This is a genomic window from Blastococcus sp. TML/M2B (genome assembly GCF_016612865.1).
In the GTDB taxonomy this organism is placed as follows: domain Bacteria; phylum Actinomycetota; class Actinomycetes; order Mycobacteriales; family Geodermatophilaceae; genus Blastococcus.
In genome coordinates this window covers 1-56,605 of sequence record NZ_JAENZZ010000001.1, presented here as the reverse complement: position 1 = coordinate 56,605, position 56,605 = coordinate 1, and the positions used below count along the sequence as shown (strand labels likewise).

The 56,605-nt window shown below is 75.7% G+C and carries 52 protein-coding genes, 4 pseudogenes and 1 other annotated feature (1 of these 57 cut by a window edge); of the genes and pseudogenes, 33 read left to right on the top strand and 23 right to left on the bottom strand.

Annotated features, from left to right (window positions below; all coding sequences use genetic code 11):
• The 3 genes from JKP75_RS19880 to JKP75_RS00245 form a co-directional block, all read left to right on the top strand.
• A protein-coding gene (locus JKP75_RS19880; RefSeq protein ID WP_242472719.1) for a GGDEF domain-containing protein crosses the window boundary here: on the top strand, positions 1–629 show its 3' portion. The gene continues 328 nt to the left of window position 1, outside the view; the window shows 629 of its 957 coding nt (coding positions 329–957); its start codon lies off the left edge, out of view; the stop codon is at positions 627–629.
• A gap of 101 nt (positions 630–730) precedes the next feature.
• Positions 731–3,427, top strand: coding sequence for a diguanylate cyclase domain-containing protein (locus JKP75_RS00250; RefSeq protein ID WP_309229375.1), 2,697 nt, complete (start codon positions 731–733; stop codon positions 3,425–3,427).
• A 45-nt stretch (positions 3,428–3,472) separates the two neighbouring features.
• Complete coding sequence (locus tag JKP75_RS00245) at positions 3,473–4,117, top strand: YitT family protein (RefSeq protein WP_200489660.1); 645 nt, start codon at positions 3,473–3,475, stop codon at positions 4,115–4,117.
• On the opposite strand, the gene JKP75_RS00240 is transcribed toward JKP75_RS00245, so the two are convergent.
• Positions 4,114–5,220: an MFS transporter gene (locus tag JKP75_RS00240; protein ID WP_309229374.1), complete on the bottom strand. Its 1,107-nt coding sequence runs from the start codon at positions 5,218–5,220 to the stop codon at positions 4,114–4,116. The genes JKP75_RS00245 and JKP75_RS00240 overlap by 4 nt on opposite strands.
• 393 nt (positions 5,221–5,613) lie before the next feature.
• On the opposite strand from JKP75_RS00240, the pseudogene JKP75_RS19875 reads away from it, so the two are divergent.
• The 3 genes and pseudogenes from JKP75_RS19875 to JKP75_RS00225 form a co-directional block, all read left to right on the top strand.
• A pseudogene (locus JKP75_RS19875) lies at positions 5,614–6,540 on the top strand (TMEM165/GDT1 family protein); the annotation flags it as partial.
• A gap of 91 nt (positions 6,541–6,631) precedes the next feature.
• The gene (locus JKP75_RS19870) at positions 6,632–7,090 is read left to right on the top strand and encodes a TipAS antibiotic-recognition domain-containing protein (RefSeq protein ID WP_309229373.1); all 459 of its coding nucleotides are present in this window, start codon (positions 6,632–6,634) and stop codon (positions 7,088–7,090) included.
• 142 nt (positions 7,091–7,232) lie between these two features.
• Positions 7,233–8,315 (top strand): aromatic acid exporter family protein, encoded by a 1,083-nt coding sequence (locus JKP75_RS00225; RefSeq protein ID WP_200489663.1) that lies wholly within the window; start codon positions 7,233–7,235, stop codon positions 8,313–8,315.
• Positions 8,316–8,321: 6 nt separating this feature from the next.
• Here JKP75_RS00225 and JKP75_RS00220 read toward each other — a convergent pair whose 3' ends face one another.
• Positions 8,322–9,116 (bottom strand): methyltransferase domain-containing protein, encoded by a 795-nt coding sequence (locus JKP75_RS00220; protein WP_200489664.1) that lies wholly within the window; start codon positions 9,114–9,116, stop codon positions 8,322–8,324.
• 58 nt (positions 9,117–9,174) lie between these two features.
• Positions 9,175–10,704, bottom strand: coding sequence for a glycerol-3-phosphate dehydrogenase/oxidase (locus tag JKP75_RS00215; protein WP_200492660.1), 1,530 nt, complete (start codon positions 10,702–10,704; stop codon positions 9,175–9,177).
• A 38-nt stretch (positions 10,705–10,742) separates the two neighbouring features.
• Here JKP75_RS00215 and JKP75_RS00210 point away from each other — a divergent pair, with 38 nt between their 5' ends.
• On the top strand, positions 10,743–12,410 hold the full coding sequence (locus tag JKP75_RS00210) for an FAD-binding oxidoreductase (RefSeq protein ID WP_200489665.1): 1,668 nt from the start codon (positions 10,743–10,745) through the stop codon (positions 12,408–12,410).
• Between the two features lie 169 nt (positions 12,411–12,579).
• Here JKP75_RS00210 and JKP75_RS00205 read toward each other — a convergent pair whose 3' ends face one another.
• Positions 12,580–14,025, bottom strand: coding sequence for an FAD-binding oxidoreductase (locus JKP75_RS00205; RefSeq protein ID WP_200489666.1), 1,446 nt, complete (start codon positions 14,023–14,025; stop codon positions 12,580–12,582).
• A gap of 204 nt (positions 14,026–14,229) precedes the next feature.
• On the opposite strand from JKP75_RS00205, the gene JKP75_RS00200 reads away from it, so the two are divergent.
• The gene (locus tag JKP75_RS00200; protein WP_200492659.1) at positions 14,230–17,541 is read left to right on the top strand and encodes an AfsR/SARP family transcriptional regulator; all 3,312 of its coding nucleotides are present in this window, start codon (positions 14,230–14,232) and stop codon (positions 17,539–17,541) included.
• Positions 17,542–17,655: 114 nt separating this feature from the next.
• Here JKP75_RS00200 and JKP75_RS00195 read toward each other — a convergent pair whose 3' ends face one another.
• Positions 17,656–18,420 (bottom strand): SDR family oxidoreductase, encoded by a 765-nt coding sequence (locus tag JKP75_RS00195; RefSeq protein ID WP_200489668.1) that lies wholly within the window; start codon positions 18,418–18,420, stop codon positions 17,656–17,658.
• Between the two features lie 117 nt (positions 18,421–18,537).
• Between JKP75_RS00195 and JKP75_RS00190 the strand changes: the two genes are divergently transcribed.
• On the top strand, positions 18,538–19,755 hold the full coding sequence (locus JKP75_RS00190) for an arginine deiminase (protein WP_200489669.1): 1,218 nt from the start codon (positions 18,538–18,540) through the stop codon (positions 19,753–19,755).
• Between the two features lie 11 nt (positions 19,756–19,766).
• Complete coding sequence (locus tag JKP75_RS00185) at positions 19,767–21,212, top strand: M20/M25/M40 family metallo-hydrolase (RefSeq protein WP_200489670.1); 1,446 nt, start codon at positions 19,767–19,769, stop codon at positions 21,210–21,212.
• Positions 21,213–21,279: 67 nt separating this feature from the next.
• On the opposite strand, the gene JKP75_RS22265 is transcribed toward JKP75_RS00185, so the two are convergent.
• Complete coding sequence (locus JKP75_RS22265; RefSeq protein ID WP_309229372.1) at positions 21,280–21,603, bottom strand: DUF5926 family protein; 324 nt, start codon at positions 21,601–21,603, stop codon at positions 21,280–21,282.
• A gap of 58 nt (positions 21,604–21,661) precedes the next feature.
• A pseudogene (locus tag JKP75_RS22260) lies at positions 21,662–22,213 on the bottom strand (DUF5926 family protein); the annotation flags it as partial.
• Positions 22,214–22,308: 95 nt separating this feature from the next.
• On the opposite strand from JKP75_RS22260, the gene JKP75_RS00175 reads away from it, so the two are divergent.
• The 3 genes from JKP75_RS00175 (at position 22,309) to JKP75_RS00165 (ending at position 25,665) form a co-directional block, all read left to right on the top strand.
• Positions 22,309–23,508 (top strand): cytochrome P450, encoded by a 1,200-nt coding sequence (locus JKP75_RS00175; RefSeq protein ID WP_200492658.1) that lies wholly within the window; start codon positions 22,309–22,311, stop codon positions 23,506–23,508.
• A gap of 91 nt (positions 23,509–23,599) precedes the next feature.
• Positions 23,600–25,216: a long-chain fatty acid--CoA ligase gene (locus JKP75_RS00170; protein WP_200489671.1), complete on the top strand. Its 1,617-nt coding sequence runs from the start codon at positions 23,600–23,602 to the stop codon at positions 25,214–25,216.
• A gap of 110 nt (positions 25,217–25,326) precedes the next feature.
• Positions 25,327–25,665 carry a zf-TFIIB domain-containing protein gene (locus JKP75_RS00165; protein WP_200491260.1) on the top strand — a complete coding sequence of 113 codons (339 nt, stop codon included), beginning with the start codon at positions 25,327–25,329 and terminating at the stop codon, positions 25,663–25,665.
• Positions 25,666–25,675: 10 nt separating this feature from the next.
• Here JKP75_RS00165 and JKP75_RS00160 read toward each other — a convergent pair whose 3' ends face one another.
• Positions 25,676–25,984: a rhodanese-like domain-containing protein gene (locus JKP75_RS00160; protein WP_309229371.1), complete on the bottom strand. Its 309-nt coding sequence runs from the start codon at positions 25,982–25,984 to the stop codon at positions 25,676–25,678.
• Positions 25,985–26,175: 191 nt separating this feature from the next.
• On the opposite strand from JKP75_RS00160, the gene JKP75_RS00155 reads away from it, so the two are divergent.
• Together JKP75_RS00155 and JKP75_RS00150 are read left to right on the top strand one after the other, a co-directional pair.
• On the top strand, positions 26,176–26,577 hold the full coding sequence (locus tag JKP75_RS00155; RefSeq protein WP_309229370.1) for a PH domain-containing protein: 402 nt from the start codon (positions 26,176–26,178) through the stop codon (positions 26,575–26,577).
• Positions 26,574–28,079: a PH domain-containing protein gene (locus JKP75_RS00150; protein ID WP_200489674.1), complete on the top strand. Its 1,506-nt coding sequence runs from the start codon at positions 26,574–26,576 to the stop codon at positions 28,077–28,079. Before JKP75_RS00155 ends, JKP75_RS00150 begins: the two co-directional genes overlap by 4 nt.
• A 183-nt stretch (positions 28,080–28,262) precedes the next feature.
• Here JKP75_RS00150 and JKP75_RS22255 read toward each other — a convergent pair whose 3' ends face one another.
• The 7 genes and pseudogenes from JKP75_RS22255 to JKP75_RS00120 all read right to left on the bottom strand — a co-directional run bounded on the left by JKP75_RS22255 (position 28,263) and on the right by JKP75_RS00120 (position 34,252).
• On the bottom strand, positions 28,263–29,093 hold the full coding sequence (locus JKP75_RS22255; RefSeq protein WP_309229668.1) for a hypothetical protein: 831 nt from the start codon (positions 29,091–29,093) through the stop codon (positions 28,263–28,265).
• A gap of 91 nt (positions 29,094–29,184) precedes the next feature.
• Positions 29,185–29,832: pseudogene (locus JKP75_RS22250) on the bottom strand (cation acetate symporter); the annotation flags it as partial.
• Between the two features lie 64 nt (positions 29,833–29,896).
• Entirely contained in the window at positions 29,897–30,277 is a 381-nt protein-coding gene (locus JKP75_RS00140) for a DUF485 domain-containing protein (RefSeq protein WP_200489676.1), read from the bottom strand.
• Positions 30,278–30,453: 176 nt separating this feature from the next.
• Positions 30,454–31,983: a cation acetate symporter gene (locus JKP75_RS00135; RefSeq protein WP_200489677.1), complete on the bottom strand. Its 1,530-nt coding sequence runs from the start codon at positions 31,981–31,983 to the stop codon at positions 30,454–30,456.
• A gap of 31 nt (positions 31,984–32,014) precedes the next feature.
• Positions 32,015–32,386, bottom strand: coding sequence for a hypothetical protein (locus tag JKP75_RS00130; RefSeq protein ID WP_200489678.1), 372 nt, complete (start codon positions 32,384–32,386; stop codon positions 32,015–32,017).
• Between the two features lie 3 nt (positions 32,387–32,389).
• Complete coding sequence (locus tag JKP75_RS00125) at positions 32,390–33,103, bottom strand: LytTR family DNA-binding domain-containing protein (RefSeq protein WP_200492657.1); 714 nt, start codon at positions 33,101–33,103, stop codon at positions 32,390–32,392.
• Between the two features lie 24 nt (positions 33,104–33,127).
• A complete protein-coding gene (locus tag JKP75_RS00120; protein ID WP_200489680.1) occupies positions 33,128–34,252 on the bottom strand; it encodes a histidine kinase in 1,125 nt (374 codons plus the stop codon).
• A gap of 189 nt (positions 34,253–34,441) precedes the next feature.
• Between JKP75_RS00120 and JKP75_RS00115 the strand changes: the two genes are divergently transcribed.
• Positions 34,442–35,752, top strand: a complete 1,311-nt coding sequence (locus tag JKP75_RS00115; RefSeq protein ID WP_200489681.1) for a Rieske 2Fe-2S domain-containing protein — start codon at positions 34,442–34,444, stop codon at positions 35,750–35,752.
• Here the strand turns inward: JKP75_RS00115 and JKP75_RS22245 are convergent, their stop codons facing one another.
• On the bottom strand, positions 35,753–35,887 hold the full coding sequence (locus JKP75_RS22245) for a hypothetical protein (RefSeq protein ID WP_255522505.1): 135 nt from the start codon (positions 35,885–35,887) through the stop codon (positions 35,753–35,755).
• A 102-nt stretch (positions 35,888–35,989) separates the two neighbouring features.
• Here JKP75_RS22245 and JKP75_RS00110 point away from each other — a divergent pair, with 102 nt between their 5' ends.
• The 7 genes and pseudogenes from JKP75_RS00110 to JKP75_RS00085 all read left to right on the top strand — a co-directional run bounded on the left by JKP75_RS00110 (position 35,990) and on the right by JKP75_RS00085 (position 43,278).
• Entirely contained in the window at positions 35,990–36,520 is a 531-nt protein-coding gene (locus tag JKP75_RS00110; protein ID WP_200489682.1) for a copper chaperone PCu(A)C, read from the top strand.
• 75 nt (positions 36,521–36,595) lie between these two features.
• Positions 36,596–37,777, top strand: a complete 1,182-nt coding sequence (locus JKP75_RS23535; protein ID WP_200492656.1) for a sensor histidine kinase — start codon at positions 36,596–36,598, stop codon at positions 37,775–37,777.
• Entirely contained in the window at positions 37,774–38,472 is a 699-nt protein-coding gene (locus JKP75_RS00100; protein WP_200492655.1) for a response regulator transcription factor, read from the top strand. Before JKP75_RS23535 ends, JKP75_RS00100 begins: the two co-directional genes overlap by 4 nt.
• Positions 38,473–38,669: 197 nt before the next feature.
• Positions 38,670–39,428: an ABC transporter ATP-binding protein gene (locus tag JKP75_RS00095; protein ID WP_200492654.1), complete on the top strand. Its 759-nt coding sequence runs from the start codon at positions 38,670–38,672 to the stop codon at positions 39,426–39,428.
• A gap of 732 nt (positions 39,429–40,160) precedes the next feature.
• Positions 40,161–40,541: pseudogene (locus tag JKP75_RS24240) on the top strand (FtsX-like permease family protein); the annotation flags it as partial.
• Between the two features lie 1,060 nt (positions 40,542–41,601).
• Entirely contained in the window at positions 41,602–41,904 is a 303-nt protein-coding gene (locus tag JKP75_RS24235) for an FtsX-like permease family protein (protein ID WP_375539228.1), read from the top strand.
• 174 nt (positions 41,905–42,078) lie between these two features.
• A complete protein-coding gene (locus JKP75_RS00085; RefSeq protein WP_200489685.1) occupies positions 42,079–43,278 on the top strand; it encodes an MBL fold metallo-hydrolase in 1,200 nt (399 codons plus the stop codon).
• Between the two features lie 4 nt (positions 43,279–43,282).
• On the opposite strand, the gene JKP75_RS00080 is transcribed toward JKP75_RS00085, so the two are convergent.
• From JKP75_RS00080 to JKP75_RS00060, 5 genes are all read right to left on the bottom strand, one after another.
• On the bottom strand, positions 43,283–44,011 hold the full coding sequence (locus tag JKP75_RS00080; protein WP_200492652.1) for a glycosyltransferase: 729 nt from the start codon (positions 44,009–44,011) through the stop codon (positions 43,283–43,285).
• 78 nt (positions 44,012–44,089) lie between these two features.
• Entirely contained in the window at positions 44,090–44,623 is a 534-nt protein-coding gene (locus JKP75_RS00075) for an SAM-dependent methyltransferase (protein ID WP_200492651.1), read from the bottom strand.
• A complete protein-coding gene (locus JKP75_RS00070) occupies positions 44,620–45,372 on the bottom strand; it encodes a PIG-L deacetylase family protein (RefSeq protein WP_200489688.1) in 753 nt (250 codons plus the stop codon). Before JKP75_RS00070 ends, JKP75_RS00075 begins: the two co-directional genes overlap by 4 nt.
• Entirely contained in the window at positions 45,369–46,346 is a 978-nt protein-coding gene (locus JKP75_RS00065) for an acyl-CoA dehydrogenase family protein (RefSeq protein WP_200489689.1), read from the bottom strand. Before JKP75_RS00065 ends, JKP75_RS00070 begins: the two co-directional genes overlap by 4 nt.
• 51 nt (positions 46,347–46,397) lie before the next feature.
• Positions 46,398–47,252 (bottom strand): Fpg/Nei family DNA glycosylase, encoded by an 855-nt coding sequence (locus JKP75_RS00060; protein ID WP_200489690.1) that lies wholly within the window; start codon positions 47,250–47,252, stop codon positions 46,398–46,400.
• A gap of 233 nt (positions 47,253–47,485) precedes the next feature.
• Here JKP75_RS00060 and JKP75_RS00055 point away from each other — a divergent pair, with 233 nt between their 5' ends.
• Complete coding sequence (locus tag JKP75_RS00055) at positions 47,486–48,847, top strand: deoxyribodipyrimidine photo-lyase (protein WP_200489691.1); 1,362 nt, start codon at positions 47,486–47,488, stop codon at positions 48,845–48,847.
• Here JKP75_RS00055 and JKP75_RS00050 read toward each other — a convergent pair whose 3' ends face one another.
• The gene (locus JKP75_RS00050) at positions 48,848–49,315 is read right to left on the bottom strand and encodes a DUF309 domain-containing protein (protein WP_200489692.1); all 468 of its coding nucleotides are present in this window, start codon (positions 49,313–49,315) and stop codon (positions 48,848–48,850) included.
• A 120-nt stretch (positions 49,316–49,435) separates the two neighbouring features.
• Between JKP75_RS00050 and JKP75_RS00045 the strand changes: the two genes are divergently transcribed.
• The 5 genes from JKP75_RS00045 (at position 49,436) to egtE (ending at position 53,449) form a co-directional block, all read left to right on the top strand.
• On the top strand, positions 49,436–50,254 hold the full coding sequence (locus JKP75_RS00045) for a DUF4397 domain-containing protein (RefSeq protein ID WP_200489693.1): 819 nt from the start codon (positions 49,436–49,438) through the stop codon (positions 50,252–50,254).
• 258 nt (positions 50,255–50,512) lie between these two features.
• Positions 50,513–50,920, top strand: coding sequence for a class F sortase (locus JKP75_RS19860; protein ID WP_309229369.1), 408 nt, complete (start codon positions 50,513–50,515; stop codon positions 50,918–50,920).
• A 47-nt stretch (positions 50,921–50,967) separates the two neighbouring features.
• Positions 50,968–51,564 carry a sigma-70 family RNA polymerase sigma factor gene (locus tag JKP75_RS00035; RefSeq protein ID WP_309229368.1) on the top strand — a complete coding sequence of 199 codons (597 nt, stop codon included), beginning with the start codon at positions 50,968–50,970 and terminating at the stop codon, positions 51,562–51,564.
• The gene (locus tag JKP75_RS00030) at positions 51,545–52,282 is read left to right on the top strand and encodes an anti-sigma factor (RefSeq protein WP_200489696.1); all 738 of its coding nucleotides are present in this window, start codon (positions 51,545–51,547) and stop codon (positions 52,280–52,282) included. Before JKP75_RS00035 ends, JKP75_RS00030 begins: the two co-directional genes overlap by 20 nt.
• Positions 52,283–52,312: 30 nt before the next feature.
• A complete protein-coding gene (gene egtE / locus JKP75_RS00025) occupies positions 52,313–53,449 on the top strand; it encodes an ergothioneine biosynthesis PLP-dependent enzyme EgtE (RefSeq protein WP_200491261.1) in 1,137 nt (378 codons plus the stop codon).
• Between the two features lie 36 nt (positions 53,450–53,485).
• On the opposite strand, the gene JKP75_RS00020 is transcribed toward egtE, so the two are convergent.
• On the bottom strand, positions 53,486–53,794 hold the full coding sequence (locus JKP75_RS00020; protein ID WP_200489697.1) for a DUF4333 domain-containing protein: 309 nt from the start codon (positions 53,792–53,794) through the stop codon (positions 53,486–53,488).
• Positions 53,795–53,953: 159 nt separating this feature from the next.
• Between JKP75_RS00020 and JKP75_RS00015 the strand changes: the two genes are divergently transcribed.
• From JKP75_RS00015 to JKP75_RS00005, 4 genes are read left to right on the top strand one after another with little or no spacing between them, the layout of a single operon-like run.
• A complete protein-coding gene (locus JKP75_RS00015) occupies positions 53,954–54,316 on the top strand; it encodes a GntR family transcriptional regulator (RefSeq protein ID WP_200489698.1) in 363 nt (120 codons plus the stop codon).
• Positions 54,313–54,528: an ATP-binding cassette domain-containing protein gene (locus tag JKP75_RS19855; protein WP_242472717.1), complete on the top strand. Its 216-nt coding sequence runs from the start codon at positions 54,313–54,315 to the stop codon at positions 54,526–54,528. The genes JKP75_RS00015 and JKP75_RS19855 overlap by 4 nt, the downstream gene beginning before the upstream one ends.
• A gap of 16 nt (positions 54,529–54,544) precedes the next feature.
• Complete coding sequence (locus tag JKP75_RS00010) at positions 54,545–55,063, top strand: hypothetical protein (protein WP_242472715.1); 519 nt, start codon at positions 54,545–54,547, stop codon at positions 55,061–55,063.
• On the top strand, positions 55,060–55,755 hold the full coding sequence (locus JKP75_RS00005) for a hypothetical protein (protein WP_200489700.1): 696 nt from the start codon (positions 55,060–55,062) through the stop codon (positions 55,753–55,755). Before JKP75_RS00010 ends, JKP75_RS00005 begins: the two co-directional genes overlap by 4 nt.
• Positions 55,756–56,038: 283 nt before the next feature.
• Positions 56,039–56,605, bottom strand: a sequence feature (most likely nonfunctional fraction of RNA operon).

Below are 56,605 nucleotides of genomic sequence, written 5' to 3'. Positions count from 1 at the left end.
GGGCGCACGCCCGCGGCCGCGAGCTGTGGGCGGAGATGTTCGTGCGCCGCAGCCGGCTGCGCGAGGCCGAGCGGCAGGCCGCCGTCCTGCGCCGGCACGCGCTGGAGGACCCGCTCACCGGCCTGGGCAACCGGCGCTCGGCCGAGCGCCGGCTGGCCGGGCTGCGCTTCGGCGAGGAGCCGCTCTCGCTGGCGGTCGTGGACGTCGACCGGTTCAAGGAGGTCAACGACGGCGCCTCGCACACGCAGGGCGACGTCGTCCTGCGCCGGGTCGCCGACCTGCTGCGCGAGCACAGCCGCACCGGCGACGAGGTGTTCCGCTGGGCCGGCGACGAGTTCCTGGTGCTGCTGCCGACGGCGACCGAGGCGCAGGCCGTCGTCATCATGGAGCGGCTGCGGGCCGCCGTCGCCGCCGCCGACTGGGGCGACCTGCGGCTCACCGAGCCGGTGACCGTCAGCGTCGGCGTCGCGACCGCCTCGCCGGTCGAGGAGGGCCAGCCCGATCCGGCGGTCGGCTGGCGGGCGCTGTTCGACACCGCCGACCTGCTGCTGTTCTCCGCCAAGCGGAGCGGGCGCAACCGGGTGCGGGCGCCCGGCGGCGGCCCGGCCGACGGGCGGTCGGGGGCGTGACCAGCACCGCGGGATGGGACAGGTGGGACGAGACGGACGGCGGACGGCGCGTTCGCGACCGGGTGCTCGACAGTGACGGAACTCCGGTGCACAGTGCGCTCGTGCCACCCGGGACCCTGCACCAGCGGGTGACGGCCGCGCTGACGAACTGGCAGCTGGACGACGCCGAGCAGCTGCTCTCCGACGTCGACACCGAGCCCTCCCCGTACCAGGCCGCCGAGCCCGAGGTCCCCACCGGCGGCTCCGCCCTGGGCCGCGCCTGGGCCGACACGCTGCGCGCCGAGCTGCTGGTCCGCCGGCTGCGCGTCGCCGGGTTCACCCTCGTCGGCGAGCCGGTGACCCCCGGCGGCCCGGACGGCGCCCGCGAGCCCGCGCTGGACCTGCACGCCGGCGTCGCGGAGCTGATCGACGGCAACGGCCGACCGGCCCCCGAGGGCGCCGACCCGCGCTCGGAGTCCGCCTCGCGCGCGGCGCTGGCCATCGCCCTGGTCCGCTCGGCGAAGGCCGCCTTCGACGCGACCGACGACGCCCTGCAGCGCGCCGCCGGCCTGGCCCGGCACGCGCGCATCGAGCTGCTCTCCCGGCGGATCGACGCCGCGATGGACGAGGCGGTCGAGGCCGCCAGCCTGCTCGACCCCGGCCTGCCGCCGAGCCGGCTGCTGGTCGACACCCTCGGCACGCTCGCCGGCGTGCTCGCCGACCTCGAGCTGATGCCGCTGGCCCTGGACTTCCAGCGCCGCGCGCACGAGGCGGCGGGCTGGGCCGCGGCCGACCCCGCCGTCCTCGAGCCCGGTTCCGGTGACACCGACGTGCTGGTCGCCGGCGCCGCCACCCGGCTGGGCGAGCTGTGCGCCGAGCTCGGCGAGGGCCTGCTGGACGACGGTCTCCCGGAGGCGGCCGAGCCGTACTTCACCGAGGCCCGCGAGCTGGCCGAGGAGGCGCTGCGGCTGCTCCCGCCCGAGTCGCCGCTGGTGGTGGCCGCGCAGACCGTGCACGGCTGGGCGCTCGTGGGCCTCGGCGAGCACGCCGCGGCCACCGGGCAGCTGCGCGCCGCCGTGCGCATCACCTCCGCCACCGACGACCGCGCGCAGCGCGCCACCGCGCAGCTCGCGCTGGGCCGGGCGCTGCGCCGGCAGGGCGACCCCACGGGTGCCGACGAGCACCTGGCCTCGGCCCTGCAGCTGGCCACCGACCACGGCCTGCCGCGCCTGCGCCGGGCCGCGCTGCGCGAGCTCTGCACCCTGCACGCCGAGCTCGACGACGCCGGCCGCGCGCTGCCCTACCTGCAGGCCTACCTCGCCGACGAGCTGGACCGGGTCGACGAGCGGCGCACCCGCTGGGTGGAGCTGTTCGGCCGGCGCAAGAGCCTGCTCGAGACCGAGCGCGCCGCCGGTCAGCTGCGCCGCCAGGCCTACGAGGACCCGCTCACCCACCTGCCCAACCGGCGCTACGCCGAGGCGCGGCTGGACGGGCTGCTCGCCGGCGGCGGCGTGCCCGCGCTGGCCGTCGTCGACGTCGACCGGTTCAAGTCGATCAACGACGCGATCGGCCACCCCGGCGGCGACGCGGTGCTGCGCGCGGTCTCCGAGCTGCTCATCGCCGGCGTCCGCGACACCGACGAGGTGTGCCGCTGGGCCGGTGACGAATTCGTCGTCCTGCTGCCCGACACCACCGCCGAGCAGGCCGAGCGCGCGCTGGAGCGCACCCGCCGCAAGGTCGCGGAGTACGACTGGGCGTCCCTCGGCCTGAGCACGCCGGTGACGATCAGCGTCGGCATCGCCTCGGCCGCCCGCGGCGACGACCGGCGCACGCTGTTCGCCGCCGCCGACGGCGTCCTCTACGACGCCAAGCGCAGCGGCCGCGACCGCGTCGTCCGGCTCTCCGGGGTGACCCAGAAGCGCGCCGGCGGCAGCCCGCTGGACGTGCTGTTCGGCGGGCCCCCGGCCGCGGTCCGGGACGACGCCCCGGAGCCGGCGCCGGTCGAGGAGGTCACCCCGGTGCCCGAGGTCGCCGAGGTGGTCACGGTCGTGGAGACCCCGGCCGACGACGACGGCTTCGCGCCGCTGCTGGTCGCCGACCCGCCGCTGGGCGTGGACCGCCCCGGCGAGCCGCTGCTCGGCCCGGTCCCCACCCCGACGTCCGCGCCCGCCCCCGAGCCCGCCGTCGCCGCGCCCGCGCCCCGCCTCCCCGACCCGGAGGTCGTCTGGGCCACCGGACGGACGACGGAGCAGGTGCTGGCGCTGGTCCGCGAGGCCCGCCGCGAGCACCCCGACCGCCCGGTCCTGGTGCTGCGCGCGAGCGCGGAGACGCTGGTCGCCGTGGCGGCCGAGCACGACGCGTACACGACCATGGACGCCGTCGCGATGGCCGCCGCCGTCGGCCCGCTGCCCGAGCTCGCCGGCCGGGTCGCCGTCGTCTGCGCCGACGGCGCCGGCGCCCCGGTCGCCGCCGAGGTGGCCTTCGTGGCCCGCGTCTCCGGCAGCGCCGCGGTGCGGCACGACGACGTCGCCGGCAGCCGGGTCCGTGCCTTGCTGACCGCGCCCGAGCTGCTGCCCGACGCCGACTGCCTGGTCGTCGTGGCCGGCGCGGACGCCGGGCTGGTGGCCGAGCTGGCCGCCCGCACCGACGTCCCCGTCGTCGCGGTGCCGACCTCGGCGGGCCGGCCGAGCGGGCTCGGGGGCCTGGGCGCGCTCATGACCGTGCTGACCACCGCCCCCGGCGTCGCGGTGGTCGAGGTCGACAACGGCTGGTCGGCGGGGGTCTTCGCCGCCCGCGTCGCCCGCCGCGCTCCCCGCTGACCCCGCGCCCCCGTTGACCCCGCACTCCCCGTTGATCATCGTCAGGTGGCTGCCGCCGTCGGCGTGGCGACCGACCGGATTCCGATGATCAACTCGATGACCGGGCGGCGGCTCCCCCGCAGGCTCGTCCAGCTGTACGTCGGGCTCGGGCTCTACGGCGTCTCGATCGCCGCGCTCGTGCTGGCCGACCTCGGCGTCATGCCCTGGGACGTGCTGCACCAGGGCCTGGCCCGCCAGCTCGGCTGGTCGCTGGGCACGGTGATCATCGCCGTCGGCGTGCTGGTGCTGCTCGCCTGGATCCCGCTGCGCGAGCGGCCGGGCCTCGGCACGGTGAGCAACGTCGTCGTGGTCGGGCTGGCGGCGGACGCCGTGCTCGCCGTCGTCGACCCCCCGGACGCGATGGCCGCCCGGATCGCGCTGGCCGCGGGCGGCATCGTCTGCAACGCCGTCGCGACCGCTGCCTACGTCGGTGTGCGGCTGGGCCCGGGCCCGCGGGACGGCCTGATGACCGGGCTGGTGCGGCGCACCGGCCGGAAGGTCGGGCCGGTGCGCACCGCGATCGAGGTCGCCGTCGTCGTCTCCGGGTGGCTGCTCGGCGGCTCGGTCGGCGTCGTCACCGTCGTCTACGCGCTGGTCATCGGCCCCCTGGTCCAGCCACTGCTGCCCCGGCTGACGGTCGCGGACCGCTAGCCGGCGACGGGGGCGCGCAGCCCGCGCACCACCACCGGGACGACGGCCAGCACCAGCAGCGCGGTCGCCGCCGGGCCGCCCAGCGCCCAGGCCGCGAACACCAGGAGGCCGGCCAGCTCCACGCCGAAGCCCGCGACCGAGGTGACCGTGGCGCGGTAGGGGCCCTCGATGCGCTCCTGCAGCCGGGCCTCCGCCGCGACGACGACCGCGAGGTACAGCCCGTACATGACGGCGAGCGCGGCCAGGGCGGCCGCACCGGGCAGCACCGCGGCCATCGCGAGCAGCACGCCGGCCGCGGCCAGCAGCGCCGGCAGCGCGCCGTCGGGGAGGCCGTCGGCGCGCCCGCCCAGCTCGGCTCCGGCGGCGCCGGCCAGCGCGATGACCAGGACGGCGAGGGGGACGGCGCCGGTCGGCAGCCCCCGGTCGGCGGCGAGCACCGGGAAATACTCCTCGACGGCGTCCAGCCCACCGACCAGCGCGACGGCGACCACCGCCAGCCGCAGCGGCGGCAACCGGACCACCTGCTCCGCACCCGCCCGGAGCGTGGCCAGGAAGGCGTCGGCGCGCTCCCGCGGCGGTTCGGGGAAGCGCAGCGCCAGCACGCCGGCGAGCAGGCAGACCGCCGCGCTCGCCCACCCGACGAGGGCGAACCCACCGGCGGCGTGCAGCGCGGTGGCCGCCAGCGCGGTCGGCACCTGGGCGAGCAGCTCGGCGGCGGTCATCCGGCCGTTGACGCGGGCGAACGCCGCCTCAGCGCCGGCCGCGCGCAGCCCGTCGAACACCAGCGCCTCGGCCGTGCCGGAGCACAGCGCGCTCGAGACGCCCCACAGCGCGAAGCCGACGGCGAAGGATGCCGTCGCCGGAGCCGCCGTCCAGAGCGCGAAGGCGGCCGCCTGCAGCACGGCGCTGCAGACCAGGACGCCGCGGCGGGACCACCGGTCGGCCAGCGCGCCGGCCGGCACCTCCGCCACGAGCCCGGTGACCGACCAGACCGCGAACAGCCCGGAAACCTCGGCCGTCGACAGGCCGCCGCCCAGGAAGAGCAGCGCGTACAGCGGGTAGAGGGGCACGAACTCCGAGAGCGCGGCCCAGCCCACCGCCACCCGGGCCAGGGAGCGGGCGGACGGGGGGAGATCGCTCGAGGCGGTGCGTCAACGGAACGGCATGGCGGCACGCTAGCGCCGCGCGCCGACCGCCGCAGCCGATTTCGGGACGGCACCGGCTATCCTTCCCGGCGAAGGGGAGTAGCCCCCCGTCCGCTGGTCGACATGCTGGCGCGCCCGCTCGCGGGTCGCCCGGTCAGCGGGTCCGCGCCCCGGCGCGGATGGGCGAGACCTTCGATCGCAGCCATCCGCGCTGCCGGTCGGAGGCTGCCCAGCTCCGTGCGGCGGTGCCCAGCGGAAGCAGGAATCTCGTGGTCCTCTCGGTCGTCCTGGCCGCGTTCGTGCTGGTGCTCCCCGTGGAGCTGCCGGACAAGACGCTGATTCGCCAGCCTGGTGCTCGCCACCCGCTTCCCCCCGCTGCCGGTGTTCCTCGGCGTGGGGGCCGCGTTCGGCCTGCAGGTCGCCATCGCGGTGACCGCCGGCTCGCTGCTCTCGCTGCTCCCCGAGGCACTGGTCAGCGGCGTCGTCGCGCTGCTGTTCCTGGTCGGCGCGGTCATCCTGTGGCGCAGCGCCACCAGCGGACCCGAGGACGCCGACGACGCCGGCGAGGGCAAGCGGGGGACGTCGTTCCTCCGCGTCGCCGCCATCTCCTTCGGGGTGCTGTTCGCCGCCGAGTGGGGCGACCTCTCCCAGCTCGCGACGGCCGGGCTCGCCGCCCGCTTCGACGACCCCCTGTCGGTGTTCGTCGGGGCCTGGGCGGCGCTGCTCGTCGTCTCCGGGCTCGCCGTCTTCCTCGGCAAGAACCTCGCCGACCGGCTGCCGATCGCGCTCATCCGCCGGGTCGCGGCCGGCCTGTTCCTCGTGTTCGCGCTGGTCGCGGTCCGTGGAGACGGTCCGCACGCTCACCTGAGCCCCGGGCCGGAAGGCCCCCGCCGGGCGACCGCTGCCGGGCGACCGCTGCCCGATCACCACCCGGATGCGGACCGGCGTGGCCTCCTCCCCGCCGATGACCACCCGGATGCGGACCGGCGCGGTCTCCCGTCCGGGCGACACGCGCTTGACCCTGACGCGACGTCAGGGGGTTGGCTCTCCCCTGTCGGAGGAAGGGAGGGCCCGGTGAACGTGGGCGAGGTCGCGGCGCTGGCCGGCGTCACGGTGCGCACGCTGCACCACTACGACCGGATCGGTCTGCTGTCGCCGTCCGGACGGAGCGCGGCCGGGTACCGGCGGTACGCGCCGGCCGACCTGGACCGGTTGCACGCGGTGCTGCTGTACCGCGCGCTCGGGTTCTCCCTGGAGGAGGTCGCGACCCTGCTCGACGACCCGTCCGCCGATCCGGTCGAGCACCTGCGCCGCCAGCACCGGCTGCTGCTCGACCGGCACGGACCGGACGGCGGCGATGGTCGCGGCCGTGGAGAAGGAGCTGGAGGCACGCACGATGGGGATCTCCCTGAGCCCGGAGGAGCGGTTCGAGGTGTTCGGCGAGCACGACCCCGCGCAGCACGACGCCGAGGTCGAGGAGCGCTGGGGCGACACCGACGCCTACGCGCAGTCGAAGCGGCGGACCGCGGCCTACTCGAAGCAGGACTGGCTGCGGATCAAGGCCCGGGCCGAGGACCTGGAGGCGCGGTTCGCCGCCGCGCTGACCGCGGGCGTGGCGCCCGACTCGGAGCAGGCCATGGACCTCGCCGAGGAGCACCGGCAGCAGATCACCGCCACCTACTACGACTGCCCGCCGGAGATGCACGCCGCGCTGGGCCGGATGTACGTCGAGGACGAGCGCTTCGCGGCGCACTACGACGGTCGCGCCCCGGGGCTGGCGCGGTACGTGAGCACCGCCGTCGTCGCCAACGCCGCCCGGCACGCGTAGGCCCTCCACGAGATCTGCACACTCGCTGCCTTCCCGCGCCGGAAAGCCCCGACTGTGCAGATCTCGGGCCGGGAGACCGATGTCACCGCGTCCGGGACGCACCGCGGCCGGGGTCAGCCCGCATCCTGGCGGGGTGGGGTGGGTGATCGCACGGCTGCAGCAGCCGTGGGTGCAGCGGACGATCCGGGCGGCGCTGGCGGCGGGGCTCGCCTGGCAGGTGGCCCTGCTGCTGCCGCCGGCGCTGTCCGACTACGCCTACTACGCCCCGCTGGGCGCGATCATCGCGGTCAGCCCGACGATCGCCGACTCCGCGTCCGCGGCCTGGCGCAGCGTCGCGGCGATCCTCACCGGCTTCGGCCTGGCGGTCGCGGTCTACGAGCTCACCCACGCCGTCCCGAACGCGCTGACGATCGCGCTGATCGTGGCGCTGGCCGTGGTCGTCGAGCAGCTGAAGCTGTGGCGCGAGCAGGCCAGCTGGGTCAGCTTCGCCGCCGTCCTCATGATCACCGTGGGGACGGCGGACCCCGGCGACTACGCGCTGCGCTACGCCGGCCTGACCTTCCTGGGTGCGGCGATCGGCGTGCTGGTGACGACGCTGCTGTTCCCGCCGCTGCAGCTGACCCGGGCGGTGGAGCAGATCGCGCTCACCCGCGGCCTGCTCTCCCGGCACCTGCGCGACATCGGCGCGACGCTGCGCGACGGCCGGGTGCCCGACGTCCCGGAATGGGACGACCGCAACGGCCAGCTCGACCGCGCGCTGGACCGGATGCGGTTCGCCGCCACCCGGGTCGAGCGGGCGCGGCGGGCCAACCCGCGGGCCCGCCGCTGGCAGGGGCGGGCCGTGGAGATCCGCGAGGAGTCCCGCGCGGTGGACCGCGTCGCCGTCCTCGTCGACGACCTCACCGACCTGCTGGTCGAGTTCCACCCGCACCGGCGCGGGATCGACCAGTTCGACGCCGGCACCGGCTGGGTGCTGGCCGACGCACTGGACAGCCTGGCGAGCGTGGTCTGCACGCCGTACCACACCACCGACGGCTCGACGCCGGACCAGCGGGACGCCGAGATCGCCCGGGCGGGCGCCGCGCTGCACCGGCTGGTGACCCTGCTGCGCCAGTCGACCGCCGAGGACGACGAGGGCTTCTTCGCCCTCGGTGCGGTCGCCGTCGGTGTCCGGCGCAGCCTGGCCGCGCTGCAGGCCGAGGAGCGGCTGCCGGCGTCGGTCTGAGGCCCGTCAGACCCGGATGAGCAGCTCGCCGTGCATCATCCCGAGCCAGCCGTCGTCGGCGTCCCGCCAGGTGCGCCAGGCGTCGGCGAGCCGGTCCAGCTCGGCCCGGTCGGCGAGCCCGTAGGCCACCGCCTGCTCGGCGAAGGACGACGCGGTCGCCCGGCCGGCCCACGAGCCGCCCCACCACTCCCGCTCGGCGGGTGAGGCGTAGCACCAGGACGACGTCGTCGCGGTCACGTCGCGCAGCCCGGCCGCGTGCGCCCAGGACAGCAGCCGCCGGCCGGCGTCGGGCTCGGCGCGGTTGGCCCGCGCGACGCCGTAGTAGAGCTGCAGCCAGCGCTCCAGCCCCGGGTTCGCGGGGAACCAGGTGAACGTCGCGTAGTCGACGTCCCGGACGGCGAGCACCCCGCCGGGCCGGCAGACCCGGGCCAGCTCGCGCAGCGCGGCGACCGGGTCGGTGAGGTGCTGGAGCACCTGGTGGGCGTGCACGACGTCGAAGGAGTCGTCGGGCAGGTCGAGGGCGTAGACGTCGCCGACCTCGAAGGTCACCTCCACGCCGGCGCGCCCGGCCGCGGCGCGGGCCTCGTCGAGCGGATCGGGCGAGACGTCCAGCCCCAGCACCCGGCCGGGGGCGACCCGCGCGGCGAGGTCGACGGTGATCGTGCCGGGCCCGCAGCCGACGTCGAGCAGGTCGAGACCGGGGCGCAGCAGCGGGATCAGGTGCGGCGCGGAGTTCTCCGCGGTGCGCCAGCGGTGCGACTGCAGGACGGAGTCGGCGTGCCCGTGCGTGTACGTGTCCACGCGGGTAGTCCTACTCCGCGCGTCCCACTCAGCGAAACAGCATTCCCGCTAGGTGGGATCAGAGCTCGTCGGCCAGCACCTGCTCCGCCACCGGCACTGCGCGCGCCCGGTCCTCTGGCACCAGGCCGAAGCGGGTGCGGCGGTCGAGCAGGTCGGCCACCGTGCGGGCCCCCTCGGCGCGGACCGCGAAGCGCAGCTCCCCCACCGTCTCCGGGCGCCCGGCGACGACGAGGTCCGGGCCGAGCGCCTCGACGTCGGCCGCCTCGGTGCCGTAGCGGGCCACCAGCCGCGCCGGCGCGGGGAGCGCGTCCAGCGCGATCCGCGGCGCCGCCCCCACGAGGGGGAGCCGGGCGGTCGTCGAGCGCGCCGTGCCGCCGAGCCGTTCTACGACGGCGTCGACCGCCTCCTCCGCCATCGCCCGGTAGGTGGTCAGCTTGCCGCCCACGACCGAGAGGACCGGTCCGTCCCACGCCAGCAGGTGCTTGCGGGAGAGGTCGGCGGTGGCGTCTCCGGGGCCGGCGCCGGCCGACGCCGGCAGCACCAGCGGGCGGTAGCCGGCATAGGCGCCCACGAGGTCGGCGCTGGTCAGCGGCTCGGCCAGCACCTGGTTCACCGTCGCCAGCAGCTGCTGCACCTCGGCGTCGGAGGGCTGCGCGTCGTCGTCCGGGACCGGGCCGTCGACCGGCTCGTCGGTGATGCCGAGGTAGACCAGGCCGTCGGCCTGCGGCAGAGCGAAGACGTACCGCGAGCGCGAGCCCGGCAGCGGCACGGTCAGCGCCGCGGACGGCGAGCCCAGCCGGTCGGCGCGCAGCACCAGGTGCGAGCCGCGCGAGGGCACCAGCCGGATGCCCGGCGCCAGCCGCTGCGCCCACACCCCGGCCGCGTTGACCACCGTCCGGGCCCGCAGGGTCAGCGCCTCGCCGTCGACGTCGGCGTGCACCTCGACCGACCCCGAGGCCGCGCCGTCGACCGCGCCGTCGACCGCCGTGACCGTGGCACCGGTCAGCACCCGGGCGCCGTGCGCGGCGGCGGTGCGGGCCAGCGCGACGACCAGCCGCACGTCGTCGCTCAGCTGCCCGTCCCAGAAGACGACGCCGCCGCGCCCCGGCCGGACCGCGGGCACCAGCCGGCCGACGGCGTCGGCGTCCACCCGCCGCGTCGAGGGCAGCGAGCCGCGCCCGCCCGCCACCGAGAGCCGCACCAGGTCGCCCAGCCGCCCGCCGACGGCGCCCAGCGCGCTGACGTCGCGCCCCGCGGCGTCGGGGATGAGGAACGGGAGCTGCCGCACCAGGTGCGGCGCCGTCGTCCCCATGAGGACGGCGCGCTCGCGGGCGCTCTCCCGCGCCAGGCCGATCTCGCCGTGCGCCAGGTACCGCAGCCCGCCGTGCACCAGCTTCGACGACCACCTGCTCGTGCCGGCGGCCAGGTCGGTCCGCTCGAGCAGCACCACCGACAGGCCGCGGGCCGCGGCGTCCAGGGCCACGCCCGCGCCGGTCACCCCGCCGCCCACCACGACGACGTCGACCAGCGCGCCGGCGGTCGCCTCGAGGTCCCGCGCCCGCCGCGCAGGCGACAGCGCGGCGGTCACTGCGGTCTCCCACCGACGGGCACCGGCAGACTGTAGCCGTGGCCGACCAGCCGGAACTGACGATCCAGGGTTGGGGTCCCCCGCCGTCCGGGGGCTCCACCGACGCCGCGGGCCCGCCCGCCCTGGAGGAGGCGCTGCCCAAGGCGGCCCGCCGCCACCTCGCCAAGGAGCTCGGCTGGACGCCGCGGCACACCCCGCCGGTGCCCGTCGCCGACATCCGGCTGACGCCTCCCCGCCTGCCCGAGGCGACGCTCGCCGCGCTCACGGCGCTGCTGGGCGAGGACAACGTGCGCACCGACCGCGAGGCGCGGCTGCTGCGCGCCGGCGGCAAGAGCTACCTGGACCTGCTGCGCCGGCGCGCGGGCGACGCCAGCGACGCCCCGGACGCCGTCGTCCTCCCGGGCACGACCGAGGAGACGGCGGCGCTGCTCGCGCTGTGCAGCGAGCACGACGTCGTCGTCGTCCCGTTCGGCGGCGGCACCAGCGTCGTCGGCGGGCTGGCCGGCGTGGACCCCGACGACCGGCCGGCCGTCGCGCTCGACCTGCGGCGCATGGCGTCGGTGCAGGCCATCGACGTGCCGTCGTCGATGGTGACCGTGGGCCCCGGCATGCGCGGCCCGCAGCTGGAGGCGGCGCTGGCCGCGGAGGGTCTCACCTTCGGCCACCTGCCGCAGAGCTGGGAGTTCGCCACCCTCGGCGGCTACGCGGCGACCCGCAGCTCGGGGCAGGCGTCCACCGGCGTGGGCCGGTTCGACGACCTGGTCGCCGGGCTCACGCTGGCCACGCCGTCCGGCGTCCTCGAGGTGGGCCACCCGCCGGCGTCGGCCGCCGGCCCCGACCTGCTCGGGCTGGCGCTGGGCTCCGAGGGCACGCTCGGCGTCATCACCGAGCTGACGCTCCGGGTCCGCCCGAAGCCGGCCACGACGTCCTACGAGGGCTGGTCGTTCCGCACCTGGGCCGCGGGGCTGGCCGCCCTGCAGCGGCTCGCTCGGCACGACCTGCTGCCCGACGTCGTCCGCCTCTCCGACGTCGACGAGACGCGCGCCAACCTGCTCATGTCCGCCGGCACCGGCGCGCGGTTGCTGCGCGGCATGCTGCGCGGGCGCGGGCACGGCGAGGGCTGCCTGCTGGTGGTCGGCTGGGAGGGCCTGCCCGACATCGTGCGGGCGCGGACGCGGGCGGCGTCGTCCCTGCTGCGCGCCGGTGGCGGGATCCGGCTGGGCCACCAGGTCGGCGAGTCGTGGCGCAAGCACCGGTTCGGGGCGCCCTACACCCGCGACACGCTGCTCGACTCCGGCCTCATGGTCGAGACGCTGGAGACCGCGGCGAGCTGGTCGGCGCTGCCCACCGTGTACGACGCCGTCGGCCGGGCGCTGCGCGCGTCGCTGACCGCCGGCGGCCGCCGTCCGCTGGTGATGACGCACCTCTCGCACGGCTACCCGACCGGCGCCTCGCTGTACTTCACCGTGCTGGCCGACCGCGACGACGAGCTGCCCATCCAGCAGTGGCTGGGCGCCAAGCGGGCCGCGACCGACGCGCTGCTGGCCGCCGGCGGCACGCTCACCCACCACCACGCCGTCGGCGCCGACCACCGGCCCTGGCTGGACCGCGAGATCGGCGCGCTCGGTGTCGAGGTGCTGCGCGCGGTCAAGGCGCGGCTGGACCCGAAGGGCATCTGCAACCCCGGCGTCCTGCTCCCCGACTGAGCGCGACCGGCCCCGCGCTGGGATCAGGGACCCTGATCGTCGAGCGTCCTCCCTCAGCGCAGGACGTGAGGGAGGACGCAGCACGATCAGGTTCCCTGATCGTGGCGGGCCCCCGCGCGACGACGCCGCGGACCGGGGGCACGGGTCCGCGGCGTCGTCCGGGCAGGCGTCAGAAGGCGTGACCGAAGGAGAAGACGCGGCGCGGGTCGACCGCCGCCTTCACCTCGGCCAGCCGCTCGAAGACGCCGGGCGGGTAGGCCGCGGCCACCTCGTCGGGGCCGGACACGTCGCCGAGGAAGTTGATCAGCGTCTCCGGCGACCGCCACGGGGCCAGCGTGCCCAGCACGCCGCGCACCACCACCGGGACCACGTGCGCCAGCTCGGGGACGCCGGGCGCGATCGCGTTGACGGCGTAGCGGGCCGACCGGCCCGGCACCGCGTTGGGCACCTTCGCCGGCCGCCCGAGCGCCCCGCCGAGCAGCCGGATCTCGACCATCATCAGCGGGATGTCCTGCTCCGGGCCGACGGCGGCGAGCAGCGCGTCGACGCCCTCCTCGGTGAGGTCGGTGAGCAGCTGGCCCTTCTCGTAGGCGGGCAGCGGGTCGACCGGGTCCATGTGGATCGAGTCGGTCTCGTCGCTCCGGATCGGCCCGACGAAGCCCAGCAGCACGCGCCCGGCGTCCCGCATCGGGGCCAGCAGCCGCTCGCCCTCGGACACGTAGGTGCCGGAGTAGGAGTACCGCAGGTGGACGGCGGTCTGCCCGCGCAGCGGCGGCGGCACGAACTCCTCGTCGGGCATCCGCAGGACGGCCACCGAGGTGCCGACCTCCTCCGGCAGCGTCGGCGCCCAGCGGCGGAACGCGTGCAGGACGGCGGCCATGTCCTCGCCGGCGAAGAAGATGCCGCCGGCGTACAGCCCGCCGACCGGCACCAGCTCGATCTCGATCGCGGTGACGACGCCGAAGTTGCCCTCGCCGCCGCGGACCGCCCAGAAAAGCTCCGGCTCGGAGTCCGCCGACAGCGTGCGCTGCCGCCCGTCCGCGGTGACCAGCTCGATCGAGCGGACGTGGTCCGCGGCGAAGCCGTAGTGCCGGCCGAGCGAGCCGAGCCCGCCACCGAGGGTGTAGCCGACGACGCCGACGTCGGAGGACGAGCCGCACAGCCCGGCCAGGCCGAACTCGGCGGCGGCGTCCATGACCCGCTGCCACTTCACGCCGGCCTGGACGCGGGCGACGCGGCGCTCCGGATCGATGGAGACGCCCTGCATCCGGCGGGTGGTGATCATCATCGCGCCGTCGGCGTTGCGCACCGGGCCGTGGCCGGTGGCCTGGACGGCGACGCCGAGCCCGTGCGCGACCGCCCAGGAGACGGCGGCGGCGACGTCGGCGGCGCAGGTGGCGCCCACCGCGATCGCCGGGGTGTGCTGCACCGCGACGTTCCACGTGGCGACCTCGGCGGCCATGCCGTCGTCGCCGGCGGCGTAGACCGGGCCGTGGACCTGGCTGCGCAGGGCCTCGACGGCGAGGGCTGAGAACGGCGGCACGAGGGTGTCGACGGCGGAGAGGTCCCGCAGGACGACGGGTCGGTCGGACTCGCGGGGGGTGGGGAGGGACATCGGGTTTCCTTCTCGCGGCCGCGGTCGGGCCGCGGATCGGGGACGCCGCGTCGGCCGCGGCGGGGAGGGACGGCGGAACGCGTCGGCCGCCCCGCTTGTCCGCCGCTTGGAGCGCACTAGGACCGCCGCTGCAAGCCCGCCCGCCGCACGTCGCGGGCGCAAAGGGGTGCCGCCACGGGCCCGGAACGAGGAACATCGCGCGACGTGCGTTTCCGCGTCCTCGGCCCGCTCGAGGTCACCGGCCCCGACGGCCGGCCGCTCGACGTGGGTGGGGCCAAGCCCCGGGCCCTGCTGGCGCTTCTGCTGGCCGACGCCGGCCGCGTCGTCGGCGTCGACCGGATCGTCAGCACGCTGTGGGGCGAGGAGCCGCCGCCCACGGTGACCGGCACGCTGCAGGCCTACGTCTCGCACCTGCGGCGCGTGCTCGAGCCCGACCGGGGGCCGCGCGAGGCGCCGACGGTGCTGGTCACCCGCCCACCCGGCTACCTGCTGCGGGCCGACGCCGCCGAGCTGGACCTCCTCCGGTTCGGCGAGCTGGTCGAGGCCGGGGACGCCGCGGTGGCCGACGGCGACCCGGAGCGGGGCGTGGCCCTGCTGGACGAGGCGCTGGGCCTGTGGCGCGGGGAGCCGCTCGCCGAGCTGGGCGACCTGCCCGCCGCCGCGAGCGACCGGCTGCGGCTGGCCGAGCTGCAGGTCCGCGCCCGGGAGCGGCGGTGCGACGCGCTGCTGGCGCTGCGCCGACCCGAGGCCGCCGTCCCCGATCTCCAGCACCTCGTCGCCGAGCACCCGCTGCGCGAGCGGCTCTGGGCCCGGCTGGTGACGGCGCTGTACGCCGCGGACCGGCAGGCCGAGGCGCTGGACGCCTGCCGGCGCTGCGCCGCGCTGCTCCGCGACGAGCTGGGCATCGACCCGGGCCCCGAGCTGCGCGACCTCGAGCAGGCGGTGCTCCGCCAGGACCCGCGGCTGCTCGAGCGGCTGCCCCGCCCGGTGCTGCCGGCCGCGCCCGCTCCCGCGCCGAGCTCGTCGGTCGACGCGCTCGTGGGCCGCCGGGCGGAGATGGACCAGGTCCGCGCGATCGCCGAGCAGGTCACCGGCGGGCGTTCGGCGGTGGTCGTCGTGGAGGGCGAGGCGGGCATCGGCAAGACCCGGCTGGCCGAGGCGGTCGCCGACGGCGCCCGGCTGCTGGGCTGGCCGGTCGCCTGGAGCCGCTGCGCCGACGACGCCGGCGCACCCGCGCTGTGGCCGTGGACCCAGGTGCTCGAGCAGCTGGGCCAGCCCGAGCTCGACCCGGCCCCCGCCACCCCCGGGGACGACGCCGACGCCGCCCGGTTCCGGCTCTTCCAGGACCTGCGCGCCCGGCTCACCGCGGCCGCCTCCCGCCCGGTGCTCGTCGTCCTCGACGACCTGCAGGGCGCGGACACGACGTCGGTCGCGCTGCTCGGCCTGCTCGCCCGCCACCTGCCCCGCGCGCCGGTGCTGCTCGTCGTCACCGCCCGGACCGTCGGGGAGCAGCTGCCCGAGGCGGTCGCCGACTGCCTGGGCCGGCTGGCCCGCGAGCCCACCGCGGCGTTCCTGCGGCTGCGCGGGCTGGACGCCGAGGCCGTCGGCGCGCTGCTGGCCGCGCAGCTGGGCTCCCCCGGCGACCGGGCGCTGGCCGTCGCGGTGCACGACCGCACCGCAGGCAACCCGTTCTTCGTCGTCGAGCTGTCCCGCTGGATGGTCGGCGCCCACGACCTGCACCTGGACGACGTCCCGGTGCCGCCGTCGGTCGGGGAGGTGCTGCGCACCCGCCTGGCCCGGCTGCCCGAGGGCACCCGGGAGGTGCTGGAGCTGGCCGCCGTCGCCGGCCGGGAGGTGTCGCTGGACCTGCTCGAGGCGGCGGGCACCCCGGCCGAGGACGCGCTGGCCGCGATGGACTCCGCCCTGGCCGTCGGCCTGGTCGTGGAGGGCGGCCGGCCGTGGCGCTGGCGGTTCACCCACGCGCTGGTGCAGGAGGTGCTCGCCGGCGACCTGCCCGCGATGCGGCGGGCCCGGTTGCACGCGCGGATCGGGGAGGCGCTGGAGCGGCGGCTCGCCGGCACGACCGACGACGGCCTCGTGGAGCGGCTCACCCACCACTTCGTCGCGGCGCTGCCGGTGGTCGGGCCCGGGCCCGCGCTGCTCTACCTGTCGGCGGCGGCCCGCGCCGCCCGCGCCCGGCTGGCCCACGGCGAGGCGGCGGCGCACGGCCGGCAGGCCCTGGCGCTGCTCGACCCGGAGGCCCCCGACGCCGCGCGCACCCGGCACGACCTGCTCACCGCCCTGGGCAACGACCTGCTGCGCAGCGGCCAGCTCACCGAGGCGCGCGGAGTCGTGGCCGAAGCGATCGGGCTGGCCCGGCAGCTGGGCGACCGGGAGTGCCTGGCCGAGTCCGCGGCGGTCTGGGGCAGCGTGACGCTGTGGAACTGGCGGCCGCACGGCGTGGTCGACGCCGACATGGTGGGCGTGCTGGAGGACCTGCTCGCCGAGCGCGACGGGTACGACGACCCCACCACCGCGCGGCTGCTGGGGACCCTGGGCGTGGAGCTGGCGTTCGGCCCGGACGACCGCGGGGTGCGGGCGGCGGAGCGGGCCGTGGAGATGGCCCGCCGGATCGGCGACCCGGAGCTGCTCGGCCGCACGCTCAACAACTTCTGCCTCGCCGTGTGGGGGCGCCCGGGTGCCGCCGAGCTGCGGCTGGCCGCCACCGACGAGGCGCTGGCGCTCACCGGCCGGGGGCTGCCGCGGCGGACCGAGTTCATGGCCTACCTGCACCGGGCCGCGATCCGGCTGCACCTGGGCGACTCGGCCGGGTTCGAGGCCGACCACGACTCCGCCCGGCGGATGGCGGTCTCGCTGAGCGGCCCGGAGGTGCGCCCGCACGTGCTGTGGCAGGCCGGCGGGCTGGCCTGGCTGCGCGGCAACGCGGCGCGCGCCGAGGAGCTGACCACCGAGGCCTACGAGCTGTTCCGCCGCGTGACCCCGCACGCGCGGCACGCCTACGCAGCGCACCAGTTCACCCTGCGGCGGGCGGACCACCGCGAGGCCGACGCGCTGCCGCTGCTGGTCGAGACCGGCGACGAGGGCAACCCGCTGCTGCAGGAGATGGCGGTCCTGTCGGCCGCCGAGTCCGGCGACGTCGCCGAGGCCCGGCGGCTGCGCGCCCGCTGGGGGCGGACGCTGGTGCGCGACTGGGCCAGCGACGTCGCCCTCTACCTGCAGGCGGAGAGCTCGCTGTGGCTCGGCGACGAGCCGGACTGGGCGGCCGCCGCGGAGTCCCTGCTGCCCTACCGCGGCCGCCAGGCCGTGCTCGGGACGCCGTCGCTCACCCTGGGCGCCTACGACGAGCTGCTCGGCCGGATCGCCGAGCGGCGCGGGGACGTCGACGGCGCCCGGCGCTGGTGGGCCGCTGCGCGGGAGCAGGGCGAGCTGGTCGGCTGCCCCCACCAGGTCGCCCTGGCCGCGTCGCACCTGTCCCGCGTGCCCGCCCCCGCCTGACCCCCCCCGGTCCGCGCCACGATCAGGGAACCTGATCGTGGCGCGTCCTCCCTCACCGTGGGAGCTGAGGGAGGACGCTCGATGATCAGGTCACCTGATCATCGCGGGGGGCGCTCAGGTCGCGATGCCGCCGTCCACCGGGATGATCGTGCCGGTGAGGTAGGAGCCGGCGCGCGAGCTCAGGAAGACCGCGATGCCGGCCATGTCGTCGGGCCGGCCGATGCGGCCGAGCGGGACGCGCTTGTTCATCTCGTCGCCGGCGGCGGCCAGCGTGGCGGCCATCATCTTCGACTCGAACGGCCCGGGGGCGACGGCGTTGACGGTGATTCGCCGCGGCGCGAGCTCCTTGGACAGGTTGCGGGTCAGCTGGTGCACCGCGGCCTTGGAGGTCGAGTACGAGTAGGTGCGCGCCGCCGAGGGCTGCAGGCCGGCGATGCTGCCGATGTTGATCACGCGGGCCGGGTCCTCGTGCGAGGCGGCCTTCTCCAGCAGCGGCAGGAACGCGCGGGTCACGAAGAACGGCGCCTTCAGGTTCAGGTCGAGCACCTTGTCCCAGGCGGACTCGGGGAACTTCTCCAGGTCCTCACCCCACGTGGCGCCGGCGTTGTTGACCAGGATGTCGACCTGCTCCTCGCGCTTGCCGACCTCCTCGGCCAGGCGGAGGCACTCCGACTCCTTCGACACGTCGGCCGGGATGGAGATCGCGGTGCCGAACTCCGCCAGCTCGGCGACGGCGGCGTCGCCGGCGTCGGCCTTGCGGGAGCTGATGTAGACGCGGGCCGCGCCGGCCTGCAGGAAGCCCCGGGCGATCATCAGGCCGATGCCGCGGGTGCCCCCGGTCACCACCGCCACCTTGCCGGTCAGGTCGAACAGGTCCACGCCGCACCTCCGTCGTCGGGTCCCCGGCTGCGCTGCCGGCCCGTTCCGCACCCTAGCGAGGCGCTCCGGCGGCCTCCCGCGAGCGCCCGCGCGGAGGCGCTGTGCCAGCCTGCCTGCATGACCCCCGCTACGGGCGCGACCAGCGAGGTCGGCACCCTGCAGACGGTGCTGCTGCACCGGCCCGGCGACGAGCTGCGGCGGCTCACCCCGCGCAACAACGACGAGCTGCTCTTCGACGGCGTCCCGTGGGTGGACCGGGCGCAGGAGGAGCACGACGCCTTCGCCGCCGCGCTCACCGACCGCGGCGTGGAGGTGCTGCACCTCGACCGGCTGCTCGCCGAGATCCTCTCCTTCCCCTCGGCCCGGGCGGAGCTGATCGGCGCGGCGGTCGACGACCCGCGGCTGGGCGCCAGCCTCCAGCGCGCCGCCACCCGCCACCTGGCCTGGCTGGACCCCGACGCACTGGCCGCGACGCTGATCGCGGGCCTGGCGCACGACGAGCTGCACGGCGGCCGCGGGCTGGCCTACGAGGTCATGGACCGCTCGGACTTCGTCGTCCCCCCGCTGCCCAACCTGCTGTTCACCCGCGACTCCTCGGTGTGGATCGGCGACGAGGTCGCGGTCACCTCGCTGGCCATGCCGGCCCGGCACCGCGAGAGCACGATCACCGCGGCCATCTACACCCACCACCCGCGGTTCGCCGGCAGCGAGCAGCTCTACGGCGCGGACCTGGAGCACCTGGAGGGCGGCGACGTCCTGCTGCTGGCCCCGGGCGTGGTGGCCGTCGGGGTCGGCGAGCGGACGACGCCCGGCGGGGCCGAGCGGCTGGCGCGGCGGCTGTTCGCCCGCGGCCTGGCGCACACGGTGCTCGTCGTCCCCATCGCCCAGCAGCGCGCCACGATGCACCTGGACACCATCGCGACGATGGTCGACGTCGACGCGATGGTCATGTACCCGGCGGTCGCCGACTCGCTGCGGGCCTGGACCGTCACCGCCCCGGACGGCGTGGCCGACGACGCCGACCCGGTGGAGCTGGCGGTGCGCGGCCCGCGGCCGTTCGTCGAGGCGGCCGCCGAGGCGATGGGCATCGACAAGCTGCGGGTGATCGACACCGGGCTGGACCCGGTCACCGCCGAGCGCGAGCAGTGGGACGACGGCAACAACACCCTCGCCCTGGCGCCGCGGCTGGCCGTCGCCTACGAGCGGAACACCGTCACCAACGCCGCACTGGAGGCCGCGGGCATCGAGGTGGTCCGGATCGCGGGCTCCGAGCTCGGCAGCGGCCGCGGCGGCCCGCGGTGCATGTCCTGCCCCGTCGCCCGGGCGCCGCTGTGATCCACTCGGGCATGCGCGCATCCCTCGCCCTCACCGGGACGACGGCCCTCGCCGCGGCCGTCACCACCGCCGCGCGGCGGGTGTCCCGCTTCCGCCCGACCGCCGGCGCCGCCGAGCCGGTGGACCTCGCCGGTCTGGACGCCGACGCCGCGGCCGGCCGGCTCGCCGAGCTGATCCGCATCCCCACCGTCTCCTACCGCGACCGCGCGGAGGTCGACGAGGAGGCGTTCGCCCGCTTCCGCGCCCGGCTCGCCGAGCTCTACCCGCGCACGCACGCCGCGCTGGAGCGCGAGCAGCTGGGCGACGGCGCGCTGCTCTACCGTTGGCGCGGGACCACCGACGAGCCGCCGCTGGTGCTCATGGCGCACTACGACGTCGTCCCGGTCGAGGGCCAGGACTGGACCCGCGACCCGTTCGCCGGGCTGATCGAGGACGGCGTCGTGCACGGCCGCGGCGCGATCGACGACAAGGGCTACCTGGTCGCGATCCTCGAGGCCGTGGAGGCGCTGGTCACCGAGGGCTTCACGCCCCGCCGCGACGTCTGGCTGTCCTTCGGCAACGACGAGGAGGTCACCGGGGTCGGCGCGCAGCTCGCCGTCGCGGCGTTCACCGAGCGGGGCATCCGCCCGTGGGCGGTGCTCGACGAGGGCGGCGCGGTGGTGACCGGCATGTTCCCGGGCGTGCCCGGGCAGGTCGCCGTCGTCGGGCTGGCGGAGAAGGGCCGGCTGGACGTCGAGCTGGTGACCACCGATCCCGGCGGGCACGCGTCGTCCCCGACGCCGGGCGGGGCGCCGGCCCGGCTGGCCAAGGCGATCACGGCGCTCGACGAGCACCCCTTCCCGGCGCGGATGAACGACGTCGTCCTCGGCATGGTCGACGCCGCCGGCCGGTACGCCTCCGGGCCGCTGCGCGCGGTGTTCGCGCACGCCGGGTCGCTGGGCCCGGTGCTGGCGCGGGTCCTCGCCGGGGCGGGCCGGGAGGCGAACGCGCTGGTCCGGACGACGGTGGCGGTGACCCGGCTCGAGGGCAGCAAGGCCGGCAACGTGCTGGCCACGACCGCGAAGGCGCACCTCAACATCCGGATCGCGCTCGGCGAGACGGTCGGGACGACGGTGGAGCGGCTGCGGCGGGTGATCGGCGACCCGACGGTCGAGCTGCGGGTGCTGCCCGGCGGCGCGGACCCCTCACCGGTGTCCGTCGTCGGCAACGACGCCTACGAGGCGGTCGCCGCCGCCGCGCGGGCGGCCTACCCCGACGCCGTCGTCGCCCCGTACCTGATGGTGCAGGCCAGCGACTCGCGGCACTTCGCCGAGATCTGCGACAGCGTCTACCGGTTCATGCCGTTCGCCGTCACCCGCGAGGAGCTGGCGGCGCTGCACGCCGCCGACGAGCGGATCTCGATCGCGGCGCTGCACCGCGGCGCCGGCTTCGTCCGGCACCTGCTCCGCAGCATCTGAACGGCCCTCCGGTACCGGAGGGCCGGGCCGCCGGGGGACGTCCGGTACCGGACGTCCCCCGGGGGCGTCAGCGGATGGTGATCTGGCGGGAGAGCAGCCCGGCGCGGGCGCGGCGCTCGTCGGCGTTCAGCGGCTCGGTGACCGCGAGCGCCTCCTCGAGGCGGGCCTGCCACTGGGTGGCCGGCTCGATCCACTCCTCCGCGGGGGTGTCGGCGGGCAGGTCCCACACCGGCACGACCAGCCCGTGCGCCCGGAAGGCGCCGGCGTAGCGGGTGCCCTCGCCGAGCAGCATCGGCTCGCCGGCCGCCCGCAGCCGGGCCAGCGCGTCGAGCAGCTTCTCCTCGGGCTCGGGGCGGACCCAGCGCAGGTGGGCGCGCTCGTCGGTCGGCACGCACCCAGTAGGCGGCGTCCAGGCCGGCCAGCCGCACGGTCGGCAGGATCGCCTCGTTGGCGTGCTCCAGCCCGGCCTGCACCGCCGGGTTGGGGTCGGTGCCCTCCAGCCAGAAGCCGAAGTCGTCGTGCACGGTCACCTCGAAGGGCGCCGAGGCGTCCAGCAGCTCCTGCAGCCGGGGGCCGGCCGAGCCCGCGCCGCCGATCGGGCCCGGGTCCACCGGCGCGCCTGCCGGGGCCTCGAGCGCGGCGGCCAGAGCGGTGCCGAGGTCGCGGCTCACGTCGTCCGAGGAGGTCTGCAGCTGGACGCCGAGCATGATCTCGCCGCTGGCCCGCACCAGGGCGGGCGCGCCGCCGGGGAGGACGCTGGCCAGGGTGACGTCGCGGCCGTCCGTCGTCCTCAGCGCCGCGGTCGCCGCCGGCACCAGCTCGCGCAGCGCGACCCAGTCGGCCTCGCCGGGCAGCCCCTCGAAGGAGCGGATCACCGGGGGCGCGTAGCCCGAGCCGTGACAGTGCTTGTAGCGGCGGCCGGAGCCGCACGGGCACGGCGCCTTCGGGTTGACGCCCTCCTGCGCGGCGGCGGGGGCGGGAGTGCGCTTGCGGGAAGCCATGCGGCCAGCGTAGGTGGGCCCCTCGAGCGCCCGCCCGCCCCGCCCGTGGACGGGTGTGACGGGCGTCGTTGCCCAGGCTTCCTAGGCTCGCGGGCGTGACCGCCGCACCACTCGACCTCACCGATCCCGCTGTCGTCGCAGACCCCTACCCGGCCTTCGCGCGGGCCCGGGCGCAGGCGCCCGTGCAGTGGCACGAGGGCCTGGGGCTCTGGCTGGCCTTCACGCACGCGGAGTCCAACGCGGTGCTGCGCGACCGGCGGCTGGGCCGGATCTGGCAGGACAAGGCGCCGGCCGAGCGGTTCGAGAGCTTCAACCTGATCCACCGCAACGCGATCCTGGAGATGGAGCCGCCGGCGCACACCCGGCTGCGGCGGCTGATCAGCTCGGCGTTCGCCCGCGGGCACGTCGAGCGGCTGCGCCCCTGGGTCGAGGAGCTCGCCCGCACGCTGGTCGACGAGCTGGTCGAGCGCTCCGGCGGGAGCGAGCCGGTGGACCTGCTGGCCGGCATGGCCGAGCAGCTGCCGGTCGCCGTCATCGCCGAGCTGCTGGGCGTGCCCGAGGCCGACCGCCCGCTGCTGCGCCCGTGGTCGAACGCCATCGTGAAGATGTACGAGTACGGGCGGACGACGGAGACCGAGGACTCCGCCGAGCGCGCCGCCGACGAGTTCGTCGCCTACCTGCGCGACCTCGCTGCCGAGCGCCGGAAGGACCTGGGCGAGGACCTGGTCAGCCACCTGGTCTCCATGCGCGACGCCGACGGCGACAAGCTCACCGAGGACGAGCTGGTCACCACCTGCATCCTGCTGCTCAACGCCGGCCACGAGGCGACGGTGAACGTGAGCGGCAACGGCACCCTGGCCCTGCTGCGGCACCCCGACCAGCTGCAGCGGCTGCGGGAGGACCGCGCGCTGCTGCCGACGGCGATCGAGGAGTTCATGCGCTACGACTCCCCGCTGCAGCTGTTCGAGCGCACCGCCACCGAGGACGTCGAGATCGGCGGCGTCACCGTCGAGCGCGGCCAGAAGATCGCCGCCCTGCTGGGCGCGGCCAACCGCGACCCCGCCGTCTTCGACGCCCCCGACACCTTCGACGTGGGCCGCACCGACAACGGGCACATCACCTTCGGCGCCGGCATCCACTTCTGCATCGGGGCGCCGCTGGCCCGGGTCGAGCTGCAGGCGTCCTTCGGCGCGCTGCTGGACCGGACGACGACGTTCGAGCTGGGCGGCGAGCCGGTCCGCCGTCCCGAGTTCGTGATCCGCGGCCTGGAGACCCTCCCCGTCGTCCTCGGCTGAGCCCCATCAGGGCAGAAATGGCCATTTCTGCCCCGTCCGACCGCCGGGCCCCGGCTGGATCGTGAGCGCCGTCACTGGCAGGATCCGAGCCATGCGCGGCCTGATGCAGGACAGCCCCCTCACCATCGACACGATCTTCCGGCACGCCGAACAGCACTACGGCGACGTGCCGATCATCACCAACGGCCCGAAGGGCGTCACCCGCAGCACCTACGGCGAGTGGGCGGACCGCACCCGCCGGCTGGGTGGCGTCCTCGACACCCTCGGCATCAGCGCCGACGGCCGGGTCGGCACGTTCGGCTGGAACAGCCAGCGGCACCTCGAGCTGTACTTCGCCGCCCCGTGCACCGGCCGCGTGCTGCACACGCTCAACATCCGGCTCTTCCCCGAGCAGCTGACCTACATCGCCAACCACGCCGAGGACGAGGTCGTCTTCGTCGACCGCTCGGTCTTCGGCCTGTTCTGGCCGCTGGTCGACACGATGACCACGGTCCGGCACGTCGTGGTCATGGAGGACGGCGGCGACGCCGAGCTGCCCGACGACCCGCGGATCAGCGACTACGAGACCCTGCTGGCCGCCGCGTCCCCGGTCGACTTCGACGTCCGGGACGAGAACCTGGCCGCCTCGATGTGCTACACGTCGGGCACCACCGGCAACCCGAAGGGCGTCGTCTACTCGCACCGCTCGACGGTGCTGCACACGATGGCCGCGCTCTCCCCGAACGCGTTCGGGCTCAGCGTCCGCGACGTCGCCATGCCGGTCGTCCCGATGTTCCACGCCAACGCCTGGGGCATCGCGCAGGCCGCGCCGGCCGCGGGCGCCGCGCTGGTCTTCCCCGGCCCGATGATGCAGCCCGAGGCGCTGGCGAACCTGATCGTCGACGAGGGCGTCACCTTCACCGCCGGCGTCCCGACCATCTGGCAGGGCGTGCTGCCCTTCCTCGCCGGCAAGGAGCACCAGCTGCGCGAGATCGGCTGCGGCGGCTCCGCGGTGCCCAAGGCGCTGAGCGAGGCCTACCGCGAGCAGGTCGGGCTGCCGATCCTGCAGGCCTGGGGCATGACCGAGACCTCGCCGGTGGCGTCCTCCGGCGTGCTGCCCAGGCGCCTCCAGGACGCCGACGACGAGACCAAGGCCAACGTCCGCGCCCGCGCCGGCATCCCGCTGTTCGGCGTCGAGGCCCGCATCGTCGACGCCGACACCCTCGAGCCGCAGCCCTGGGACGACACCGCCACCGGCGAGCTGCAGGTCCGGGGCAACTGGTGCGCGAAGGAGTACTACAACCCCGACGCCGGCGTGGAGCTCTCCACCGCCGACGGCTGGATGAAGACCGGCGACGTCGCCGCGATGAGCGCCGACGGCTCGATCCGCATCGCCGACCGCACCAAGGACCTGATCAAGTCCGGCGGCGAGTGGATCAGCTCGGTCGACCTCGAGAACGCGATCATGAGCCACCCGAAGGTCGCCGAGGCCGCCGTCGTCGGCGTCCCGCACCCGAAGTGGGACGAGCGCCCGCTGGCCTGCGTCGTCCTCAAGCAGGGCGAGACGGCGACCGAGGAGGAGATCCTCGAGCACCTCAAGCCGCTGGTCGCCAAGTGGTGGCTGCCCGACGCCGTCGAGTTCATCGACGAGGTGCCCAAGACCAGCGTCGGCAAGTTCTCGAAGAAGGACCTGCGCGCGAAGTTCGCCGAGTACGAGCTGAAGGCCTGACCCCGGTTGATCATCGCCTGCGCGCCCGCGCCGGCGGCGCGTCACCCCATGTCGGGAGCACGCAGGCGATGATCAACTGACGGGTGGCCACTGCCGGTAGCCTCGGCGCCATGCAGCTGCTGTGCCCGAAGTGCCACAACGTCATGGCGCAGTACGAGCGCAACCGCGTGCTGGTCGACCAGTGCACCGAGTGCAAGGGCCTGTTCCTCGACCGCGGTGAGCTGGAGAACCTGATCGCGGCCGAGCGCGCCTACCTCGACGCCGAGGAGGGCCGCCCGGTCGCGCCCCCGCAGGCCGCCCCGCCGCCGGTGCGCGACCCGTACGACCGGGACCCCCGGTACTACGGCGAGCACCGCTACGACGAGCGCTACTACGGCCGCGGCTACGACGAGAAGTACGCGAAGAAGAAGCGCCGCAAGAGCATCCTCGAGGAGCTCCTGGACTTCTGAGCCGCGGCGGTCAGCGGACGAAGGGCTCCTCGCCGGTCTCGCTCACCATGGGCTTGCCGGCCGCCTGCCACTCGCCCATGCCGCCGGCGACGTTGACGGCGTCGTAGCCGTTCTGGTTCAGCCACGCGGCGACCCGCGCCGAGCGGCCGCCGCCGCGGCAGGTGACGTAGAGCGGGTCGCCCTCGGGCAGGTCGTCGAGCCGGCCGGGCACCTGGCCCATGGGGATGTGCGTCGCGCCCTCGATGTGGCCGTGCACCCACTCGTCGTCCTCACGGACGTCGAGGACCACGGCGTCCTCGGGCAGCTCGCTGACGGACACGGTCGGAACCTGCTGCGGCATCACGCCCTCCATCGTGGCACGGGCCGGCGCGCGGCCGCGGGCTGCGAGGATGGCCGCGATGACCGCCGCCCCCTCCCCCGTGCGGGAACCCGCCTGGGTCGCTGCCCCGGTCCGCCGTCGGCCTGTGGCTGACCGAGAGCCTGATCACCGCGGCCGTCACCGTGGCGGTGGTGGTCGCGCTGCTGGTGTGGGTCCCCGACGACCTGGGCGGTCCGGAGCCGTTCCTGCGCTGGGCGGTGCCGATCGTGACGGCCCTCGACGTCCTGGTCGTCGTCGGGATCCGCCCCTGGTTCAAGCACCGCACCTACCGCTGGGAGGTGACCGCGGAGGCCGTGCACACCCGCACCGGCTGGCTGAGCCGGACCTGGACGCTGGTGCCGGTCTCCCGCATCCAGACCGTCGACGTCACCCGCGGGCTGCTGCAGCAGGTGTTCGGGCTGGCCAGCGTCGCGGTCTACACCGCCTCCAGCCAGGGCACGGTGCGCATCTGGCACCTCGAGCACGGGATGGCCCAGCGGGTCGCCGAGGACCTCACCGCCCGGGCCGAGCGCACCCGGGACGCCGCCACGTGACCGACCCGGCGCCGGCACCGCCCGCGCCCGCCGCGACGGCCCGCCGCACGTCGCCGCGGGTCGTCCTGGTGCACACCCTCACCTTCCGCCAGGCGCGGCGGCTGCTCCCCTACGCCATCCCCGCGCTGGCCGCGATCGGCCTGGGCGGCGGCCGGTGGACCGTCGCCGGGCTCGTCGTCGGCGTCACCCTCGTGTCCCTGGTGACGGCGGCGCTGTCCTGGTGGCGGTTCAGCTACCTGGTCGGGCCGGGCGCCGTCGTCGTCACCCGGGGGCTGGTGCAGCGCTCGGTGCGCGCCGTGCCCACCGACCGGATCCGCGGGGTCGAGGTCGAGGCGCCGCCGGTGCACCGCCTGCTCGGGCTGGTCCGGGTGCGCATCGACGCCGCCGCCGGCGGCACCGGCAGCTCCGAGGAGGAGCTGCTGGTCGACGGGCTGCCCCCGGCCGAGGGCGACCGGCTGCGGACGGCGGTGCTCACCCGGCGCGCGCGGGCGGCCGCCGGGCCGGAGGACGACGACGCGACCGCGCCCCCGGAGCCGGCCGAGGAGGAGTTCGCCCGCTTCGACAACCGCTGGCTGCTGTACGCGCCGCTGGTCGGGGGCTACCTCGCCGTGCCGCTGGCCGCGGTGGGCGCGCTGTCCCGGGTCGTCGACGAGCTGCCCGCCGGCACGCTGCCCGACGTGGACGGGCCGGCGCTGGACTCGGTCGGGGCGGCCGCGGTGGTCGCCCTCGTCGCGCTGCTGCTGCTCGCGGTCGGGGCGGTGGTCGGCGCCGCGGTGGTCAACTGGGGCTTCCGCCTGGTGCGCCGCGGCGACTCGCTGGTCGCGGTGCGCGGCCTGCTCACCCGCCGGCACACCGAGCTGGAGATCGACCGGATCCGCGGCGTGGCCGTCGCCGACGGCGCCGGGATGCGGCTGGCCCGCGCGGCACGGGTGAACGCGCTGGTCACGGGCCTGGGTGACGCCCAGCGTCGCGGCCAGCTGCTGCCGCTGGGTCCGCGCGCCGAGGCCGAGGCGCTGGCCCGCCGGCTGGTGCCCGACCCCGGCCCGCTGACCGCCCACCCGGCCGCGGCCCGGCGACGCCGGATCACGCGCGCGCTCACCGGCGGGCTGCTGGTCACCGCCGCCGGGGCGGTGCTGACGGCGACCTCCGGATGGTGGCCGCTGCTCGTCGTCGGCGTCGTCCTCACCGCGCTGGGCGTGCCGCTGGGGCTGGGGCGCTACGCCTCGCTCGGGCACGCGACCGGGCCGAGCTCCTTCGCCGTCCGGGTCGGGTGGCTGGTGCGCGAGCGCGCCGTCCTGGAGCGGCGGGCCGTCGTCGGCTGGCAGGTGAAGCAGTCGTGGTTCCAGCGGCGGGCCGGGCTGGCCTCCGTCGTCGCCTGCGTGGGTGCCGGCCGGGGCGGCTACATCGCACTCGACATGGCCGCCGACGAGGTCGCGGACTTCGCCGTCGCCGCTTCCGAGCCCTGGGCCGAGCAGCTCCTGCCCGCACCTCCCGCTCGTTGATCATCGTCATGTGGCTGCCAGCCACGCCGTGCGCGCGGGCCGGATGACGATGATCAACGAGGCAGGCGATCGGAGCGGATGCGCGCCGGCGTCCTCCCTCACCGCCGAGCGTCCTCCCTCACGGTGTGCGGTGAGGGAGGACGCTCGACGATCAGGTCACCTGATCCCAGCGGGATGCCGGGGTCAGTGCTGGACGGCCTTCTCCGCGCCGATGCCGGTGAACGCCCGCACCTCGAGCTCGGCGTTCTTCAGCTCGTCCGGGCGCTCCTTGGAGAGCCTGGACCCGAGCCAGCCGAGGAAGAACGACAGCGGGATCGAGACCAGGCCGGGGTTGTTGAGCGGGAACCAGGAGAAGTCGACGTCCTGGATGAGCGAGGTGCTCTTCCCGGTCAGCTCGTTCACCGGCGCCCCGGAGACCACCGGCGAGAAGATGATCAGGCCGATGCAGGCGATCAGCCCGCCGTAGATCGACCACAGCGCGCCCTGGGTGGTGAAGTCCTTCCAGAACAGCGTGTAGAGGATCGTCGGCAGGTTCGCCGAGGCGGCGACGGCGAAGGCCAGCGCCACCAGGAAGGCGATGTTGATGCCGGCCTGCAGCGCGAGGATGCCCAGCCCGATCGCCACCGCCCCGATGACGACGGCGGTGATACGGGCGACCCGCACCTCCCCGTTGGGCGGCACCTTGCCCCGCTTGATCACCGACGCGTAGACGTCGTGCGCGAACGAGGCCGAGGCGGTGATCGTCAGGCCCGCGACCACGGCGAGGATCGTGGCGAAGGCGACGCCGGCGATGATGCCGAGCAGCACCGTGCCGCCGAGCTCGAAGGCCAGCAGCGGCGCGGCCGAGTTCACCGCACCGGGTGCGGCGAGGATCTCCGCGGGGCCGACCAGCGCACCGGCGCCGTAGCCGATGACCAGGCTGAACAGGTAGAAGATGCCGATCAGCCAGATGGCCCACACGACCGAGCGTCGGGCGTCCTTGGCGGTGGGAACCGTGTAGAAGCGCATCAGCACGTGCGGCAAGGCCCGCCGTGCCCAGCACCAGCGCCAGGCCCAGCGAGACGAAGTCCAGCTTCGAGGTGTCGGTCAGGCCGTACTGGGCCCCGGGCGCGAGCACGTCGCGGCCCTCGACGGCGAGGTCCTGCGCCCCGCCCAGCAGCGAGGAGAGGTTGAAGCCGTACTCGGCCAGCACCCACACGGTCATCACGAACGCGCCGGCGATCAGCAGCGTCGCCTTGATCATCTGCACGTACGTGGTCCCGCGCATGCCGCCGACCAGCACGTAGAAGATCATCAGCGCGCCGACGAGCGTCACGACGAGGGCCTCCGCGGCGTCACCGCTCACCCCCAGCAGCAGCGCCACCAGGCCGCCGGCGCCGGCCATCTGCGCCAGCAGGTAGAACAGCGACACCGCCAGGGTCGAGATGGCCGCCGCCATCCGCACCGGGCGCTCCCGCATCCGGAAGGCCAGGACGTCGGCCATGGTGAAGCGGGCCGTGTTGCGCATCAGCTCGGCGACCAGCAGCAGCGCCACGAGCCACGCCACCAGGAAGCCGATCGAGTACAGGAAGCCGTCGTAGCCGTAGACGGCGATCGCGCCCGCGATGCCCAGGAACGACGCGGCCGACAGGTAGTCACCGGCGATCGCCAGGCCGTTCTGGGTGCCGCTGATGTTGCGGCCGGCCGCGTAGTAGTCCGCGGCGCTCTTGTTGGTGCGGCTGGCACGGAACGTGATGAACAGCGTGACCAGCACGAACGCGCCGAAGATCGAGATGTTGACGGCCGGTTCGCCGATCGTGCTCTCGGCGGCGAGGAGGTCAGACACGGGTCGCCCCCCGGGTGTCGCCGGCGCCGGTCGCGTAGTCGTGCCGCTCGAGCCGCTCGCGCATCTCGTCGGCGATCGGGTCGGTGTTCCGGTTGGCGTGCGACACGTACAGGTGCGTGATCGCGAACGTGGTCACGAACTGGGCCAGGCCCAGCAGGACGCCCAGGTTCACGTTGCCGAAGACCTCGGTGGCCATGAAGTCCGGCGCGTACGTGGAGAGCAGGACGTAGAGCAGGTACCAGGCGAAGAACGCGAACGTCATGGGGAAGGCGAACCGCCGGAACCTGCGCTTCAGCTCGGCGAACTCGGGTGAGTTCTGCGCTTGCAGGTACTCCTCGGGCGTCAGCTGACGCCGTTCCGCGGGTTCGGTCACGGGGCGACCTCCAGGTCAGCGTGGGCGGGCGGTACACCCGGCAGGTGTGAGCCCCGTCACGGTAGGAGCGCGAGCCCCCGTCCGCGGACCGGAACCGCGCCGCTGCGCCGAGCGGTCACCGGCGCTCGCCGACCGGCAGGTCCGGCGGGACGAGCGGTCACCGCCGCGAGCGCGGCTCAGCGGGGCGGGGTGCCCCGGTCGAGCTGCACGGACTCGGGGGTGTGCAGCCGCACCATCGTGCGGGCGGCGTGCGGCGGCACCCGGCGGGGCGTGGCCAGCGACGCGGTCACCATCGTGAGGAAGGCCAGCGGGACGGTCCACGCCGCCGGCTGCGACAGCAGCGCACCACCCCAGCCCTCCGGGCCGACGCCGAGCAGCGTGGCCAGCACCGCCCCGCCCGCGCACCCACCGCCGACGAGCATCCCGGCGATCGCGCCGAGGTCGGTGAGCCGGCGCCACCAGATGCCCAGCACGAGCAGCGGGCACAGCGTGGAGGCCGCGAAGGCGAACGCCAGGCCGACCGCCTGCGCGACGCCGACCCCCTCGGTCACCAAGGCCAGGCCCAGCGGCACGAGGACGGCGACGACGGCGCCGGCCTGGAAGGCGCGCACCCCGCCGAACCGGCGGCCCATCACGTCCTGGCTGATCACGCCGGCCACCGCGACGGTCAGCCCGGAGGACGTCGAGAGGAACGCGGCGAACGCCCCCGCCGTCGTCAGGGCCGACAGCAGCTCGCCCGCCGTCCCGGCCAGCATCCGGGACGGCAGCTCGAGCACCACCGACTCCGCCCGCCCGGTGGCGACGAGGTCCGGCGCGTAGAGCCGGCCCAGGCCGCCGTACACCGGCGGGAGGAGGTAGAAGAGGCCGAGCAGCGCCAGCACGAACAGCGTCGTCCGGCGGGCCGCCGCCCCGTCCGGGTTCGTGTAGAAGCGGACGACGACGTGCGGCAGGCCCATCGTGCCGAGGAACGTGGCGATGATGATCGAGTAGGTCGTGTAGACCTCGTGCTCGCCGCCGGCCAGCGGCGACACCCACGAGTCGCCCGGGCGGGCGGGATCCACCACGTCGACCGACGCCGGCGAGACCGCGCCGTCGCCGAGCCAGATCGCGGCCATGAACAGCAGCGGGAACAGCAGCGCGGTCAGCTTGAGCCAGTACTGGAAGGCCTGGACGAAGGTGATGCTGCGCATCCCGCCGAACAGCACGTTGACCAGGACGACGGTGGCGACCAGCACCCCACCCAGCCACGGCCCCGTGCCCGTGGTCGAGGCCAGCGCGAGCCCGGCGCCCTGGAACTGCGGCATCAGGTACAGCCAGCCGATCGCCACGACCAGCAGCGCGGAGAGCCGGCGCACCCCGCGCGACTCCAGCCGGCTCTCTGCGAAGTCGGGCAGCGTGTACGCCCCGGAGCGGCGCAGCGGGGCCGCGACCAGCACGAGCAGCACGAGGTAGCCCGCCGTCCAGCCGACCGGGTACCAGAGCATCTCGGTGCCGAAGGCGAGCACCAGGCCCGCGACGCCGAGGAAGGAGGCCGCCGACAGGTACTCCCCGCCGATCGCCGAGGCGTTGAGCCCCGGCCGCACCGTGCGGGAGGCCACGAAGAAGTCGCTGGTGGTCCGCGAGAACCGCCAGCCGTAGGCGCCGACGGCCAGGGTGACGACGACGACCGCCGTCACGCTGACGACGCTGAAGCCCGCGGTGCTCATCCGCGCTCGGCGCCGCGACCCGCCGGCCGGGTCACGAGCGGTCCAGCACGTCGGTGAACGCCCGCTCGTTGCGCTCGGCGGCGCGGACGTAGAGCCAGCCCACCAGCAGCAGGAACGGGTAGGCGGCGAAGGCCAGCAGGAACCACGGCAGCGGCACGGCCAGCACCTCGACGTCGGAGAGGTCGGGGACCAGCCAGAACAGCAGCGGGATGCCGCCGACGAAGACCGCGAGGGCGGTGAGCGCGAGCAGCGCCAGCCGCAGCTGGGAGCGCACCAGCGAGGACATGTAGACCTCGCCGAGCCGGGTCTGGGCGTCGATCTCGCGGGCCGGCGGCACCCGCTGCGCGCGGGCGGCGCTGGTGCGCGGGCTGGTGACCCGCACGCGGCGGGCGGTCTCCGACACCGGTCACCCCCTGCCCGCGGTGCCGGGGCGGGCGCGGCGCACCAGCAGGTCGCGCAGCTCCCGGGTGTGCCGCCGGCTCACGCCCAGGTGCGTGCCGCCGACGACGACGGTGCACCGCCCGCCGTCCATCCGGACCTCCTGCACGTGCTGGAGCGCCACCAGCAGCGAGCGGTGGATGCGGACGAAGCCGGCGTCCTTCCACTCCTCCTCCAGGGTGGTCAGCGGCACCCGCACCAGGTGGCTGCCCGCGGCGGTGTGCAGCCGGGCGTAGTCGCCCTGCGCCTCGACGTAGCCGACGCTGGACCGGGGCACGAAGCGGGTCACCCCGCCGAGCTCGACGGCGATGTCGTCGTCCGCCACCGGGGGGACGCCGGCCCGCGCGCCCACGACCCGGCGGACCGCCTCGCCGAGCCGGGCCTCGCGCACCGGCTTGAGCACGTAGTCGACCGCCCCGAGCTCGAAGGCGTCGACGGCGGAGTCGTCGTGGGCGGTCACGAAGACCACCGGCGGCGGCGTCCGGAACCGGGAGAGCACCCGCGCCAGGTCGACGCCGCTGAGCCCGGGCATCCGGATGTCGAGGAAGACGGCGTCCACCCCGCGCTCCTGCAGCAGCCGCAGCGCCTCGGTCGCCGAGTCGCAGGTCAGCACGGCCTCGATCCGCTCGTCCCGCTCGAGCAGCCAGCGCAGCTCCTCCAACGCCGGTCGCTCGTCGTCCATCCACCAGGACGGTCAGCCGCTCGCTCACGGGTGCACCCCCGGCGCGAACTTCGGCACCCGCACGCTCACCTTCGTCCCCACCCCCGGCGCGGTCTCGACGACGAGGCCGTAGTCGTCGCCGAACGCGGTGCGCAGCCGCGCGTCGACGTTGCCCAGGCCCACCGAGTCCACCGACACGTCACCGGCGAGCGCGCGGCGGACCTTCTCCGGATCCTCCCCGACGCCGTCGTCCTCCACCGAGATCAGGCACTCCCCGCCCCGGTCGGTGGCGATGATCGTGACGGTGCCGGTACCCGGCTTGTGCTCCAGCCCGTGCCGCACGGCGTTCTCCACCAGCGGCTGCAGGCACAGGAACGGCACCGCGACGGGCAGCACCTCCTGCGCCACCCGCAGCGTCACCTGCAGCCGATCGCCGAACCGCGCCTTCTCCAGCACCAGGTAACGCTCGATCGAGCGCAGCTCCTCGGCCAGCGTCGTGTACTCGCCGTGCCGGCTGAACGAGTAGCGGGTGAAGTCGGCGAACTCCAGCAGCAGCTCGCGGGCCTGCTCCGGGTCGGTGCGCACGAACGAGGCGATCGCGGTCAGCGAGTTGTAGATGAAGTGCGGGCTGATCTGCGCCCGCAGCGCCCGCACCTCGGCCTCCATGAGCCGGGTGCGGGAGGCGTCGAGCTCGGCGAGCTCCAGGTTCCCCGACACCCAGTGCGCCACCTCGGCCACCGCGCGGACCAGCCCCGCCGACGCCGAGGGGGTGAAGGCCTGCAGCGTGCCGACCACCCGGTCCTCGACCACCAGCGGGCTGACCACCACCTGCCGCAGCCCGCACCCGGGGTCGTCGCACGGGAAGTCGGCCCGGTCGCGGACCACCGTGCCCCCGGACTCGAGGACGGCGGCCGCCAGCGCGGCGGTGTCCCGCTCGTGGTGCCCGGAGCGGCCGTCCCAGGCCAGCGTCGCCACCGTGTCGGTGAGCGCGACCGCCGGCACCCCGAGCAGATCGCGCAGGTGCCGGCTCGCGCGCTCCGCCGACCCGCTGGTCAGGCCCTGGCGCAGCTCCGGCGCGGTGAGCGAGGCCGAGTGGAGGGTCCGGAACGTGGCGTGCTCGGCCTCGGTCCCGAGGTGGCCGCGGCGCAACCAGCGCAGTGCATCCCGCATGGCAGTCGGGGCGGTGCCCCAGCCTCCCTCCGCGAGCCGTGCCCGGCTGCTCCTGCCGGACCACGGACACGCGACCGTAGATCGTGAGAGCTGGCTCACACCAGCTCCTCGGTCGGCGGTTCCCCGGAACGTGCGCACCACGCCGCACGGGCGTAACCGCCGGGAAACCGGCCCCTGCTGCACTGCGGCATGCGTACGAGCGGAGAGAGCGCGGCCGGCTGGTTCCCGGTCGCCCGCGCCGACGAGGTGGGGACGACGCCGCTGCCGGTGAGCGCCGGGGGCCGGGCCTGGGTCGTCGTGCGGCTGCGCCACGGCGGGGAGGTGAGCGCGTTCCCCGCCCGGTGCCCGCACCGGCTGGTCCCGCTGGCGACGGCGGCGGTCGTCGACGGGCGGCTGCAGTGCGCGGCGCACGGCTGGCGGTTCGACGGCGAGGGCCGCTGCGCGGAGATCCCGTCGCTCGGGGCGGGGGGCACGCCGCCACCCCGGGCCGACCTCGCGGGCCCGTGGGCCGTGGAGGAGCGGGCCGGCTGGGTGTGGCTCGCCCCCGACCGGACGGCGCACCGCGCACCGGCCCGGCCCGGAGGCGTGCCCGCCGTCGAGCCGCGGCGCGAGCCGCCCGCCCCGGTGGGCCCGGTGTTCGGGAACCTCGACCCCTCGCTGGAGCACGCCTGGCACCCGGTGGCGCTGTCGACCGAGCTGCGCGACGGCGGCTGGCTGCAGGTCCGCCTCCTCGGCCGCACCTGGACGCTCTCCCGCCGAGCCGACCGGCTGGCCGCCGAGCCCCCGGCGGCCGGCGTCCGCGAGCGGCTCGGGCTGCTCTGGCTGGCACCGGCCGAGCCGCACGACGTCCCGCTCGAGGTGCCCGAGGCCGGCGACCGGTCCTTCGTGGCCGGGTGGCTGCCGCCCCTGCGCTCCCCCGGGCCGGCCGGGCCGCTCGCCGACACGTTCCTCGACGCGACGCACGGGCCGTTCGTGCACCCCTCGACCCTGGCCGCGCTGCCGGAGACAGGCCCGTACGAGCTGGTCCGCGAGCCCGGCGGCTTCCGCAGCGTGCAGGAGCAGGAGGTGGACAACCCGGTCGACCCGGGCGTCGCGACCGGCGAGCGCCCGCTGCGTCAGCGCCGGCGCACGACCTACGTGCACCGTGCGCCGTTCCAGCTGCGGCTCCGGCAGGAGTTCCTCGACTCGGGGGCGACGACGACCCTGCTCTACCTGCTCCAGCCCGAGGACGCCGACTCCACCCGGATCTACGTCCGGCTCATGCTCGCGGCCGGCCCGGGGCAGCGGTTGCCCGCGCCGGCCACCGTCGTCGAGCAGGTGGCACTGCAGCAGCAGGTGCTGGAGGAGGACATCCGCTCCCAGGCGGCCCTGCTGCTGCCCGGGCTGCCGCTGGACCCGCGCGACGAGGTGCACGTACCCGCCGACGCGCGCGGCGTCGCGTTGCGGCAGGCGCTCTGCGACTTCCTGGTCGCGGGCCGGCGGGGCCGGCTGGCCGCCTGATCAGTCGGCGGGCAGCAGCGCGCCGCACTCGGCGCAGCGCGTCGGCGGGTCCTCCTCGGCCAGCCGGCCGCACTCGGGGCACACCCGGCGCAGCCAGCAGGCCGGGTCGCCGCCCTCGTCGTCCGGTCCGGTCATGCGCGCTCCTGACGATCCCGTTGCGGTCCGGTGACACCGCAGTCGTCCCGTGCGCGCCCGGGTACCCCTCCCTCGCCCGTTCCAGACGAGAGGAAGTGCTCCATGCCAGCGCACACCCGCGCCGCGGCCGCGCTGCTCGCGGTCGGCCTGCCGCTGACCGCCTGCAGCGAGGCCACCCCGCTCGACGTCCCCGGCGAGGAGGTGCGCGGTGGCGCCGTCGGTCCCGACGCCGACGTCACCGACGACCTCGGACTGCGCCAGGTGCAGCTCGCGTGGCCGGCCGACGGTGTCTACACGCCCGGGGAGGACGCCGAGCTGTACCTGGCCGTCACCAACACCGGCAACCGCCCGGCGGAGCTGGTCGAGGTCCGGGGACCGGACTTCGACGACGCCGAGCTCCCGGGCGACGGCACGCTCACCGTCGACCAGCAGGACACGGTGTACGTCGGCGCCGAGGGCGCGCCGTCGATCGTCCTCGAGGACCTCGACCGCTCGCTGCGCTCGTCGCAGTCGATCCCGGTCACCTTCGTGTTCGAGGACGCCGGCACGGTGACCGTCGACGTGATGGTGGCCGCCGAGGGCCAGGAGGTCCGGCCGTTCGACTTCGCCGACCCCGCCGAGGACCCCACCTGATCAGACCAGGGGTGGAGACACTGTTCCCTCCTGAGGACGACGAGACCGCTCCCGGCGCTGCCTAGGCTCGACGCCGTGGAGAACCCCCTCGACCGCCCGGGCGACCGGGTGCGCCGGCACCCGTTCGCGGTCGACGCGGCGTTCGCGGGCGCGGTGTGGTTCTTCGCCGTCCTGCTGCCGGTGGACGCCTACTGGCAGTCGCGGGGCACGGCCCTCCTCGTCGGCACCTTCCTGGTGGTCCCGCTCGCCTGGCGCCGCCGCGCCCCGGTCGCGGCCGGCGCGGCCGTGGTGGCCGTCGGGCTGCTGGAGCTGGTGCTCTCCCCGGACTTCCTGGCCGCCAACGTCGCGGTGCTGATGATGATCTACGCGCTGGCCGCCTACGCGCCGCGCTGGGCCGCCTCGGCCGGGATCGGTGCCGGACTCGTGGGGGCCCTGCTCGCCTCCCTGCGGTACTGGAACTACGACATGACGACGTCGTTCGTCCCCGTGGCACTGGCGATCGGGGTCTCCGTCGTCGCCGCGTGGGCGCTGGGCAACCTGCGGCGGGCCCGGCTGGAGCAGGTGGCCGCCCTCGAGGAGCGGGCGCAGCTGCTCGAGCTGGAGCGGGACCAGGAGATGCGGCTGGCCGCCACCACCGAGCGGGCGCGGATCGCCCGAGAGCTGCACGACGTCGTCGCCCACTCGCTGTCGGTGGTCATCGCCCAGGCCGACGGCGGTCGCTACGCGGGACGGACCGATCCGTCCGCCGCCACCGACGCCCTGGAGGCGATCGCCGCCACCGGCCGCCAGGCGCTCACCGACATGCGCTCGCTGCTCGGCGTGCTGCGCGAGGGCGGCGGCGAGGAGTACGCCCCGCAGCCCGACGTCGCCGCCATCCCCGCCCTGGTCGAGGACGTGCGGGCCAGCGGCCTGGACGTCGACCTGATCGTGGAGGGCGAGCCGCAGCCGCTGCCGGCCGGCCCGCAGCTGGCGGCCTACCGGATCGTCCAGGAGTCCCTGACCAACGTGCTCAAGCACGCCGGCCCCGCGTCGCGGGCGTGGGTGCGGCTGCAGTGGCGGCCCGACGCGCTCGAGCTCTCCGTGCTGGACGACGGCCGGGGCGCGTCGGCGGCGATGGTGTCCTCCGACGGCGACGGGCAGGGGCTGCGCGGCATGGCGGAGCGCGCCCGGCTGCACCGCGGGCGGCTCGAGGCCGGGCCGCGGCACGGCGGCGGGTTCGGCGTGCACGCCGCGCTGCCCTACGGTGCGGGGCGATGAGCGCACCGATCCGGGTCGTCGTCGTCGACGACCAGCAGATGGTCCGCGCCGGCTTCCGCATGGTCATCGACAGCCAGCCCGACCTCACCGTGGTCGGCGAGGCCGGCGACGGCGGCAGCGCGGTCCGGCTGCTCCGGGAGACCGCGGCCGACGTCGTCCTCATGGACATCCGCATGCCCGGCACCGACGGCATCGAGGCGACCCGGCAGGTCACCGCGCTGCCCGAGGGGCCGCGGGTCGTCGTCCTCACCACGTTCGACCTCGACGAGTACGTCGTCGCCGCGATCGGCGCCGGGGCCAGCGGCTTCCTGCTCAAGGACGCCCCGCCCGAGGAGATGCTCGCGGCGGTGCGCACCGTGCACGCCGGCGACTCGGTGATCGCGGCGTCCTCCACCCGGCGGCTGCTGCAGCACGTCGCGCCGATGCTGCGCGGCGCCCCGGCGTCCGCGCCGGGCGGGGGCGACGCCGCCGCCCTGGCCGAGCTCACCCCGCGCGAGCGGGAGGTGCTGGTGCAGATGGCGCTGGGTGCCTCCAACACCGAGATCGCGCAGACCTTCGTGGTCAGCGAGGCGACGGTCAAGACCCACGTCGGGCGGGTGCTGCACAAGACCGGCTCCCGCGACCGCGTGCAGGCCGTCGTCCTCGCCTACCGGACCGGCCTCGTGCAGCCGGCCGACCTCCTCCGCGACGCCTGACGCGCTCCCCCTCTCCGCTTCCGGTACCGGAAGTCCCGGGCTCCGCCCTGGGGATGACGGCGGGGTCCGCCCTGGGGAGCACCGGGGGCGACCGGGAGATGGCCCTGCGCTCCGACGCGGGGGGACGGCGCGGCGCGGGAGCGTGATCACCGTTGCCGCATCCCCCGCACCGGAGGTCCGAAGTGTCCGTTCCCGTCATGACCGTTCCCGGCGAGCCGCGCTCGGCCGGCACGAGCGCCGCCGTCCGCGCCACCGGGCTGCGCAAGACCTACGGCAGCGGCGAGACGGCGGTGCACGCGCTCGCGGGCGTCGACGTCGCCTTCGCCGCGGGTGAGTTCACCGCGATCATGGGGCCGTCGGGCTCGGGCAAGTCCACGCTCATGCACTGCCTGGCGGGTCTGGACACCGCCACCACCGGCGAGGTGTGGCTCGGCGACACCGCGCTGACCAGCCTGCGCGACGACCAGCTGACCACGCTGCGCCGCAAGCGGATCGGCTTCGTCTTCCAGGCGTTCAACCTGCTGCCGGTGCTCGACGCCCGCGAGAACATCGTGCTGCCCATGCAGCTGGGCGGGCTGCGGCCCGACCCGGCGTGGTTCGACGCCGTCATCGCCCGGCTCGGGCTGCGCGAGCGCCTGGGCCACCGCCCGCACGAGCTCTCCGGCGGCCAGCAGCAGCGGGTCGCCATCGCGCGGGCGCTGCTGCCCCGGCCCGACGTCGTCTTCGCCGACGAGCCCACCGGCAACCTGGACTCCCGCTCGGGCGCGGAGGTGCTCGGCCTGCTGCGCTCCAGCGTCAAGGAGACCGGCCAGACCGTCGTCATGGTCACCCACGACCCGTCCGCGGCCGCCTACGCCGACCGCGCGGTCCTCCTCGCCGACGGCCGGCTGGCCGGCGACCTCGCGGACCCCACCGCCGAGTCGGTGCTCGACGCGCTGCGCGGGCTGGGGGCCTGACCCCGATGCGCTCCGTCGTCCTCGCCCAGCTGCGCACCCACGCGGCCCGGCTGATCGCCTCCACGCTCGCCGTCGTCATCGCCGTCGGCTTCGTCGTGGCCACCCTGGTCCTCAACGAGACCTCCCGCAGCACCGTCCTGGACAGCGTCGGCGCCCGGTACGTCGACGCCGCCTGCCGTCGTCAGCACGACCTGGGACCGGCCCTTCACCGACGACGACGTCGCAGCGGTCGCCGCGCTCGCCCCGGTCGGCGCCGTCGCCCCGAGCTACGAGGTAGGCGTCCAGGCCGCCCTCCCGGGGCGTCCGGGCGCCCAGTACGTGTCCGTGGAGTCCATCGCCGACGCGCCGCAGCTGCGCTGGCAGGAGCTGAGCGCCGGCCGGCTGCCCGCGGGCGACGGCGAGATCGCCGTCAGCGAGCGCGCCCGCGCCGAGGTCGGCGACGTCGTGTCCGTCTCCACGTACGACGGGGACGGCGAGCCGTCCGAGTCGGAGGCCACCGTCACCGGCATCGTCGACCTGCGGGGCGACCCCGAGGCCGGGCTCTACGCCCGGGGGTTCGTCACCGAGGAGCAGGCGCGCGCGTGGGGTGCGACCGACGTGATCGTCCTGCGCGTCGCCGCCGGCCCGGGCTTCTCCGCCGACCAGGTCTTCGACGAGGTCGCGACCGCCGCCCCCGACGGCACCGTCGTACGTACCGGGGAGGAGCAGGCCGAGAAGGCCGCCGCCGACCTGATGGGCAGCTCCACCGCGCTGGCCGCCGTGCTGCTCGTGTTCGGCACCGTCGCCGTGGTGGTCGCCGGGCTGGTCATCGCCAACACCTTCGCCGTGCTGCTCGCCCAGCGGACCCGTGAGCTGGCGCTGCTGCGCTGCGTCGGCGCCACGGCCCGCCAGGTCCGCCGCAGCGTGCTGGGCGAGGCGCTGGCCACCGGGCTGGTGTCCTCGGTCGTCGGCGTCGTCCTGGGCATCGGGCTGGCCGCGGGGGTCTCCGCGCTGGTCGGCAGCAACTCGGCCATCCCGCTGTCCGGCGTGGCCGTGCCCCTCTACGCGGTGCTGACCGGGACCGGCGTCGGCACCGTCGTCACCGTGCTCGCCGCGCTCGCCCCGGCGCGCGCCGCGACGAAGGTCGCGCCACTGGCCGCGCTGCGCCCGGTCGACGCCGCGCCGCTGCGCTCCCGCCCGGGCCTGCTGCGGCTGATCGCGGGCCTGCTGCTGCTGGTCCCCGGCGCCGGGCTGCTGGCCGCCGGCGTGCTCACCGCGTCGGTGCTGGTCGCGCTGCCCGGCGGGGTGCTCAGCTTCCTCGGCGTCGTGCTGCTCGCCCAGCGCGCCGTTCCGCCGGTCGTCGCGGCCGCGGGCCGGCTGGCCGGCCGGTTCGGCGGCGTGCCCGCCCGGCTGGCCGCGGGGAACGCCACCCGCAACCCCCGTCGGACGGCGGCGACGGCCACCGCGCTGCTCATCGGCGTGACGCTGACCAGCGCGTTCGTCGTCGGCGCGGCGTCGACCAAGGCCACCGCGCAGGAGGCCCTGGACGCCGAGTTCCCCACCGACGTCGTCGTGCAGAGCTACGACGCGGAACTGGAGCCGTCGGTGGCCCGCGCGCTCGCCGACCTCGACGGCGTGGACCGCGCCGCCACGGTCATCGGTGGCAGCGTCACGGGGCCCGACGGCGAGGAGGTGTTCGTGCAGGGGGTCGACCCGGCCGAGGCCACCACGGTGCTGCGGTCCACCGACAAGGTGGACCTGCCCTCGACCGGCGTCGCGGTGCTGCCGGAGTGGGCGTCCGACGCCTGGACGGTGCAGGACGGCGCGCCGGTCACCTTCGAGGTCGACGGCGCGAAGGTCACCCTGCAGGCGCAGCTCACGACGCTCGACCAGCCGCTGCTCCTGGAGGCCGACGCGCTGCGCTCGCTGGTCCCGGACGCCGGCACCGCCGAGCTGTGGCTGCTGCTGGACGCCGCCGATCCCGACGCGCAGACCGGCACCGTCGACGACGTCACCGACCTGGTGGCCGAGCGGGACCCGGAGGCGCAGGTCACCGGCATCGTCACCATGCGCGCCGAGCTCGACGAGGTGCTGGACATCCTGCTGCTCGTCGTCACCGGGCTGCTCGCCGTCGCCGTGGTCATCGCGCTGATCGGGGTGGGCAACACCCTCGCGCTGTCGGTGGTGGAGCGGCGTGCAGGAGAACGGCCTGCTCCGCGCGCTGGGGCTCACCCGCCGGCAGCTGCGCGGGCTGCTCGCCTGGGAGTCGGTGCTCGTGGCCGGCGTCGCCGCGGTGCTGGGCGTGCTCATCGGCGGCGCCTACGGGCTGACCGGCGTCGCGTCGGTGCTCGGCGAGCAGGGGGAGATCGTGCTCGACGTCCCGTGGCTGCAGGTGGCCGCGATCGTCGTCGTCGCCACGCTGGCCGGGCTGCTCGCCTCGGTGCTGCCGGCCCGCACGGCCGCCCGCACCTCCCCGGTGGCCGCCATCGCCGCCTGACCCCTGGGCCTCCCGGCCACGATCAGGTGACCTGATCGTCGAGCGTCCTCCCTCAGCGCGCACCACGAGGGAGGACGCTCGCCGGTGAGGGAGGACGCCGCCCCCGCCCCGCCCCCCGTGTGAGGTTGCACGTGGAACCTCCGCCGCCCCGCCCGCGGCTGGGACACTGGACCCGTGCCCCTCCTCCGCCGTGCCGCCGTCACCGCCGCCGTCCTCGCCGGTCCGGTGGGCTGGCTGACCGCCGCCGCCTGGGGCCTGCCGACGGCGCTCGGCGCGCACCGCCGCCGGCTGCGCCCGGTGGTCGCCGGCTCGCCGCACTTCTCCGACGGCGCGTTCCGCAACACCCTGCCCACGCCCGCCCTCGCGCCCGCCAACACCCGCGACGGCCTGCTCCGGCAGTGGCACGAGGAGCGGCACGTCGGGCTGCCCGGCGGCCCGATCCCGCTGGTGCACGCCGAGCTCCCGGCCGAGGCCGCCGAGCTCGCCGTCACCTGGTTCGGCCACGCCAGCGCGCTGCTGGAGGTCGACGGGCGCCGGGTGCTGGTCGACCCGGTGTGGGGCCACCGCGTCTCGCCGTCCCCGGTCTTCGGGCCGACCCGCCTGCACGAGCCGCCGGTGCCGCTGGAGGAGCTGCCCCCGGTCGACGCCGTCCTGATCTCGCACGACCACTACGACCACCTCGACCTGCCCACGGTCCGGGCGCTGCTGCGCACCCAGACGGCGCCGTTCGTCGTCCCCCTCGGCATCGGCGAGCACCTGCGCACCTGGAACGTGCCCGAGGAGCGGATCGTCGAGCTCGACTGGGACGGCGTGCACGAGGTCGCCGGGCTGACGCTCACCTGCACCGAGGCCCGCCACTTCTCCGGCCGCTACCTGCACCGCAACACCACGCTGTGGGCGTCGTGGGCGATCGCCGGCCCGCGGCACCGCGTGTTCTTCGGCGGCGACACCGGCTACACGCCCGCCTTCGCCGCGATCGGCGCGCGACTGGGCCCCTTCGACCTCACGCTGCTGCCGGTCGGCGCCTACAACGACGCCTGGCACGCCATCCACATGGACCCCGAGGAGGCCGTCCGGGCGCACGGCGACCTCGGCGGGGCGGTGCTGCTGCCCATCCACTGGGCCACCTTCAACCTGGCGTTCCACCGCTGGGCCGAGCCGGTGCAGCGGCTGCTCGCCGCCGCCGGCCCGCGGGAGGTCGCCGTCGTCGTCCCCCGGCCCGGCGAGCGGGTCGACGTCCTCGCCCCGCCCCCGCTGCGGGACTGGTGGACGGCGGTCGGCTCGGCCGCCGACGGGCATGGCGACGCCGCCGGGGTGGGCAGCTCCGTGCTGGCCCGGACGCTCACGAGGCTCACCGCGCTCCTGCCGGGCTGACCGGTCACCCGGTCGCCGCGTCGGTGGCCAGCCGGTCCAGGTCGGTGCCGAAGCCACCCTCCGCGCGCGGGGCACGGCGCGACGAGGTGGCCACCGGGCTCACCGGGGTGCGGAGCACGACCCGTCCGGCCCCCACCAGGGCCTCGACCAGCGCCACGTCCTCGGAGACCGCCAGCGGCGGAAAGCCCCCGGCGGCGCAGTAGGCGCTGCCCCTCACCCCGAGGTTGGCGCCGTGCACGTGCGGGTGCGCGACGAGCCCCGCGCCCTGCCAGGCGTCGTAGGCGGCCAGGAAGCGCTCCGGCACGTGCCCGGGGAGGCCGGACCAGTCCGTCACCTCCACGGTGCCGACGACGGCGTCGACCCCCGACCGCGCCGCGGCCCGCTGGTGCACCAGCCAGTCGCCGGGCACCCGGCTGTCCGCGTCGGTGCACGCCAGCCAGACGCGGTCGTCGGCCAGGCCGCGGGCGGCCGCCTCGTCCAGCACGGCCACCATCCCGGCGTGCCGCGCGGCGCCGACGTTGCCCGCGTCGGTGACCACGACGCGGGCGCCGGCCGCGCGGGCGATCGCGGCGGTGCCGTCGGTGCACCGGTCGGCGACGACGACCACCAGCACCCGCACGCCCGCCGCCTCCGGCTGCCGCGCGGCCAGCGCCAGCGCGTCCAGGCAGGCCGGCAGCAGCAGCGCCTCGTCCCGGGCCGGCACCACCACGCCGATCAGGACCGGGTCGCTCACCAGAGGTCCTCGGCCGCGGCCACCGAGGCGGCCCGGAGGTCCGCGGCCGGTGCCCGCACCCAGCAGTCGAGCAGGAAGTCAGGCTCCTCGTGTCCCGGCGACGACGGGCCAGTCCAGGCCGGCACGCAGGGCGGCGTGCACCGCGTCGCCGGTCTGCGGGTAGCCGGCCACCTCGTGCCGCCAGTGCACGGCCAGCAGGGTGCCACCCGGCCGCACCGCGGCGCGCACCTGGCCGAGCAGCAGGTCGAGGTCGGCGGGGTCGAGGTAGTAGAGGACCTCGGAGAGCACGAGCAGGTCGACGGCGGGCAGCGCGTCGCCGGGGACCGCCCGGTGCTCGACGGTGACGCCCGGGAGGTCCGCCACGCGGCGGCCGGCGCGCTGCACGGCGGCGACGCTGGCGTCCCAGCCGGTCAGCCGGTCGCACCGGGACGCCAGCGCGGCGGTCAGCTCCCCCACCGAGCAGCCGACCTCCAGCCCCTCGAGGTAGCGCTCGCGCGGCAGCACCGCCGTCGTGAGGGCGTACTTGCGCCGCTCGTACCAGCGAGTACGCATCGACCAGGGGTCGTCGGCGTCGGCGTACATGCCGTCGAAGAAGGACGCGGGGAGGGTCATCTCCAGAGCACCTCGTGCGGTCGGCCGAAGTGCGCCAGGAACTCCGGGAGCAGGACGACGGCGTCCGCCGGGTCGGGACCCAGGGGAGCGATCTGCGTGGTGAAGCAGTCGATCGCGGTGCTCTTGGCGGCCCGCACCGCGCGCGGCAGCGCCACCTGGTGGGCACTATCCCAGGGGACCCGAGGATCGCCGGGGGCCGCCCAGTGCCAGGTCCACACCGGGTACTGCCAGACGGGCAGGCCCCGCCGGGAGCCGGCCACCACCGCGGCACGGCCGACCGCGTCGTGGTCGGGGTGCCCGTCCCCGCTCCAGGTGGTGAGGACGGCGTCGGCCCCCTCGAATGCGGCCGTCAGCGCGTCGACGAGCTCGGTCTCGTGCGCGGCGACGGCGCTGTCGGGCAGCCCCAGCCGGGTCGTCCGCGCGTCGCCCAGCCCGAGCGCGGCGAGCGCTCGTCCGGACTCGTCGACGCGGGCCCTGGCCAGGTCGGCCGGTGCCCTCACCGCGCTGCCGGGGTGGCTGGCCTCGCCGTCGGTGACCGCGACCAGGTGCACCCGCACGCCGGCGGCGGCGAGCAGCGCCATCGTCCCGCCGACGCCGAGCACCTCGTCGTCCGGGTGGGCGGCGCACACCGCCACCTCGCGCCATGCGGGGTCCCACGTCCACGCGGGCCAGGAGCGCCCCGGCAGCCACCCGGCCCAGGCCCCTTCCGGCGTGGCGTCGGGGCGGTGACCGGCCGCGGGGACGGTCACGAGCCGGCGCGCAGCAGGTCGGCCAGCACCGCGAGGTCGCGCTGCCCGTGGTGCTGGCGCAGGTAGACGGCCAGGTCCGCGGCGTGCGCCGCGTAGCGCGCGTCGTGGGCGGCCGGGCCGGCGCCGAGCGCCCCGGCGACCGTCTCGAGCACCTCGGTCCCGGCCCGCGCGACCAGGCCGCGCACCCGGTGCGCCCGCCGCGCGGCGGTGCCCGCGCCGTCCGCCGGATCGGCGTCGATCTCGGCGGCGGCGACGGCGAGCGCGGCCTCCATCCCGGACAGCAGGACGTCGACGGCGCCCCAGGCCGCGTCCCGGTACGGATCGGGCGAGGCGGCCACCACCGCCTCGAGGACCGCGGCGACGCCGGCCGCGCCGCCGGCCCACACCGCCGCCACCCCGATGCCGCCGTGCCAGAAGCCGGGCCGGTCCAGGTAGGCGCGCGGGCCGCCGATCTCCGACGCCGGGACGTCGTCCAGCAGCACGTCGGCGGTGTCGCTGCCGGCCATGCCGGGGGCGGCCCACCGGCCGGGTGCCGGGGCGACACCGGGCGAGGAGAGGTCGACGAGGAACAGCCGCCGCCCGTCGTCGGCGTGCGCGGTGACCAGGGCCGCGGTGCACACCCGCGCCCCCGAGCACCACTGCTTGCGCCCGTCGAGGCGCCAGCCGCCGGGGCCCCGGCGGGCAGTCACCCGGCCCGAGGGCGGCTCGGCGGCCCAGACGCCGAGGCGCTCCCCGCTCGTCACGGGCGGGCCGCCCAGCTCGGCGAGGACGGCCACGGCATCGGCGTGCCCCTCGGCGAGGCGGGCGAGGGGCAGGTCGGCGGCGCCCAGGTCGCGGAGGGCCCGCCAGCGCCCGGCCGTGTCGCCCGACCCCGGGAGCGGCAGGGACCAGCCGCCGTCGATCAGCGCCACGAAGGCCCCGGCCGTGGCCGCGACGGCCTCCTCGGACGACGCGGGGAGGGCGGCGGCGGTCACCGGGCACTGCTACCCCCGTCGTCGCCGCCTTCACGCATCGGGTCGGCGGCGTCAGCGCAGGAGCTTGGACATCCGCCGGTCGGCCAGCGGCTTGCCGCCGGTCTGGCAGGTGGGGCAGTACTGCAGCGAGGTGTCGGCGAAGCTGACCTCGCGCACCGTGTCGCCGCAGACGGGGCACGGCAGCCCGGTGCGCGCGTGCACCTGCAACCCGGAGCGCTTCTCGCCCTTCATCGTCGCCGCGCGCTGCCCGACCTGGCGTTCGAGCGCGTCGGTGAGCGTGGCGTGCACGGCATCGTGGAGACGGACCAGTTCGTCGTCCTTGAGCTTGTCGGCGCCCTTGAACGGCGAGAGCCGCGCGGCGTGCAGGATCTCGTCGGAGTAGGCGTTGCCGATCCCGGAGAGCAGCGTCTGATCGGTGAGCGCGCCCTTGAGCTGCCCCGACCGGCCGGCCATGAGGGCGGCGAAGGTCTCCCGGTCCACCTCGAGCGCATCGGGACCCAGCCGGGCGATGCCCGGCACCTCGGCCGGCGTGCGGACGACGTAGATCGCCAGCCCCTTGCGGGTGCCCTGCTCGGTGAGGTCGAACCCGTTCCCGTCATCGAGGTGCACGCGCAGGGCGAGCGGGCCCTTGCCCGGCTTGGGCGGCGCCGCCGGCAGGTTCTCCCGCCAGTGCAGCCACCCGGCCCGCGCCAGGTGGACGACGAGGTGCAGCCCGGAGACGTCGAGGTCGAGGAACTTGCCGTGCCGCGAGGCACCGGTGATCTCCAGCCCGCCGAGCGCGGACAGCGGCGGGTCGAAGGTCTTGATCGCCTGCACGGCGGCCAGGTCGGCGCGGGTCAGGACCCGGCCGACGGCGTTCGCGCGCAGGAAGGCGGCCAGCGCCTCCACCTCGGGCAACTCGGGCATCCCGCCATGATCGCCCGGATGTGCGCGCTCCGCCGTCGCCCGGTGCGCGGTTCGTGCACATACCGCCCCATCGGAGGACGACGGACGACGGTTCGTGCACATACCGCCCCATCGGAGGACGACGGACGACGGTTCGTGCACATACCGCCCCATCGGAGGACGACGGACGACGGTTCGTGCACGACACGCCGTTCGGGAAGCGGGTGGCGCACGACCTTCCTACGCTCGGCCGGGTGCCGACCTCGCTGCTGTGGTTCCGCCGGGACCTGCGGCTGCACGACCACCCCGCGCTGCTGGCCGCCCGCGACGCGGCGGGCCCGGACGGCGACGTCGTCCCCGTGTTCGTGTTCGACGACCGGCTGTGGGGGCCCTCCGGCGAGCCGCGCCGCCGGTTCCTGCTCGACTGCCTGGCCGCGCTGGACGCCGACCTCGACGGCGCGCTGGTGCTCCGCTCCGGGGACCCGGCCCGCGTCCTCCCGCAGCTGGCCCGCGAGGCCGGCGCGACCACCGTGCACGTCAGCGCCGACACCGGCCCCTACGGGCGGCAGCGCGACGCCGCCGTCGAGGGCGCGCTGGACGACGTCGGGCTGGTGCGCACCGGCTCGCCGTACCTGGTCACCCCCGGCCGGGTCACCAAGCGGGACGGCTCCCCGTTCCAGGTCTTCTCCCCCTTCGCCCGCGCGTGGCGGGAACACGGCTGGCGCGCGCCGGCCGGCCCGCCCGAGGGCGTCCGCTGGCGCACCGGCGTCCGCTCGGACGACCCGCCACCAGCACCGGAGACCACCGCCGACCTGCCGGACGCCGGCGAGCGGGCCGCGCTCGACGCCTGGGCGCGGTTCCGCGACGAGCGGCTCGGCGGCTACGCCGAGGGCCGCAACCTGCCCGGCACGAACGGCACCAGCCGGATGTCGGCCTACCTCAAGTACGGCTGCATCCACCCGCGCACGCTCGCCGCCGACCTGGCCGGCGAGCAGTCGGAGTCCGCGCGGCGCTACACCGACGAACTGGCCTGGCGGGACTTCTACGCCGACGTCCTGTGGCACCGCCCCGAGTCGGCCCGGGAGTACCTCAAGCCGGAGTTGCGTGCGATGGGCTACGACAGCGGCCCGGACGCCGAGGAGCTGGTGCGCGCCTGGCAGACCGGCCGCACCGGCTTCCCGATCGTCGACGCCGGCATGCGGCAGCTGCTCGGCGAGGCCTACGTGCACAACCGGGTGCGGATGATCGTCGCCTCGTTCCTGGTCAAGGACCTGCACCAGGAGTGGACGCTCGGCGCCCGGCACTTCATGCGGCACCTGGTCGACGGTGACCTCGCCAGCAACAACCACGGCTGGCAGTGGGTCGCCGGCACCGGCACCGACGCCTCGCCCTACTACCGCGTCTTCAACCCGATCACCCAGGGCAAGAAGTTCGACCCCGACGGCAGCTACGTGAAGCGGTGGGTGCCGGAGCTCCGCGACCTCGAGCCGAAGCACGTGCACGAGCCGTGGACGGCGCCCGGCGGCATCCCGGCCGGCTATCCCGAGCCGGTGGTCGACCACGCGCACGAACGGCAGGTCGCCCTCGACCGCTACGCCCGCGTCCGCGCCGGCTGATCAGCCGCGCAGGCGGGGCGCGGCGACGGCGGCGTCGCGCACGCCCGAGGGATCGGCAGCCAGGGCCCGGCCCCAGCCCACCAGACCGTCGACGTCGATCCCGTGCGGCGGCGCCCCGGCATAGGGGACGACGTTGCCGACGCCGCGCTCCAGCAGCGTCGTCGCGCCCCGGGCGTTGCCGCGCGCGGCGTGGGTGAGCCCGACGGCCAGCTGCGCCAGCCCGCGCCACAGCTGCCGCTCCTCCGGGACGGCGGACTTCCACGCGTCCTCGAGCACCTCGTGCGCGTGGAACGGGCGCCCGGCGTCGAGCAGCTCCTGCGCCTCGGCGAGCGCGACCAGCGGCTCTCGCACGATCCCCTCCGGCGCCCGCGGCTCGCCCACGGCGTCGTGCGGCAGCGGCCGGCCCAGCGCGTCCCGCGGGCGGGCGTTGCGGGCACGGCCCTCGGCGTCCCGGTCGCGGCTGGTCACGCGCCCATCCTGCACCCGACCGGGGGAACAGAAGAAGTTTCGCTCTCAACTGCATCCGGATCCCGGAGGGCCCGGGAAGTAGCGCATGACAGGCACCACCCCCCTCTGGAAGGACGATCCATGAGCACCCTGCGCACCCTCGGCAGCGCCGCCGGCGCGGCTGCCGTCGTCGGCGGTCTGGTCCTCGTCGCCACCCCGGCGACCGCGGCCGACACGGCCACCGTCTCGATCCTGCACGGCGTCCCGAACACCCCCGTCGACGTCTACGCCAACGGCGAGCGGCTGATCGACGACTTCCAGCCCGGCACCCTCACCGACCCGCTGACCCTCCCGGCGGGCGCCTACGACCTGGCCCTGTTCCCGGCCGACGCCCCCGACGGCTCCGGCGAGCCGCTGCTCAAGGCCGACGACGTCGCCGTCCCGGCCGGTGCGAACGCCACCGTGGTCGCCCACCTCAAGGAGGACGGCAGCCCGACGCTGACGCCGTTCGTCAACGACACCTCCGCCGTCCCGGCCGGCCAGGCCCGCGTGACCGTGCGGCACACCGCCGCCGCGCCCGCCGTCGACGTGCGCGCCGGTGGCACCCCGGTCGTCGAGGGCCTGACCAACCCCGACGAGGCCACCCTGACCGCGCCGGCCAGCACGATCACCGCCGATGTCGTGCTCGCGGGCACCGACACCGTCGCCATCGGCCCGGCCGACCTGACCCTGGCCGAGGGCACCTCGACCATCGTGTACGCCTGGGGCAACGGTGAGGCCGGCTACGACCTCGCCGTCCAGACCATCGACGGCATGCACTCGATGCCCGCCGGTGTCCCCGGTGGCTCGGCCGGCCTGGCCGACCAGGACAGCTCGCTGCCGGCGGTCGCCGCGCTCTCGGTGGCCGGCCTCGCCGTCGCCGGCGCCGGTGCCCTCCGCGTCGCCCGCAACCGCGGCTGACCGGGTAGATCCGATGCGACCCGCCGCCGCCTCCGCCGTCCTGGGCCTCGCCCTGGCCGTCGGCGCCCCCACCGCCTGGGCGCTGACCCGGCCGGAGGCGGCGGCGGGCATCCCCGTGGAGCAGGCCCTCCCCGCGCCGGCCGCCCCCGCCGGCGCGGGGGCCTGCCCGCCCTCCCGACGGTCACCGCCCGGGACGCCGCCCCCGCCGCGGCCCGCACCGCCCCCGCACCGGTCCGCGTCAGCGCGCCGGCGTGGGGCGTGGACGCCCCCGTCGACGCCGTCGGCATCGCCGCCGACGGCCAGATGGAGCTCCCCGAGGACGTCGCGCGGGTCGGCTGGTACCGGTTCGGACCGGAGCCCGGTGCCGAGGGCTCCGCGGTGATCGCCGGCCACGTCGACGACCGGGAGCAGGGCGCGGGAGCGCTGTACCCGCTCCAGGACGCCGCGGTCGGCGACGAGGTCGCCGTCACCGACGCCGCCGGCGCGGTGACCCGCTGGCGGGTCGTCTCCCGCGAGGTCATCACCAAGCAGGCGCTGCCGCTGGACCGGCTGTTCGCCCGCGAGGGCGCGCCGCGGCTCACCCTGATCACCTGCGGCGGGCCGTTCCTGCCGGAGTTCCGCAGCTACCGCGACAACGTCGTCGTGGTGGCGGAGCCGATCCCGTGAGCGGGGCGCTGGCCCTGCGGGAGCCGATCATGGGTAGCGTTCAGGCCGTGGGACACGTACCGGGGACGCGCAGCGTCGTCGACCCGGACGACGCGGAGATCGGCCGCCGCTTCGCCGCGGGTGAGGAGCAGGCGCTGGCCTGGGCCTACGAGCAGTGGGCCGGGCAGGTGCACGGCATGGCCGTGCGCGCCTTCGGCCCCGGCCCGGACGCCGAGGACGTGACCCAGCAGGTGTTCGTCGCCGCCTGGACCGGCCGCGCCCGCTACCGCCCGGACGACTCGCCCCTGCCGGCCTGGCTCGTGGGCATCTGCCGGCACAAGATCGCCGACGCCTGGGCCAAGCGGGACAAGCAGCGCCGCGAGGCCGAGGCCGCCATGACCGAGGCGCAGGCCCGGCCCGGCGGCCCGGTGACCGCCGGCGTCGACGCCGCCGCCACCGACCGCGTGCTGCTGCTCGACGAGCTGGACCACCTCGGCCAGCCGCAGCGCGGCATCATCGAGCTCGCGTTCTTCGAGGACCTCACCCACGCGCAGATCGCCGAACGGACCGGCCTGCCGCTGGGCACGATCAAGAGCCACATCCGGCGCACACTGGAGCGCCTGCGGACCCGGTTGGAGGTGGACGGTGCAGCACTGCACGCCTGAGCAGCTGGCCCTCGCTGCCCTCCGGGAGACCCTGCCGGCCAACGAGGACGCCCATCTCGCCTCCTGCGGCTCCTGCCGCGCCGAGGTGACCGCGCTGCGTCGCGCCCCCGAGCTGCTCGCCGTCCCGCACCTCGCCGCTCCGGTCGACGACGTCCCGCCACCCCCGCAGGTCTGGCAGGCCATCGCCGCCGCGACCGGCGTGACCGCCACCCCCGCGGACCACTCGCCCGTCCGGGCCGCGCCGGCGACCCCGGCCGCGGACCCGGGGGGCACCGTGGTGCCGTTCCGCTCCCGCCGGCGACCGGTCCTGCTGACGGCGGCCGCCGTCGTCGCGGGTGCCGTGGTCGGTGCCGGTGCCGTCACCGCTGTGCAGTCGACGGGGGAGGACGGCGACTCCGTCACCAGCGTGGCGCTGGACCTGCTGCCCGAGGCCTCCGGCACCGCGGACGTCGTCGTCCGGGGCGACGGGTCGCGCGTGCTCCAGGTGGACCTGGACGCCCCGGCCCTCGAGGACGCGTACTACGAGGTGTGGGTGATCGACCGGTCCGTGCAGGGCATGCTCCCGCTCGGCGTCGTCACCCCGGGCACGCAGACGGTGGAGCTGCCCGACGGCCTCGACCTGTCCGAGTACCCGCTGGTCGACGTCTCGGTGGAGCCGCTGGACGGCGACCCCACCCACTCGGGCGTCTCGGTGGCTCGAGGGGATCTCGACGCCTGACCGGGCGGCTCGCCTAGCGTTGCCCCCGTGATGTCCTCGCCCGCCGGCTCCCTCCCGCACGACGACCTCGCCGCCGGCTGGCGGAAGGCGCGCCCGCGCCCCGCCGGACGGCACCTGGACAGCGCCGCCAGCGGCCGGCAGGGCTCCCGGGCGCTGGAGGCCGCGGCGCACCACGCGCGGCACGAGGCCGAGCTGGGCGGGTACGTCGCCCAGGCGGCCGCGGAGAACCTGCTGCAGCAGGGCCGCTCGGTGCTGGGCGGGCTGGTCGGCATGGCCGCCGCCGACGTCGCCTTCGTGGAGTCCGCGCGCGGGGCGCTCGCCGCCCTCCTCACCGGCTGGCGGCTGCCCGCCGGCACCAGGGTCGCCTGCCTGCCCGGGGAGTACGCGCCGAACATCGGGCTGCTGGGCGCTTACGCGCTGCGGCCCGAGCCGCTGCCGGTCGACGACCTCGGCCGCGCCGACCTCGAGGCCCTGGAGCGGCAGCTGGGCGCCGACCCGCCCCGCTTCGTGCACCTGGACCACGTCCCCAGCCACCGCGGGGTCCGGCAGCCGGCCGCGGAGATCGCCGCGCTGTGCCGCGCCGCGGGGGTGCCGCTGGTGCTCGACGCCGCGCAGGCGCTCGGCCACGTGGACACCGACGTGGGCGCCGACGTCGTCTACGGGACGTCGCGGAAGTGGCTGGCCGGCCCCCGCGGCGTCGGCGTGCTCGCCGCCCGGCCCGCGATCGCCGCGCAGCTGACGCCGGTGATGCCCGGCGCCGACGACCTGCCGCCGATGCGCGCCTTCGAGAGCGGCGAGGGGCACATCGCCGGGCGGATCGGGCTGATCGTCGCCGTCGGCGAGCACCTGGCCGCCGGCCCGGACCGGGTCCGCGAACGGCTGGCCGGGATCGGCCGGCACACCCGCGAGCTGCTCGACGGCCGGGGTGGCTGGACGGTGGTCGAGCCGGTGGACGAGCCGACGGCCACCACCACGCTGCGCCCGCCGGACGGGGTCGACGTCGTCGCCACCCGGGCACGCCTGCTGGCCGACCACGGGATCGTGGTCAGCGCCCTGGGCCGCGAGCGCGCACCGGGGGAGATGACCGGCCCCGTGCTCCGCGTCTCCCCGCACCTGGACGTCACGGTCGAGGACCTCGAGGCCCTGGCCGCCGCTCTCCCCGGCTAGGCCTCCCCGGGCCGGGCGGCCCCGGCTGGTCCTGGGCTAGTCGTCCTGGGGCTCGTCGTCCACCGTGACGCCGAGCTTCGTGTCGCCGTCGGTCGAGGTGACGGTGACCGTGACGCCGTACGTGGTGGGGTCGTCGCCGGCGGTCAGGGTGCACCGCGTCGACGCGCCCTCCTCCTTGTCGAGGGCGTCCGGGCACTCGATGTCCGGGCGGGTCCCGACCTCCCCCTCGAGCGCATCCTCGGCCGTCTCGGCGACCTGGTCCGAGGAGAGCGTCCCGACCCCGCAGGCGGACAGCACTGCCAGCGTCCCGCCCGCCACGAGGGTGAACAGCAGGCGACGGGCCACGGGGTCCTCCAGGGGTGTGCACGGGTGTTGCGGCGACCCTAGTGCGCGCCCGCCCCGACCCCTCCGGAGCCACCTACCTTGCGGAACCGCTCCCATCGCTTCTATGGTTCGTTACATGAGTAATGAACCCAGGGACCAGGCGTCCCGCGGGGTCGGCTCGTGAACGAGGAGGCCGGACCCATCTTCCGGCAGGTCGCGGCCGAGATCGAGAACGCGATCGTCGACGGCTCCCTCGCCGAGGAGAGCCAGGCCCCCTCGTCCAACGAGCTGGCCGCCTTCCACCGGATCAACCCCGCGACGGCGGCCAAGGGCCTGAACCAGCTGGTCGCCGACGGGGTCCTCTCCAAGAGACGAGGAGTCGGGATGTTCGTCGCCCCGGGCGCACGCGAGCAGCTGCTCAAGCGCCGGCGGACCGAGTTCGCCGACCAGTACGTCCGCCCGCTGCTGACCGAGGCGCAGAAGCTCGGCATCAGCACCGCGGAGCTCACCGCCATGCTGACCACCCCGGAGGACCCGCGATGACCGCGCCCCGCACCACGGCGGTGGCCACCGTCGACGACGTCACCATGCGCTTCCGCGGGCACACCGCCCTGGACGCCGTCACGACCGCCGTCGAGCAGGACTCGATCACCGGCCTGCTCGGCCGCAACGGCGCCGGCAAGACCACGATGATGCAGCTGCTCACGCAGCCTCGCTGCTGCGCGACTTCGACCTGCCCGTCAAGCGGCCGGTGAAGAAGCTCTCCCGGGGATGACCTCGGCGGTCGGCATCATCATCGGGCTGGCCTCGCGCGCCCCGTTCACCCTCTTCGACGAGCCCTACCTGGGGCTGGACGCCGTCGCCCGGCAGCTGTTCTACGACCGACTGCTCGCCGACTACGCGGAGCACCCGCGCACGATCATGCTCTCGACGCACCTCATCGAGGAGATCGCGCCGCTGCTCGAGCGGGTGCTGCTCATCGACCGCGGCAGGGTCCTGCTCGACGCCGACACCGAGTCGCTCCGGGGCAGCGCCGTCACGGTCACCGGCCCGGTGGGCGCGGTGCAGGCCTTCGCCCGGCAGCACGACCCGCTGCACACGGAGACCCTGGCCGGCTCCAGCCGGGCGGTCGTCCGGATCGGCGGAGCCGCCGACCGCCGCGCGGCCGCCGAGCAGGGACTCACCGTCGAGCCCACCAGCCTGCAGCAGCTCGTGGTCGCGATGAGCCTGCAGACGCCCGCCACGCGCGCACCCATCCACCCCGTCGACCTCGAGGAGGTCTCCTCGTGAACCGCGTCCTCCGCGCCGGCCGCATGCACCTCGTCCACCCCCTGGTGATCCTCGGGATCCCCTGGCTGGTCGTGGGGATCAGCTTCGCGATCAACGTGGCGGTCTGGCACCTGACGCCAGCCGGCGAGGACGACGGCGGCTTCTCCGGCGGCATCCTGGCGCTCTACATCACCGTGCTGGTGGTCTACGTCCAGGCGGTGACCCAGCTGCTCCCCTTCTCGATGGGCATCAGCCTGAGCCGGCGCACGTTCTACCTCGGGACGGCGCTCGTGGCCGCGGCCCAGGCCCTGCTCTACGGCCTGTCGATCGCCGTCCTCGTGGCGATCGAGAACGCGACCGACGGCTGGGGCGCAGGACTGAGCTTCTGGGCACCGGGGGTCTTCGAGGTGGACGACGTGTTCCTGCAGATCCTCGCGTCGGGGGCTCCGATGCTGGCGTTCATGTCCGTGGGCATCGGGATCGGCATCGTGCACCAGCGGTGGGGTCAGACCGGCACCTGGGGCTTGATGATCGGCACGCTCGTCTTCTTCGGCGGCCTGGCGATCCTGATCAGCCTCCTAGAGGCGTGGCGGACGGTCGGCGACTGGTTCGCCGACCAGTCGACGCTCGCGCTCACCGCCGGCCTGCCGCTCGCCATCGCCGCCGTCGTGGCGCTGATCTCCTACCCCGGCATCCGCCGCGTCGTGCCGTAGCCGGACGTCACCGCACTCTCGAGCCCTCGTTCCGTCACCGTGACGGAACGAGGGCTCGCCACTGCGCCACGCGCGCAGCACGCGCTGTACCGAAAGCCCCCTCCCAGCCGGGACTTCATGTACCGAAAGCCCCTGGCGGCCGGGACTTTCTGTACCGAAAGTCCGCTGGCGGCCGGGACTTTCTGTACCGAAAGTCCCCTTCCGGCCCGAACGTGGTGCAGGGGTTTCCGGGGGACGACGAAGGGGCCCCAGCACGGATGCTGGGGCCCCTTCGGGAATGGTTGTCCGGCGGCGTCCTACTCTCCCACCCCGTCTCCAGGGCAGTACCATCGGCGCTGAGAGGCTTAGCTTTCCGGGTTCGGAATGTTGCCGGGCGTTTCCCTCTCGCCATGGCCGCCGTAACTCTGTGAACTTCGAGGTGCCAAACCATCCCGTCGATATGGACTCTTGGGGAAGATCAGCCTGTTATCCCCGGGGTACCTTTTATCCGTTGAGCGACACCGCTTCCACATGCCGGTGCCGGGTCACTAGTCCCAGCTTTCGCTCCTGCTCGACCCGTCGGTCTCACAGTCAAGCTCCCTTGTGCACTTGCACTCGACACCTGATTGCCAACCAGGCTAAGGTACCTTTGGGCGCCTCCGTTACATTTTGGGAGGCAACCGCCCCAGTTAAACTACCCACCTGACACTGTCCCTGATCCGGATCACGGACCGAAGTTAGACATCCAATTCGACCAGAGTGGTATTTCAACGATGACTCCACGAACACTGGCGTGCCCTCTTCCCACGGACCAACCTCGCCTACGCAAGCCGAACCGAACACCAATATCAAGCTATAGTAAGGTCCCGGG

What these genes read in the sequence shown, in the direction of transcription:
- JKP75_RS00205 (WP_200489666.1), bottom strand. Translation starts at nt 14,025, where the DNA reads ATGTCCCTCCCCACCCCCCGCGAGTCCGACCGACCCGTCGTCCTGCGG.
- JKP75_RS00190 (WP_200489669.1), top strand. Translation starts at nt 18,538, where the DNA reads ATGACCCCCGCTACGGGCGCGACCAGCGAGGTCGGCACCCTGCAGACG.
- JKP75_RS00185 (WP_200489670.1), top strand. Translation starts at nt 19,767, where the DNA reads ATGCGCGCATCCCTCGCCCTCACCGGGACGACGGCCCTCGCCGCGGCC.
- JKP75_RS00170 (WP_200489671.1), top strand. Translation starts at nt 23,600, where the DNA reads ATGCGCGGCCTGATGCAGGACAGCCCCCTCACCATCGACACGATCTTC.
- JKP75_RS00165 (WP_200491260.1), top strand. Translation starts at nt 25,327, where the DNA reads ATGCAGCTGCTGTGCCCGAAGTGCCACAACGTCATGGCGCAGTACGAG.
- JKP75_RS00135 (WP_200489677.1), bottom strand. Translation starts at nt 31,983, where the DNA reads ATGAGCACCGCGGGCTTCAGCGTCGTCAGCGTGACGGCGGTCGTCGTC.
- JKP75_RS00125 (WP_200492657.1), bottom strand. Translation starts at nt 33,103, where the DNA reads ATGGACGACGAGCGACCGGCGTTGGAGGAGCTGCGCTGGCTGCTCGAG.
- JKP75_RS00120 (WP_200489680.1), bottom strand. Translation starts at nt 34,252, where the DNA reads ATGCGGGATGCACTGCGCTGGTTGCGCCGCGGCCACCTCGGGACCGAG.
- JKP75_RS00115 (WP_200489681.1), top strand. Translation starts at nt 34,442, where the DNA reads ATGCGTACGAGCGGAGAGAGCGCGGCCGGCTGGTTCCCGGTCGCCCGC.
- JKP75_RS22245 (WP_255522505.1), bottom strand. Translation starts at nt 35,887, where the DNA reads ATGACCGGACCGGACGACGAGGGCGGCGACCCGGCCTGCTGGCTGCGC.
- JKP75_RS00110 (WP_200489682.1), top strand. Translation starts at nt 35,990, where the DNA reads ATGCCAGCGCACACCCGCGCCGCGGCCGCGCTGCTCGCGGTCGGCCTG.
- JKP75_RS00100 (WP_200492655.1), top strand. Translation starts at nt 37,774, where the DNA reads ATGAGCGCACCGATCCGGGTCGTCGTCGTCGACGACCAGCAGATGGTC.
- JKP75_RS00095 (WP_200492654.1), top strand. Translation starts at nt 38,670, where the DNA reads ATGACCGTTCCCGGCGAGCCGCGCTCGGCCGGCACGAGCGCCGCCGTC.
- JKP75_RS00075 (WP_200492651.1), bottom strand. Translation starts at nt 44,623, where the DNA reads ATGACCCTCCCCGCGTCCTTCTTCGACGGCATGTACGCCGACGCCGAC.
- JKP75_RS00060 (WP_200489690.1), bottom strand. Translation starts at nt 47,252, where the DNA reads ATGCCCGAGTTGCCCGAGGTGGAGGCGCTGGCCGCCTTCCTGCGCGCG.
- JKP75_RS00045 (WP_200489693.1), top strand. Translation starts at nt 49,436, where the DNA reads ATGAGCACCCTGCGCACCCTCGGCAGCGCCGCCGGCGCGGCTGCCGTC.
- egtE (WP_200491261.1), top strand. Translation starts at nt 52,313, where the DNA reads ATGTCCTCGCCCGCCGGCTCCCTCCCGCACGACGACCTCGCCGCCGGC.
- JKP75_RS19855 (WP_242472717.1), top strand. Translation starts at nt 54,313, where the DNA reads ATGACCGCGCCCCGCACCACGGCGGTGGCCACCGTCGACGACGTCACC.
- JKP75_RS00010 (WP_242472715.1), top strand. Translation starts at nt 54,545, where the DNA reads ATGACCTCGGCGGTCGGCATCATCATCGGGCTGGCCTCGCGCGCCCCG.